Source organism: Shinella sp. BE166 (assembly GCF_051201095.1).
Taxonomy (GTDB): Bacteria; Pseudomonadota; Alphaproteobacteria; order Rhizobiales; family Rhizobiaceae; genus Shinella; species Shinella lacus.
In genome coordinates, this window is the sequence record NZ_JBPEHL010000006.1 from 54,122 (window position 1) to 109,055 (window position 54,934).

Below are 54,934 nucleotides of genomic sequence, written 5' to 3' on the forward strand. Positions count from 1 at the left end.
TCCTCGCCGGTGACGGAGTTGACCAGCGGGCGGCCCTTGGCGACCTTCAGCGCCGCTTCGATCGCGGCCGTGACGGAGCTGTCGATCGCGAGCGGGATGTCGACGAGGCCCTGGACGATCTCCAGCGTCTGGACCAGCAGGCCCGGCTCGGTTTCGTTCGGGTTGACGGAGGTGACGCCCGCGTTGATGTCGAGCATGGTTGCGCCTGCGGCGACCTGTTCCAGCGCATCCTTGATGACCGTCTCGAAATTGCCGGCGGCCATTTCCGCGGCCAGCTTCTTGCGGCCCGTCGGGTTGATGCGTTCGCCGATGACGCAGAAGGGCTGGTCGAAACCGATGATGATTTCGCGGGTGGCCGAGGCGACGATGGTGCGTGTCATATAGGATCCTCTGGGGCAGGGCGCTCGACCACGTCTAGCGCGCGATTTTTCGTGTTACAAGCGTGCCGGCCGGTGGCGACCGGCCTGCGGTCAATGGGGGTGATGCGAGGCGATTTCCGCCATCTGCTGCTGGTTCTGTTCGACGCCCTCGCGAGTTCTCTCGATGCGCTCGGCCACCATCTGGTCGACGGGGTTCGGCTCGCGCTTCCAGGGCTGGCGGCCCTTCAGCACGCCGGAATCATGCACGATCTCTGCGACATATTCTTCCTGGCGGTAGGCCATGACGTGCACGCCGGAAACGCCCTCGATCTCCTTCACCTCATTGATGATGTCGATGCAGAGCTGCTTGCCTTCCTTCTTCTGGTCCTGCGCGCCTTCGAGCCGCGCGACGATCGAATCCGGAATATGGATGCCGGGCACGTTCGAGCGGATCCACTTGGCCGTCTTGGCCGACGCCATCGGGCCGACGCCGACGAGGATGAAGCACTTTTCGTGCAGGCCGAGGTCGCGCACCTTCTTCATATATTCCCGGAACATCGGCACGTCGAAGCAATACTGGCTCTGGACGAACTGCGCGCCCGCCTCGATCTTCTTGCCAAGCCGGTAGGGGCGGAAATCGTAGGGCGGCGCGAAGGGGTTTATCGCGGCACCCAGGAAGACCTTCGGCGGCGTCGTCAGCTTGCGGCCGGACAGGAATTTTCCGTTGTCGCGCATGATGCGCACGGTTTCGAGCAGCGACATGCAATCGAGGTCGAAGACGGGCTTTGCGCCCGGCTGGTCGCCGGCCTGCACGCCGTCGCCGGTCAGGCACATCATATTGGTGACGCCCATGGCGGCACCGCCGAGAACGTCGCCCTGGATGGCGATGCGGTTCTTGTCGCGGCAGGCGATCTGCATGATCGGCGCATAGCCCATGCGGGTCAAAAGCGCGCAGATGCCGACGGAGGACATGTGGCAGTTGGCTCCCGACGCGTCGACCGCGTTGATGCCGTCCACCCAGCCGTCGAAGATCGCGGCGCGCTCATATACGTCTTCCGGGTTGGCGCTGTCGGGCGGGTTGAGTTCGGTCGTGACCGCGAACTCGCCGCGGCGCAGCACGCGCTCCAGCCGGCCGAGCGAGGAATGGCCGGGCAGCGGATCGAGCGGCAGGTGGGGGCCGAGCGGGTTTTCGTCGATATGCGCCATGGATCAGGCGTCCTTTCCGGCTGCGGCAGCGGCTTCCTTGGCGGCGGCGGCTTCGGCTGTGACGCGCAGCCACGAGGAGGTCTCGCGCAGCGACTGGTTCACCGGCTTCTGCACGTTCATGATGGCATTCCCCTTCACCATGTTCTGCGAGCCCTTCCACGCCTGGACCCAGACGCAGGGCATATCCGGTTCCACTTCGCAATTGCCATTGGCGCGAACGCCGCCGCAGGGGCCGTTGCGAAGCTGCTTGGGACAGTTCATCGGGCAGGACATGCCCGTGGACGACAGCGCGCACTGGCCGCACATGCGACAGTCGAAGAGGAAACCCTTCACATGCTTTTCGACGAAGGTGATCGGACGCTCAACGCGCTGGTAGCCGAAGAGTTTCCACACCGGGTGCAGCAGCAGGAAGAGATCGGCGAAGCGGTGGTAAAACCATTCCAGGAACCGCGAATTGCGCACGGCCCAGAGGCGGACCGTGTATTTGCGCCGTGCACGGCGGCTCGGCGACACGCCGGCCGGCGTGAAGGCGCCGGTGGCGGCCTTCTTGGCGGGCGCGGCATTGCCGGGTTTCGGATCAGCCCCCGGTTTTGGATCAGCCATTATCTCGGCCTCCGGCTTTGACGAGCGCGACGAGGCGCTCGCGGTCATAGGCCTCCTCGAATTCGGCCGCGGCCTTGTCGGCTTCGGCTTCGAGGTCGTCGGAGACGGGCACCGGATCGGCCTTGCGCCATTCGGCGAGGTAATCGTCGGTCTCGGCGGCACCCGTGCGCATGGCGCACATGTCGATCGCCTCGGTGAAGCGCAGCGAGAGTTCGCGCTTGGCCGTCGCGCGGCCCTTCTTGATGATGACCTGGGCGGGGATGTCGCGCCAGTAGACGATGATGCGGTCTGCCATGTCGAAATTCTCCCAGAGCGTTTCTTCGGGTCGCGAAAACGCTCTTCCTCATATTTTTCGCAACTCCGGACGGAAAACCGTCGCACGGTTTTTCCCGGATTGCTCTAGCGCTGACAATGCGGTCTGGCCGCGTCGCGGGCTTCTTTCGCCACGACTGCCCCATGCTCAAAAACGACGTCGGATTCGACTGTCCAGAGGTTTTACCAGATGCCGCGGGTCACGCCGTTCCAGAGCCAGGTCCAGATCGGCGGATGATACCATTGCCGCGAGGGCGCCGCTATTTTCAAAGGCTTGAGCTTGCCTGTGGCGGCATCGTGCAACGCCTGCACGACGATGCCCGTGGAGGCCGAGGTCTGGAGCAGCGGATAGGTGTGCATCGTGTCGCGTTTGGAAGGTTTCGTCCGCTGCTGGTAGAGCACGTCGCCGGTGTCCACGCCGGGATCGACGAGGTGAACGGTGGCGCCGAAATTCGCCTCGTCGGACTGGATTCGCGACCAGTAACCGCCCTGCAGGCCGCGATATTGCGGGTTGATTCCGGCATGGAAATTGAGGACGGGGCAGGCAATGGCGGCAAGCATCTCCGCCTTCATCATGCGGCAACTGACGAGAAGCAATGCGGCCGGCTTGATCTCGCCGACGGCTTTCAAGAGTTCCGGGCTGTTGGCGGACGGCACCATGATGCGGCGGATTCGCGAGTCGATAGCCGCGCTTACGCCGAACTCTTCAATGATTTCCTGAGCGCGGGCGGTGGTGAAGCGTTTGCCGAGTTTCGAGACCATCATGGTGGCGAGCTGGCCAAGCGCCTGCACCCAGCCGAGCTTTTTCGCACGCCGGCGGATAAAGAGCTTTTTCGATTCGGGCTGTTCCTCGATCACCACGAGGTTCGGGAAAGCGGCCTTCACGGCATTGACGACGATTTCCGGGTTGGGACCGGGCTGGATGAGCATCGCCACCGTTTCCGTCCGTGTTTCGCGTTCCGTCATGTCCAAGCCCCGCCTTCGTTTGGGCGGCATCATCCTCGCGAGGGCTTAGGAAGCGGTAACCGCGGCAGCGGATTTATCCGGCAGGGCTAAGGATTGGTTAGCGGGCGCGCAGCAGTTCGCCGCTCAGATCGCCATAGCCGGTGAAGCGGTATTCGTAGGCGAGGCCGAGGTAGTCGGCGGCCTCCTGGGCCTTCTTCTGCAAGCCTTGGTCCTCGACCTGCGAGAGATAGACGAGCTTGGTGTAATTGCCGAAATACATGTCCTTCAGTTGCGGATAGCGGTCCAGCCCGAGCGGCTCGATGACGAAGGCGCGGAATTGGCGGGCGAGGAAATCCGTGAGGAAGAAGGCCGTGACGTCGTCCTCTGTTGCTGCGAAAGCCTCGTTGCCCGCGAAGAAGGAATAACAGTGCGGACCGGCGATGCGCTCGACGCCCAGCCTTTCGCAGACCTTGTCGAGCAGGCCGCCGGTGCCGCAATCGGAATAGCCTACGAAGACGCGCTCGAAACCGGCTGCACGCGCCTCCTCGACGGCCTTTTCGACGCCGGGGGCGATCTTTTCGGGATGGGCGTGCCAAATGGCGGGCAGACAGAGAAGGTCGATATGGTCGAGCCCGTTTGCATCGAGGATGGCCAGAACCTCGCGCGCGATGGCGCCGCAGGCGATGACGCGAACCTTTTCGGCTTTCGTGCGTTCATCGCTCGGACTTCCGAGCTGAAGTTCTACGTCAACCGCATCCATGTAGAGGGACTCCGACCATGACTGGGACACACCTGACCCGCATCAGCATCGTTCTCGCCGCACTCCTGGCACTCAGCGCCTGCGGCAACACCATTCGCGGCATGGGACGGGATACGGCCAATGCCGTGGATGCGACGCAGGCCGCCGGCAACGACATCGACAACGCCGCAAACTAAACGTCGTGAGCGAATGGCGCCGATTCAAGACCGGCGCCGTCGCAATTCGGGTTTCAGGCGCCAGCCAGCATGTTGTGCTTGCGCTTCATGAATTCCTTGGCCGTTTCGACCGCCACGGCCGCGTCGCGGCAATAGGCGTCCGCACCGACGGCCTTGCCGAATTCCTCGTTCAGCGGCGCGCCGCCGACGAGAACGACGTAGTCGTCGCGCAGACCCTTTTCCTTCATCGTGTCGATGACGACCTTCATGTAGGGCATGGTGGTCGTCAGCAGCGCCGACATGCCGAGGATATCCGGCTGCTCGCGCTCGATGGCTTCCAGGTAGTTTTCGACCGGGTTGTTGATGCCGAGGTCGACGACGTCGAAGCCAGCCCCTTCCATCATCATGCCGACGAGGTTCTTGCCGATGTCGTGGATGTCGCCCTTGACGGTGCCGATGACCATCTTGCCCTGCTTCGGCGCGCCGGTGGCGGCAAGAAGCGGACGCAGGATGAACATGCCGGCCTTCATCGCATTGGCGGAGAGCAGCACTTCCGGCACGAACAGGATGCCGTCGCGGAAGTCGACGCCGACGATGCGCATGCCTTCGACGAGCGCCTGGGTGAGGATGTCGTAGGGTGCCCAGCCGCGTTCGAGCAGGATGTTCGTGCCCTCTTCGATTTCCTCCTTCAGGCCGTCGTAGAGGTCGTCGTGCATCTGCTGCACAAGCTCTTCGTCGGAAAGGTCGGCGAGAATGATATCGTCGTCAGCCATGGTGTTTCCTCGTCTCCATTGGCGCTTGCCACGCAGCAGGCCCGTTACACAGAAATATCCTGCCTGTTGCACGAACCTGATATTGAAAGCGACGTCGCATACAGTGAAAAGCGACCCGCCGAACTCTTGTTCCATCCATAGCCCGCAAAGCCGTGAATTGACAGCGCAAACAAGCGAATGGCGCTACGATCGCCGTGGCATTCCCGCTATAGTCCGCGCCAAGCCGGTATCCAGCGTGCGCCACGGCTTGGCGCATTGAGAACCGTCCCGCCCCGGCGGCTTGCTAGCATAGGAAAAGAGGCGTCGCGATGCGCCGCGATAACAAGGAAAGACGGATCATGAGCGAGGAAATCCAGCAGGTGGCAGCCGAGGGCGCAAGCGAAGGCGGCGGCCGCCGTTCGCGTGGTGAGGGACGTGGTGCCGCCGCGCGGCGTGCATCGCGCACGGGTGGCGGTCCAGGCCCCTCGCTGCCCTACATCACCCGCAAGATCAAGGAATACGAGGTCCTCGACGAAGAAGGCCTGCAACTGATCGAGAACAATGCCGACCGCGTGCTGGAAGAGATCGGCATCGAATTCCGCGAGGACCCGGAAGCGCTGGCGCTCTGGAAGGAAGCCGGCGCCGACGTGCGCGGCGAGCGCGTGCATTTCCCCAAGGGCCTCTGCCGCGAGCTGCTGAAGACCGCGCCGTCGCAGTTCACCTGGCATGCCCGCAATCCCGAGCGCAACGTCCAGATCGGCGGCAAGGCCACCGTCTTCGCGCCGGTCTACGGCCCTCCGTTCGTGCGCGACCTCGAAGGCGTCAGACGTTATGCGACGATCGAGGATTTCCGCAACTTCGTGAAGCTTGCCTATCTCGCGCCGTCGATGCATTCGTCGGGCGGCACGGTCTGCGAACCGGTGGACGTGCCGGTGAACAAGCGTCACCTCGACATGGTCTACAGCCACATCAAATATTCCGACAAGCCGTTCATGGGTTCTGTCACCGCACCTGAGCGTGCGGAAGACACGATCGCCATGGCGAAGCTGGTCTTCGGCGACGAGTTCGTCGAGAACAATTGCGTGACGCTGAACCTCATCAATGCCAACTCGCCGATGGTCTTCGACGAGACCATGGTGGGCGCGCTGAAGGTCTATGCGCGGCATAACCAGGCCTGCGTCGTCTCGCCGTTCATCCTGTCGGGCGCCATGAGCCCGGTCACGGTCGCCGGTACGCTGACGCAGATCCTTGCCGAAGTTCTCGCCGGTGCCTCCTTCACCCAGCTCATCCGCAAGGGAGCGCCGGTGCTGTTCGGCACGTTCGCGGCCTCGATTTCCATGCAGTCGGGCGCGCCGACCTTCGGTTCGCCGGAGCCGTCTCTGGTGTCCTACGGTGCGGCCCAACTCGCCCGCCGTCTCGGCATTCCGTTCCGTACCGGCGGCTCGCTCTGCGGCTCCAAGGTTCCGGATGCGCAGGCGGCGCACGAATCGGCCAACACGATCAACATGACGCTGCTTGCCGGCACGAATTTCGTACTGCATGCCGCCGGCTGGCTCGAAGGCGGTCTCGTTTCGTCCTACGAGAAGTTCATGATCGACCAGGACCAGCTCGGCATGATGCAGAAGCTTGCCGAGGGCGTGGATCTTTCCGAAAACGCGCAGGCGCTCGATGCCATCCGCGAAGTCGGCCCCGGCAGCCACTATCTCGGCTGCGCCCACACCCAGGCCAACTTCCAGACCGCCTTCTACCGCTCGCCGCTCGCCGACAACAATTCGTTCGAGCAGTGGGAAATCGAAGGCCAGAAGCGCATCGAGGAACGCGCCAACGCGCTGTGCCGCACCTGGCTCGAAAGCTACGAGGCGCCCTATCTCGACCCGGCGATCGACGATGCGTTGCTCGCCTATGTCGCCGAGCGCAAGAATTCCATGCCGGACGCCTTCACCTGAAAGGGTCCCGATCGCGCCAGGGAGCAAGGCGGAGCGACGCGGGTGGCCGACATGATTCAAAAAGAGGTCTGGCGTCCGCATTATGAACTTAAAGGGGACGTGACCCGGTGAGGGCGCGTCGCCCCGATCTCGACACCATCCGTGCGGCGCTTGCGCCGCACGGTCTTTTTTTGCGCGGTGCCGTGAATTTCGCGGAAGGCGAGGCGGCTCCGGTACTGGCAGATGGCAACCTCGCAGCCAGCGTCGCGCTCGTCGGCAATATCGGCAGTTCGATCTGGCCGGCCTTTTCCTGCTGGCGGGAGGAGCAGCCCGACCGCGGCGGTGACGACCCGCTCGACACCTGGTCGAAAGCGGTTCTTCGAACCGTGGCCGCATCGGCCGGCGCGACCACCTGGTTTCCTTCCGACCCACCCTGGCAACCCTTCCAGCAATGGGCCATGCGCGCGGAAGGCCTGAAAACCTCGCCGCTCGGTATTCTCATCCACCCGGTCTACGGCCTCTGGCACGGCTATCGCGGTGCGCTTGGTTTTGCGGCGCCGATCGAGGATGTGCCGGCATCAAGGGCGCCGCATCCCTGTGATCACTGTCCTGACAAGCCTTGCCTCACCACCTGTCCCGCCGGCGCCGTGCGGACGGATGCCTTTGACGTGCCGGCCTGTCGCAGCCATCTGCGCTCGCCGCAGGGGCGGGGCGGGTGCATGGTCTCTGGCTGTCTCGCCCGCGCCGCCTGTCCCGTCGGCGCCGGCTACCGTTACAATGATGCCCAGCTTCGTTTCCACATGGCGGTGCTGTCGCTTTGAGCGTTCGCTGCTAAATTCGCCGCATTGCCATCCGAGCCAGGAGTTCATGCGCGCAATTCTGTTTCTCTCCACCCTGTTTGCCGCCTTCGTCTTGCGGAGTACCGCCATGGCCGAACCGCCGAAATGCGCCGAGATCGAACATCTTTCCGGCCGCTACACCGTCTGCACCTTCGACCCGGCCACGGAGACGATCCGCCTCTATGGCGCGGCAACGCTCGGCGAGGGCGGGGCGAGCTATGACCAGCTCAACACGCATCTGCTGCGCAACCGGCAGCACATGAGTTTCGCCATGAATGGCGGCATGTACCATCCGGATTACGGGCCGGTCGGGCTGCTGGTGGAGCATGGCCGCGGGACCGGAGCGCTGAACCGCGACGATGCCTTCGGCAATTTCTTCCTGAAGCCGAACGGCGTGTTCTGGGTGGGCGAGGGCAAGGCGGGGGTGATGGAGACGGAGGCTTACCTGAAGGCCGGGCTTTCGCCGCAGGAGGCGACGCAATCCGGGCCGATGCTGGTGGTGGAGGGGAACATCCACCCGAAATTCCTGGCGGATGGCACCAGCTTCCAAATCCGCAACGGCGTCGGCATCCTGTCGGACGGCCGCGTTGCCTTTGCGATTTCGAAGAATCCGGTGCGCTTCCACGATTTCGCGACGTTGTTTCGCGATCGCCTGCAATGCAGGAATGCGCTCTTCCTCGACGGCAGCATTTCCAGCCTCTATTCCCCGGAAATCCGGCGTCACGACCGGCGTGCGGTGATGGGAACGATCATCGCCGTCGTGAAAAATCTGCCGGGTTGAGAAAAAATCTTTCGCCGCCACCCAAGGATTGCCGCCTGACGCACGTCTGAAAGGATAGTGCACCGGAATCGGGATGGACCCGTGGAAACAGAACTCGTCGAAAAGGCGGCTTTGGGCGACAGGCAGGCTTTCGCCGCGCTTGTCGAAGGCCGCTATGATTTCATCCATGCCGTCGCCTGGCGATGGTGCGGCGACCGGCAGGATGCCGAGGATGTGGCGCAGGAGGTGTGCATACGCCTCGCCGCCGCGATCCGCGGGTTCAAGGGTGCCAGCCGCTTCGGCACCTGGCTTTATACGGTGACGCTGAATGCGGCGCGTGACCAGATGCGCAAGCGCCGCCGGGCCGAATGGCGTGATGCGGCCTATCTGCGCGAGCAGGCGGTGCTCGACAGCCGGCCTGACGACGATGGCAGCGCGGAGCTATGGCACGCCGTGCGCCAGCTTCCCGACAAGCAGCGCGATGCTGTGCTGCTGATCTACGGCGAAGGACTGAGCCATGCCGCCGCGGCAGACGTGCTCGGCTGCGCCGAAACGACGATTTCCTGGCATGTGCACGAGGCCCGCAAGCGCCTGAAGGTGCTTTTGCGCGATGCGGCTGCGTGACGGAAGGATAGACGATGACCGATCTTGACCTCGACAAACTCGCCCGCCGCAGACCGCCGGCTCCGGATGCCGACGCCCGCGCCCGCGCGTTCGCCTCCGCCATGCAGGCTTTCGACGATGCGGAAAAAAATGCGACCGCCCCCCAAGGTTCTGCCAGTGGCGGGCGTCGAAGCTCCATGTTCAACCGAATTTGGAGCCCTATCATGAACCGCAGACTTCTCGCCGGCTCGGCCCTTGCCACGCTTCTCGTCGTGCCCGTCGCCGGCCTCGTCACCTATGAAATGGTGCGCAACGGCACCGTGCCGCTCACCACCGAGACGGAGATTGCGGCAAAGCCCGTGGATCAGGACGTGCGCCTTCGCAAGCAGGAGGCCAAGAAGGTTCAGGGCGAATTGCAGGCGACCGCGGGAAACGGCGCCGCGGCAACCGCTGCCGACACGGCCCAGTCCACCAGCACGCTCGCCACCGAGCAGGCGCCGGTCGCCGAATTGCGCGAGGAGAAGGAGGCGGCCGCGGCCGTGCCGGAATCCTTCGCGCTCGGCGGTGCCGCCAATGTCGACGTGCTGAGCCGGTCGATTGCGCAGCCCTCCATCGTGGCGGATGGTATTGCCATGCCGATGCCGGCGGAAGACCGCGAACGTTTCGCCTCCGCCGATCCGAACCCGGTGAAGAGCGTTGCGACCGATCCGGTCTCGACCTTCTCGGCGGATGTCGACACGGCGTCCTATTCCTATGTGCGCAGCGCGCTGCTCGGCGGCAGCCTGCCGGACCAGGAGTCCGTGCGCGTCGAGGAGATGGTCAATTATTTCCCCTATGACTGGAAGGGGCCGGAGACGGTGGACAAGCCGTTCAACGCCACCGTCACCGTCATGCCAACACCGTGGAACAAGGACACGCAACTTCTCCATGTCGGCATCAAGGGCTTCGAGACGGTGGCGACGGCGCAGCCTTCCGCCAACCTCGTCTTCCTCATCGATGTGTCGGGCTCGATGGACGAAGCCGACAAGCTGCCGCTGCTGAAGAGCGCCTTCCGCCTGCTCGTCGGCAAGCTGAAGGATACCGATACGGTCTCGATCGTCACCTATGCCGGCAATGCCGGCGTGGTGCTGGAACCGACGGAGGCGAAGGAGCGCGACAAGATCCTGTCGGCCATCGACAACCTCCAGCCCGGCGGCTCGACGGCCGGCGCGGAAGGCATCGAGGCGGCCTACCGGCTGGCGCAAAAGGCCTTCAAGAAGGACGGCGTCAACCGCGTCATGCTGGCAACGGACGGCGACTTCAACGTCGGCCCGGCGAGCGACGAGGACCTGAAGCGCATCATCGAGGAGCGCCGCAAGAGCGGCATCTTCCTCTCGGTGCTGGGTTTCGGCCACGGCAACTACAATGACGGCATGATGCAGACGCTGGCGCAGAACGGCAACGGCACCGCCGCCTATATCGATACGCTCGCGGAAGCCCAGAAGACGCTGGTGGAGGAGGCGGGGTCCTCGCTCTTCCCGATCGCCAAGGACCTCAAGTTCCAGATCGAGTTCAACCCGGCGCGCATCGCCGAATATCGCCTGGTCGGCTACGAGACCCGTGTGCTCAACCGCGAGGATTTCAACAACGACAAGGTGGATGCCGGCGATATCGGCTCCGGCCACCGGGTGACCGCGATCTACGAGGTGACGCCGAAGGGCAGCCCCGCCGTGCTGAACGATGCGCTGCGCTACGGCGACGAGCAGGCGGCCACAACACCGGTCGCCGGCAGTTCGGAACTCGCCTTCCTCAAGATGCGCTGGAAGAAGCCGGACAGCGACACGAGCGAACTCGTGACCATGCCGGTGACGGATGCCAATTCGGTCGCCGACGTGAATGCGGCCGCCACGGACGTGCGCTTCTCCGTCGCGGTCGCCGCCTTCGGGCAGAAGCTGAAGGGCGTCTCCGCCCTCCAGGATTACGCCTACGGCTCGATCCTCGGCCTCGCGCAGGCTGCGAAAGGCGAAGACCCGTTCGGCTACCGGGCGGAATTCCTGAAGCTCGTGCAGCTTGCCGGCGGTCTTTCGGGGGAAAAGGCGCAATAACGTCCTTCCTCTCGATGGCGGGGAATGGCCGCCTTTAGTCCCTCCAGCCGTTCCCCGTATCGTTTCGACCCTTCCCCAGGCGGGAAGGGTCGATCGATTGTGCCTCGTGCAACGTCAAGCCAATGTCGCGCAACAGGTGGTCGTCTCCGCGGGCGAGAATCAATTGAAACGCCTCCCGTTCCGCCCGGGCCTGACGCCGCCGCGCCACCGCCATTCCCAGCGTCTTCATCCATCTTCGGAAAATGTTCATCGCCCTTGCCCTTCCATTTCCGGACAGAGCCAAGCAAAGCCGTAGACATTTCACAAACGAATAGCGATTATGGCTGGCATCAGAAAAAGCGATGGCGCCATGTATCCTCCCCTCGAAAGCGATCTGCTCAGAATTTTCGTTGCCGTGGCCCAGGCCGGCAATGTCACCCATGCAGCCGAAAGGCTCGCGCGCACGCAATCGGCCATCAGCATGCAGGTGCGCAAGCTGGAGGAATCGGTCGGCGCGACGCTTTTCGAGCGCGGCCCGCGCGGCGTCGCGCTGACCATGGAGGGCAAGCGGCTGTTGCCCTATGCAAGGCGCATCGTCGGCCTGGTCGACGAAACGACGGCGGCCATGCGAACGGCGCCGCTCGACGGGCCGGTGCGGGTCGGCATACCGGAAGAATACAACCAGACGGTCCTGCCCAATGCGCTCGCCGCCTTCGCCGAAATCCACCCCAATATCGAGGTGACGGTGCTGTGCGGCTACACCTCCCAGCAACTGGCGGCGCTGGAGGCGGACGAACTCGACCTCGCCGTCATCTTCGACTGGTGCGACGGGGTTTCCGGCGAGCTTCTGGCGATCGACCCGACCGTTTGGGTGGGCGCCGTGGCGCATAACCGGCATCTGGAGCGTCCGGTGCCGGTGGCCGTCTACTGGCGGTCGAGCTGGTGCCGGGATTTTGCGCTGCGCTCGCTGGAGCGCCACACGATCCCGTACCGCATCGCCTATACCTGCGATACGAGCGGGGGCCTCCGCTCCGCCGTCGCGAGCGGCCTCACTATCGCGCCGCTCTCGCGCAGCAACATCCCGCCGGGCGCGCGCGAACTCACCATCGCGGATGGCTTTCCGCAGATCGATTCCTCGCGTGTCGTGCTGAAGCGCAACCCGCGGCGCGGCGGGCCGGCGATCGACGGCATGGCGGATATGCTGCGCAAATCCTTCGGCCCGGTCGCGGCCGCGGCAGATCAGGCTTTCGGGTAGGCCCGTTCCAGGCCGCCGGAGCGGGTGAGCCCCGCGCGGAAGGCGGCGTAAGCGGCGTGCTGGCTGGAGCGGGCGGTTTCGGTGAGCCGCACTTGCAGGCGCGCCGGCGCCACGGTTCCAAGCCATTCGCCGAGCTTTTCCAGCTTCAACGCGTTGAGGAAACGCGCGTCGGCCGCGCGGTCGAGATGCAGCGCCAGCCCTTCCAGCAGGTTTTCGTCCTGTTTGGCATTTTCCATCAGCAGGCGCAGATAGGCCTGGTCGGCCTCGCCCAGCGCCGCAAGCTTGTCGGCCACGGTCTGCCGGTCCGGAAAGGCTGCAAGGTCCGCGCTCATCGTCATCCCCCAGAGAATCGTGTCGCTTCTGGATAGGCCGCCGAAAAACCGGTCGCAAGCCTGTCGGGCACGTTTAGATGAAAAATCCAATATTGACAAAATATCCACGATCGGATTATTTGCCGTCATGTTCGACTCATCAAACGCCGATACGCTGCTTCGCCAGCACACTGCCACGGCTGCGGCCATCTCGACCCTGTTTTATCCGCATGCCGAGATCGTGCTGCACGATCTCGAAACGGGCCTGATTGCCGGCATCTGGAATGCCTTTTCCGGCCGCAAGGCGGGCGTGGAATCGCTGGTCGAGGACGCGCTGGAAGGCGCGGGGGAAGGGGGCGTCTACGGCCCCTATGAAAAGACCGGCGAGGACGGGCGGCGGCTGAAATCGGTGACCGCCGTGCTGAAGGACGATCACGGCCAGGCGATCGGCCTCCTCTGCATCAACATGGATGTCTCGCATTTCGACGTGGCCGCCAAGCTTCTCGCCGCCTTCACCGGGGCGGTGTCGCCGCGCCCGCCGTCGCTTTTTGCCGGCGACTGGCGGGAGGAGATCAACACGGCGCTGCACGACTGGCTGCGCAGCCGCGGCCTGGCGCTGACGGCGCTCAAGAAAGGCGATCGCGTGGCGCTCGTCGCGGCCCTCGACAGCCGCGGCCTGTTCCAGACGCGCAACGCGGTCGATCATCTGGCCTCCCTCCTCGGCGCCTCGCGCGCCTCGATCTACAATTATCTCGCCGATGCCCGGCGCAGCCAGAAAGACAGGACATCATGACCACGCTGCCGGATTTCCGCCTCGAAACCCATTTTTCGCGCTGGGAGTTTAAGGCGCGCCACCACATGACCGCGAGCGATGCCGAGACGATGACCATGTCCGACCTCCTGGCGCTCGCCGGCCCGGAAGACCGGGACGCGTGGGAGCGCGTCTCGCTCGGTTATACCGAGACCTGGGGCGCGCCGGCGCTGCGCGACACCATCGCCACCACCTACGACACGCTCTCGGGCGCCGATATCCTGACCTTCGCTGGTGCGGAGGAGGGGCTTTATTGCGCCATGCTGGCTTTGCTTTCGCCGGGCGACCACGCCATCGTCACCGTGCCGAACTACAGTCGATGGAGACCATGCCGGTAACGATCACCGGCAATGTCACGGGCGTGGCGCTCAGGGCGGAAAACCGTTGGCAACTCGATCTCGACGAGGTGCGCGCGGCACTGCGGCCGGAAACCAGACTCATCGCCGTCAATTTCCCGAACAATCCGACAGGCGCCATTGCAGACCAGGATATTTTCCGCGGCCTCGCCGACCTCTGCGCTGAGCGCGGAATCCATCTCTTCTCCGACGAGGTCTATCGCGGGCTGGAAATCGATGCGGAAAAGCGCCTGCCGCAGGCGGCGGACCTGTTCGACAAGGGCATTTCGCTCAATGTCATGTCGAAGGCCTACGGCCTGCCGGGCCTGCGCATCGGCTGGATCGCCTGCCGCGATCATACGCTGCTGTCGCGCATGGAGAAGATGAAGCACTACCTCTCCATCTGCAATGCGCGGCCTTCCGAAGTGCTGGCCGGTATCGCGATCAAGGCGCGCGAGATGATTTTCGCCCGCAACCGCGCGCTCTGCGCGGAAAACATGATCAAGATCGGCGCCTTCTTCGCCGATTTTCCGCATCTCTACGACTGGGCAGCGCCGGATGGTGGCTGCGTCGCCTTTCCGCGCTATCTCGGCAAGGACGGCGTGGAAGAGCATTGCCGCCGGCTGGTGGAGGAGAAGGGTGTGCTTCTCCTGCCCTCCACCCTCTACGTCTCCGACCTCCTGCCCGTACCGATGGACCGCTTTCGCGTCGGCGTCGGGCGGCGCAACATCGATGCGGGGCTTGAAGCGTGGCGGGCGTTTCTGGCCGGCGCCTGATCGGTCTCGTCAGGCGCCCACGCGGGTGAGTTTTGCCCGCAGGTCATCGAGGCTTGCGAGAAACCAGATCGATCGCCCATTGTTCGTCTCGCGCACGAAATCGCTGAGCGCCTTGCTGTTTTCGAGCAACGGGGCAATGTCGCCGATGATGGCGCAGCGCAGGTGGTAGTTGACGAATTTCTGGAAGACGGTGCCGGCGATACGGGTTTCGAGCCGGAGGAAATCCGGGCTGAGGCGTTCCACCGGAATGGCGATCAGGTCTGCCTCCGTCGAGAAGGCTTCGCTGATAATGTCGTTGCCGTCCGCTTCGGTCGCGATCGGCGGTCCGTCAATGGCGAGCGCGAGAACTTTCGTGCCGGCCATATCCATCGTGTTCGTCATCTGAGTCTCCGTCGTTCAGACCTATACCTTCTTCAGAATGTCGGTCGCTTTATGATCATCGTCGACGCCGTCGATCAGCAGTACGTCACCGACCGAATTCAGCGTACGCAGCGGCAGGATCGCGCGATAGGCCTCCGAGGCGTACCAGTCTTCGGCGTCCTTGCGGGTCGGGAAGGACAGCATGATCACGTCGCTGGCGAAGCTGCCTTCGAGCACGCGCTTGTTGCCGTCGCCATGGATCACGAACTTGCCGCCGAAGGGCGCCATGGTGGCGTCGATCCCCTCCAGATAGGCGACGATCTGCGGACCCATCGTGACATTGTGCAGGTGGGCGAGGGCGTAGGTGGTCATCGTGTTTCTCCTGTGAACGGGTTTCGTTGACAGGCAACCTAAGCGGTCGGATGCGGCGGATCGATTACCTTGCAGGTAATGGCCGCCCCTATGTCGACAAAAAGCCGCCCGCGGCGTTGGCCGGGGCGGCTTGTGATATCGCGCTAGTGAGCAATTAGCCGCGGCGGCGGCTGCTGCGTTCGCGGGCCGGCTGGGCGGCGCTTTCGTCGGCGGTCTTGTTGCGCAGCGGGCCGATGCGCTCGATGATCGTCGCAAGCGCCGGGCGTTCGCGCGGCTCGTGGGCGTCGAGCGCAACGCGCATGGCGGCGAGGTGCTCGCAGGACGTGCCGCAGCAGCCGCCGATGATGCGCGCGCCAGCATCGCGGGCAAGCCGCGCATATTCGGCCATCAGCGGCGGGGTGCCAGAGTAATAGATTTCCGCGCCGCGATATTCCGGGATGCCGCAATTGCCCTTGACGACCACGGTCGCCGACGGATCGGCGCCAGTCATGTCGAGCAGCGAGGAGAGGATGTCGGAGGCGCCGACGCCGCAGTTCGCGCCGACCGCGAGCGGGCCTTCGCCGATATCGCCGGCAACGCCGTGGATATCCCGCGGGTGCAGGCCCATCATGGTCTTGCCGGCGGTGTCGAACGAGCCGGTATAGACGAAGGGCAAGCCGACCTTGGCCGCACCTTCGGCGGCGGCGCGGATCTCTTCCGGCGACGACATGGTCTCGAGCCAGGCGACGTCGGCGCCGCCGGCCTTCAGGCCCTCGATCTGCTCGACGAAGGCGGCGACGGCGTCGTCATAGGTCATCGCGCCGAGCGGCACGAGCAATTCGCCCGTCGGGCCGACGGAGCCGGCGACGATGACCTTGCGATCGGCCTTGTCGGCGACGGCGCGGGCGATCTCCGCGGCCTTCTTGTTGAGGTCGAAGACGCGGTCCTGCGCATGGTGCAGTTTCAGGCGATGACGCGTGCCGCCGAACGTGTTGGTGAGGATGATGTCCGCGCCGGCATCGACGAAGTCCTGGTGGAGCTTCGTGATGTTTTCCGGTTTCGCCTCGTTCCAAAGCTCCGGCGCTTCCCCGGCTTCGAGGCCCATGGCGAAGAGCGAGGTCCCGGTTGCGCCATCGGCAAGCAGGAAGGGCTTTTCGGCAAGCAGCTCAGCAAGCGGGTTCGTCGCGGTCATCGGCATATCCTTCTGTTTATCGCATCATATAAAGATTTCTTTATGTGATTGCAATCGTGTGTCGCCGGTAAAAGAAAAGAGCGCCCGCGAGGGCGCTCAAAAAACAATACCTCCCTTCGTCATGGTCGGGCTTGACCCGACCATCCATCCACCGGCACGCCGCGGATGTGGATCCTCGGGTCAAGCCCAAGGATGACGGAGGAGAAGGCGTGCTTCAGGCCGCCTTCGCCTCGTGGCTCGTCGGCGTCACCATGCTGGAGATGATGGCGCTGAGGCTGAGGGCGCCGATCGGCTTGCCGGATTCGTCGACGACATGGGCGAGCGTCTGGTTGACGGCTGTCATGGCACGGGCCGCGACTTCCAGCACCGTGCCCTTGACGATCGGCATGCCTTCCGGGTTGCCGGACAGCGGCGCCATGATCGTCTCGACATTCACCACGCGGCCGCGGTTCACTTCCTTCACGAAGGCGGTGATGTATTCGTCGGCCGGGTTCAGCACGATTTCCTGGCCGGTGCCCTGCTGCACGACCAGGCCGTCGCGCAGGATGGCGATCTTGTCGCCAAGGCGCAGCGCCTCGTCGAGATCATGCGTGATGAAGACGACGGTCTTGCGAAGCTCCTTCTGGAGGTCGAGAAGCACGGTCTGCATGTCGACGCGGATCAGCGGGTCGAGCGCCGAGTAGGCTTCGTCCATCAGGAGGATGTCGGCATCGTTGGTCAGCGCCCGGGCAAGGCCCACGCGCTGCTGCATGCCGCCCGAAAGCTGGTTCGGGTAGTGGTTCTCGAAGCCGGCAAGGCCGACGCGCTCGATCCACTGCTTGGCACGCTTTTCACGATCGGCGGCGCCGACGCCCTGGATTTCCAGGCCGTAGACGGTGTTTTCCAGAACCGTGCGGTGCGGCAGCAGCGCGAACTTCTGGAACACCATCGCGGTCTTGTGGCGGCGGAATTCGCGAAGGTCGTTCTCGCTCATCTTGCAGACGTCGACGCCGTCGTAGAGCACTTCGCCGGCGGTCGGGTCGATCAGCCGGTTGATGTGGCGGATCAGCGTCGACTTGCCGGAGCCGGAGAGGCCCATCACCACCATGATGCCGCCGGCCGGCATGGAGATGTTGATGTCGCGCAGGCCTAGCACATGGCCGTATTTCTGGTTCAGTTCCGCCTTGCCGAGACCCTTCTTGACTGCATCGACATAGTCGCCGCCGCGGGGTCCGAAGATCTTGTAGAGATTGCGGACCTCGATTGCATGACTAACCATGAATTACCTCCGAATGCTTCTGCAGCCGTCTGCCATAGGCCTGGCTCGTACGGTCGAAAATGATGGCGATGGCCACGAGCGCGAACCCGTTGAGGAACCCGACCGTGAAGAACTGGTTGTTGATGGCCTGCAGCACGTTCTTGCCGAGACCGCCGACGCCGACCATCGAGGCGACGACCACCATGGCGAGCGACATCATGATGGTCTGGTTGATGCCGGCCATGATCGTTGGAAGGGCGAGCGGCATCTGCACGTTCTTGAGCTTCTGCCAGCCCGAGGAACCGAAGGCATCCGCCGCCTCCAGCACTTCCTTGTCGACGAGCCGGATGCCCAAGTTGGTAAGGCGGATCATCGGCGGCACCGCATAGATGACGACCGCGATCAGCCCCGGCACCTTGCCGATGCCGAAGATCATGACGACGGGAATGAGATAGACGAAGCTCGGCATAGTCTGCATCACGTCGAGCACCGGGTTGACGAAGGACTGCACCCGGTCTGAGCGCGCCATGACGATGCCGATCGGTATGCCGACGATGATCGCGATCATCGTACAGACCGTCACCATGGCGAGCGTCACCATCGTGTCGTTCCACAGGCCGAGAAGGCCGATGGCGAGCATGGAAAGTGCGGTGCCGATGGTAATCTTCATGTTACGGCTGCCGAAATAGACGATCGCCACCATGATGATCAGGATGATCGGCCAGGGTGAACTGACAAACAGCCGTTCGAGATAGTTCAGGAACCACTGCAATGGCTGCACCATTGCATCGATGATGTTCACATATTCTCTGACGAGGCCCTTGAAGCCGTCGTCGATGACTTTTCGTGCCGCGCGGACGCTGGCGTCACTGAAGGCCGGAAACTTGCATAGAAAGCCTGGCAACAATTCGCATATGCCTGCCATCCTTTTCCCCTCTTTCTACCGGAAGTTATTGTCCCGCATCGCAAAGAAACGAGTTTGCAATTGCGAACGGAACGGTGCGCACAGGGATATTCTTGTTCTGGTTCCCGGCTTGCAGTTCGTCTTTACACGAACTGCCGCTTGATACTGTGCTGTTTGCGACCTCTGCAGTTTCTTGGGCGGGCGTCAGGCAAAAAGCCAGCGTCCTCTTTCAGGTCGCGAAAGGCCGGCAGCCGGGGAAGGCTGCCGGCGAGAGTGCGTCAGAGGGCGGCCTTGACCTTCTCTGCGACGTCCGGGGCGACCCACTTGGTCCACATGTCCGGATAGTTTTCGAGGAAGTATTTCGCGGCATCCTCGTTCGTGCCCTGGTTGTCGGTCATCCAGGCGAGAACCTTGCCGACCGTGCCGTTGTCCCACTGGCGGGTCTTCATGTAGTCCATCGCGACGCCGGCCTTTTCGGAGAAGGACTTGGTCACGACGGTGAAGACGTCCGAGGTCGGGTAGGAGTTGACCTTCGGATCGGCGCAGTCCGGAACCGCCGTGCAGGCGTCCCAGTCGGCCTTGTTGTGCTCGACGCCGAAGGACAGGCGCGTCATCTCGTACTTGCCGAGAATGGCGGTCGGTGCCCAGTAGTAGCCGAGCCAGCCGGTCTGCTTTTCGAAGGCGTTGGCGATCGAGCCGTCGAGGCCGGCCGCCGAGCCCGTGTCGACGAGCTCGAAGCCGTCGGCATCGGCGTTCAGCGCCTTGTAGAGGTTGGCGGTCGAGACCTGGCAGTTCCAGCCCGACGGGCAATTGTGCACGGCGCCCTTCGAGGCGTCTTCCGGCGCCGGGAAGAGGTCGGGATGCTTCAGCGCGTCCTGAACGGTCTTGATGTCCGGATGGGCGTCGGCGAAGAATTTCGGAATCCACCAGCCTTCCACGCCGCCTTCCGAGAGAAGGGGAGCGAGCTGGATCAGCCGGCCTTCGGCGATGGCCGCATCGAGCGGTGTGCGCACGGCGTTCACCCACATTTCGGGTGCGACGTCCGGCTCGCCCTTTTCGTTCATCGAGGTGAAGGTCGGCATGGTGTCGCCGGTCACCAGCGTGACCGTGCAGCCGTAGCCGTTTTCGAGAATGAGCTTGTCGACATGCGCGGCAACGCCGGCAGACGCCCAGTTCATTTCGGCGATCGAGACTTCACCGCAATCGGCCGCCTGGGCGGCACCGGCAAAGCCGTAGAGGCCGGCAGCGAGGATAGTGGAAGCAAGGAGCTTCTTCATGAGTTTTAAGACCTCCCAGTCTTGGATGCAGCGATCAACCCGAAAGGCAGCGCAGGCTACTGCGTTGTCCCGTCTGCCCGAAAGTTTTACGGCAGCCATGGAGGTTCGATGCCAGGTGAGGCGAGCCAAATCCCCCTGCTGCAACGACGCCGAGCTTTTTTCTGGTCCGCCGGCGGAACCCTGTCACCGGCGTCGTCTTCTCGTACGTCACAGGGGTAGCCTACGGGTTCTCATTGAGAAATCAACCTCCTGCGCGTCCTTCCTCTGTCAGTTGCGGTCCCGCGGCAGGGCAAGATGCTGAAAAACCGGCAACCATACGGTGGAAAAAATGGGCGTTTGCTCGCATCGGGGCAAATGTCCGCGGGGCCGATAGACTGGCAGCGCATGATGGTCGTTGAATGCGGACATATCCTGTTCCGTATGCGCCGCTTTGCGCTCGCAAAAAATATTTCGCGATTTTTCAAAAAAAATCGCGATTCATCTTTGCTTAAGCTCCCGATAACGGTCCGGTAAGGATGTGCCGCTATTGCTTTGGACATGGCGGGGGACACCGCCGTCCGCTCCGGAAAGGTCTAGCGTACCGGAGTGCCTTGGGCTCCGATGCGTTTTTGTCGGAAGCCGCCATGCGTATCTGGCAAGCCGTGCATCACTTAACGGGATGCACGGCTTTCGCCGTTCTGGCGCACCTTCAGAAACAAAAATCCATAAAAAACGCCGCCTCCCGGAGAGAGGCGACGTTCCATGCGAGCGGACCTGACGTCGCGCTCGAAACAATCAGCCGACGGAGCGCGTGCGGATGAAGCCAAGCGGACCGAGCGGGGCGTCCATGACGACGTTGCGCACGCGGGACTGGTTCTGGGGGGCTTCGCCGTTCCAGGCGATCTGTACGAAATTCGGCTTGCTGAAGATGAACAGCATGGTCTTTGTCCTTGAAACCCGAAGCCACTCGCCTCGGCTGTGTGATGACGTTGATATAGGCATGTCCGGGGCGAAAGTCACGATCGTTCACGGCGCAAAATGTCGCAGAATGAACAGCAGATCTGCCATGCTCGAATTGCATGACTTTCTGTTGCGGAATTGCATCTCCCGCCGCCGCCAAATTGGGGCGGAATTGCGGTAAATCAGGGCTTTTCGGCGACGGGGCGGAATGCTAGGGGGATGGCATGACAAGAACGATCATGCTGCAGGGAACCGGCTCCGATGTCGGAAAAACGGTATTGGTGGCGGGGCTCTGCCGCATCGCCGCGAACCGCGGCCTCAAGGTGCGCCCGTTCAAGCCGCAGAACATGTCGAACAATGCCGCCGTTTCCGCCGATGGCGGCGAGATCGGCCGCGCGCAATGGCTGCAATCGCTCGCCGCCCGCGTGCCGTCCTCCGTGCATATGAACCCGGTGCTGCTGAAGCCGCAATCCGACGTCGGCAGCCAGATCATCGTGCAGGGAAAAGTCTTCGGCCAGGCGAAGGGGCGGGACTACCAGGCGCTCAAACCGAAGCTGATGGATGCGGTGCTGGAAAGTTTCGGGATCGTTTCGGACGGTGCCGATCTCGTCGTCGTCGAAGGCGCGGGCTCGCCGGCGGAAATCAACCTCCGGGCCGGCGACATCGCCAATATGGGTTTTGCGACACGCGCCAATGTGCCGGTCGTGCTCGTCGGCGACATCGACCGCGGCGGCGTGATCGCCTCGCTGGTCGGCACGCATGCCATCCTGCCGGAGGAAGACCGGCGCATGGTGACCGGCTACCTCATCAACAAGTTCCGCGGGGACGTGACGCTGTTCGACGACGGCATTACCGAGATCGGCCGCTTCACCGGCTGGCCCTGTTTCGGCGTCGTGCCTTGGCTGAAGGACGCCGCGCGCCTGCCGGCCGAGGATTCGGTCGTGCTGGAACGGCTCGCCAAGGGCGGTGGCGGCGCTTTGAAAGTGGCCGTGCCGGTGCTGCCGCGCATTGCCAATTTCGACGATCTCGACCCGCTGAAGGCCGAGCCGCAGGTGGACCTTGTCTTCGTGCGGCCGGGCGAGCGGTTTCCGGCCGACGCCGGGCTCGTCGTGCTGCCCGGCTCGAAATCCACCATTTCCGACCTCGGCGATTTCCGCGCGGCAGGCTGGGACAGGGACCTCGCGATGCATATGCGCCGCGGCGGCCGCGTCATCGGCATCTGCGGCGGTTACCAGATGCTGGGCCACCGCGTCACCGATCCGCTCGGCATCGAGGGCAGCGATCGCGAGGTCGAAGGCCTCGGGCTGCTGGCGGTCGAAACGGAAATGGCGCCGGAAAAGACCGTGCGCAACAGCACGGCCCGCTCGCTGCAATATGACGTGCCGCTGGAGGGCTACGAAATCCACCTCGGCCGCACCACCGGGCCGGATGCGCTGCGTCCCGCCGTCAGCATCGACGGGCGGGCGGATGGCGCAGTCTCGCCGGATGGCCGGGTGATGGGCACCTATCTGCACGGCCTGCTTTCGAGCGATGCCTACCGGGCGCGGCTGCTCGCCGACTTCGGCATCGAGGGTGGCGGCTTCGATTATCGGGCAGGCGTCGACATGGCGCTGGATGGCGTGGCGGCAGAGCTGGAGGCCGTTCTCGACCCGGCCTGGCTCGACCGCCTTTTAGGCAGCGCTGATTAAATCGCGCCCCTGAAACGTTCAGCCATCGGGTTCCTGCGACGACCGGCCTGCCGCACCAAAGTTGCGCCAGAATTCGGTGCGAGGACAGATGGAAATCCGCCCGGTTGCCGGGCGCAGCGCCTTCGAAAGGGTGAGACGACTATGGGTTCTGGACCTCTCGCACGATCCGTTCTGGTGAGGATCGGCCTTGCAAGCCTCGTTGGGCTGACGCTCGCAGGCCAGCCGGCAATCGCCTTCGCCCAGGCCACCACCGGCAAGGAAGCCGGAAGCGCCGGAAAACGCTGGGAAGAGGAATTTTCGCTCTGGCAGAAGGTTTCCGCCGGCAGCGACCTTACGCAGTACGAAACCTATCTGAAGCAATATCCGAACGGCACTTTCGCCTCGATGGCGCGCCTGCGCATCGCCGAATTGCAGGCCGCCGCCAAGGTGAAGCAGACGACGGGCACCTCCACCGAGCAGGCCGAGGCGGACGCCAAGGCCAAGGCGGAACAGGCGGCCGCTGCCGAAAAGGCCAAGGCGGAAGAGCAGGCGGCTGCGGAAAAGGCCAAGGCTGAGGAAGAAGCCCGGAAAACCGCCGAAGCCGAAAAGGCGAAGGCCGATGCGGAAGCGGCGCGCCTGAAGGCGGAGGCCGAGACGAAGAAGGCTGAAGAAGAGGCACAAAAAGCCGCCGAGGCCGATAAAGCCAAGGCGGAGGCCGAAACGGCACGCCTGAAGGCGGAAGCTGAGGCCAAGAAGGCTGAAGAGGAAGCGCAGAAGGCTGCCGAAGCCGAAAAGGCTAAGGCGGCTGCGGAAGAAGCCCGCCTGAAGGCGGAAGCCGAGGCGAAGAAGGCGGAAGAAGAAACCGCCGCCCGTGCACTGGCCGCGGAAAAGGCCGCCGCCGAGGAGAAGGCAAAGGCGGAAGCCGCGGCCGCGGAAAAAGCCCGCACCGAAGAGGCCGCCCGCCTGAAGGCGGAAGCGGAACAGAAGGAAGCGGCTGCGCGCAAGCTGGCCGATGAACAGGCCGCCGAGGCCGAGCGCCTGAAGGCAGAGGCCCAGGCGGCTGCGGACAAGGCGAAGGCCGAAGAGACGGCGCGCCTGAAGGCGGAAGCCGAACGCCAGAAGGCCGAAGAGGCTGCGGCCGCGCAGAAGGCGCGGGCCGAAGAGGAAGCCACCGCCCGCCGCGAGGCCGAAGCCAAGCGCATCGAGACCGAGAAGGCCGCGGCCGAAGAAAAGGCCCGCATCCAGGAAGAGGCCGCCGCCGCGCGCAAGCTTGCGGAAGAAAAGGCCGCGGAAGTGGAGAAGCTGAAGGCCGAAGCGGCACGCGCTGCGGCGGATGCCGAGGCCAAGGCTGCGGAAGCCGCCCGCCTTGCCGAAGAGGCTGAAAAACGCGCCGAAGAGGCTGCTGAAGCCGCAAAGCAGGCGGACACCGACAATGCCGAAGCCGAGGGGGCCGACACCGGCGAAGCCGCGACCGCCACCCGCGAAACCGAGACAAAGGACGCCGAGCGCAAGGACCGCGGCCTCGCCATCGAGCGCGCCGACGACGCGAAGAAGCGCGAGGAAGAGACCTTCGAGAAGGCCGTGCTCGGCGGCACGCAGGAATCGTTCCAGGCCTATCTCGACGAATATCCGAATGGTCGTTTCGTTGGGGATGCCCGCGAACGGCTCGCAGCTCTTGCCGATACCAAGCGCGAGGAGGCCGTGACGCCGAAACAGGAAACCGAGACGGCCATTATCGACACCGAGCGCCAGGCCATCGAGGAGCGGCCGATCGTCGATCCCCGCGAGGCCTATATGGACCGGTCGATTCGCGTGCAGGCCCAGCGTTTCCTGAGCGCGCTCGGCTACAATACCTACGGCGTCGACGGCGTCTTCGGCCCGCGCACCCGCTCGGCGATCGCCGCCTGGCAGGGTTCTTCCGGCTATCGCGCCGATGGCTACCTGTCGCGTCCGCAATACCGCGCGCTGCGGCAGGCCGCGCAATATGCCGAGGCTCGCCAGAACCGCCAACGCCGCTACCAGCAGGACTATGACGTGCTCGAAGGCCCGGTCGACGGGTACTATGAAGAGCGCGAATACCGCGGCGACAGCTACTACAACGATGGCGGCGGTCTGGTGATCATTCCGGGCTATTGAGCGGGCGACGGCGGTTTCAGCACAGGCGATGCCGCTGCCGATCGATTGACTTGCGCGATGCGGAAGCATAATCATCCGGATTATTGGATGGTTCCCGGGTCCGGAAACGGATCGGGGAGTAAATGGGAATGTGACGCGGCGGACCCAAATAGGGCGCTGCAATCACGGCCGACCCCGCGACTGTAGAGTGGCGAGGGACGTTCATCTGGAGGGCAGGATCTGCGTGCGGGAGGAAGCAATGGTGCTTCAGGCCGTGCCGGGGAAACCAGCCGGAAAAGCCACTGGGTGGCATCGCGATAAGCCGGGGCCGGACGCCTCTCTGTCTACGAATCGTCCACCCTTTTGCGATGCTTTTGCCCGGGAAGGTGAGAATGTTCCGCAGGCGTTGAAAAACGCCGGACGCCGCGAGCCAGGAGACCTGCCAGCCGATGAGGGCATTTCGCCCGACCTGGGGAGGGGCTTCCCCAACGCCTGCACGGAGGTTGTCATGGCTGTTTCTTCAACGTCTTCTGTTACCCTTTCCGCAAACGACCGCCTTGTTGCCGGCGTTTTCGCGCTTCTGATCGGCGCTTTCTTGGTGTTCGGCGCGGGCCTCGCGAATTCGGCCGTGCTGCACGACACGGCGCACGACACCCGTCACTCCTACGGCTTTCCCTGCCACTAAGGAGTTTTTGACATGATCGTTCGTTATCTCCTGGCCGCCCTGGTGGCCGGGCTGTTCTCCGGCGTGCTCATGACAGCCGCCCAGGAGGCGCGAGTCGTGCCGCTCATTCTCCATGCGGAGGAATTCGAGGGCGGCGGCGAAACCGCGCCGGCCACCGAAGGCACCACGCCCTCCACCGATGGCGCCACCCAGACGCAGGAGCATTCGTCGCTCGGCGACGTCCTTCTGGATGTGGCTTCGTCCTTCTCGCCGATCTCCGTCGCCTACGCCCATGAGGGCGAAGAGCACGAAGAGGGCGGCATCATGTTCGGCATGAGCCGGTTCTCCGGCACGCTGCTGGCAAACCTCGTGACCGGCTCGGGCTTTGCCCTGCTGCTCGCCGGCTTCAGCCTCGTTTCCGGCCATCCGATCACGGTGGCGAACGGTGCGCTGTGGGGTGCAGCCGGCTGGCTTGCCGTGCACATGCTGCCGGCCATCGGCCTGCCGCCGGAACTTCCGGGCTTCCCGGCCGCCGATCTCGGCGACCGCCAGGTCTGGTGGGTTGCGACCATCGTGCTTTCGGCGGCGGGGCTTTACCTGCTCTTCCTCAAGGACGGCATCGTCGCCAAGATCGCCGGCATCGTGCTGATTGCGGCGCCGCAGGTCTACGGCGCGCCGCAGCCGGGCGACATTTCCAGCAATGTTCCGGCCGTTCTCGGCGCGGAGTTCGCCGTCGCGGCGCTGGCCACGACGCTGTTCTTCTGGATCGTGCTCGGCCTCTCGCTGGGTTTTGCCAACGAGAAGATCGCCAAGGCCGCCTGATATGGCACAGACATCGCCCGGAGCCGTCCTGGTTCTGGGCGGTGCGCGTTCCGGAAAATCCGCTTTTGCCGAAAGGCTGGTCGCCGAGACCGGCCTTTCGCGTCATTACATCGCCACCGGCCGCGCATGGGACGATGAGATGCGCCAGCGCATCGCCAAACACCGCGAGGATCGCGGCGACGGCTGGCAAACCCATGAGGAGCCGCTTGCGCTCGCCGCCCGTATCAGGGGTTTGGCACGAGCGGACCGGGCGATACTCGTCGATTGCCTGACGCTCTGGGTCACCAACCTGATGCTGGAGGAACGCGACATGGCCGCGGAATTTGCCGGCCTCGCGGAAGCGATCGACGGCGCGCCGGGCCGGCTGGTCTTCGTTTCCAACGAGGTCGGCCTCGGCATCGTGCCGGAAAACCGCATGGCGCGCGAATTCCGCGACCATGCCGGGCGGCTCCACCAGCAAGTGGCCGCCCTCGTGCCAGAAGTCTATTTCGTCGCGGCCGGATTGCCGCTGAAAATGAAGGGTTGAGTCATGCTGCAACAGAAAATCCCCGCCACCGTCATCACCGGCTTCCTCGGCGCGGGCAAGACGACGCTGATCCGCAACCTGCTGCAGAACGCCGGCGGAAAACGCATCGCGCTCATCATCAACGAGTTCGGCGATCTCGGCGTGGACGGCGACGTGCTGAAGGGTTGCGGTGCGGAAGCCTGCACCGAGGACGATATCATCGAACTCACCAACGGCTGTATCTGCTGCACCGTCGCGGACGATTTCATCCCCACCATGTCGAAGCTGCTGGAGCGCGAAAACCGCCCGGACCACATCGTCATCGAGACCTCCGGCCTCGCTTTGCCGCAGCCGCTCGTCGCCGCCTTCAACTGGCCGGAAATCAAGACGCAGGTGACGGTCGACGGTGTCATCACCGTGGTGGACAGCGCCGCCGTCGCCGCCGGGCGCTTTGCCGACGATCATGACAAGGTGGATGCTTTGCGCGTCGAGGACGACAACCTCGACCACGAAAGCCCGCTCGAAGAACTGTTCGAGGATCAGCTCACGGCCGCCGACCTCATCATTCTCAACAAGACGGACCTGATCGACGCCGCCGGCCTCCAGATCGTGCGCGACGAAGTCGCCTCCCGCACGGTTCGCAAGCCCACGATGATCGAGGCGAAGAACGGTGAAGTCGCCGCCGCCGTGCTGCTCGGCCTCGGCATCGGCACGGAAGACGACATCGCCAACCGCAAGTCGCACCATGAACTGGAGCATGAGAACGGCGAGGAGCACGACCACGACGAGTTCGACAGTTTTGTCGTGGAACTCGGTGCCATTGCCGACCCGGCCGTCTTCATCGAGCGCCTCAAGGGCGTGATCGCCGAACACGACGTGCTGCGCCTCAAGGGTTTTGCCGATGTGCCCGGCAAGCCGCTGCGCCTGCTTGTCCAGGCCGTCGGCAGCCGCATCGACAGCTATTTCGAACGCGCCTGGACGCCGGGCGAAAACCGCGGCACCCGCTTCGTCGTCATCGGCCTGCACGACATGGACGAAGCGGCCGTGCGCGCGGCCATCGCCGCGGCGGTGTGATTTCGGCATGAGGATGCAGCAGTCCCTCTCTTCGGCGCTTCGGGCGCGGTTTGCCGCGGCGGTGAATCCTCGGGTCAAGCCCGAGGATGACGGTGGGGAGGGGAGGCTGTCGGCCAATCGTGGGGTTCGTCTTCCAAGGGATGGTTCCCTGTGCTTGCGGAAGAGACGTCTCCATTCGGGCACGTCGTCTCGACACCCTCCGTCATCCTCGGGCTTGACCCGAGGACCCAACGCCACTGCACGCCGGCAATCGGGGGGCGCCGCATGCACCTCCTGCTAGCCCAGAAGGGAACCATCGCCGACGGCAAAGAGGCGATCGACCTCGGCCAGACGCCGGGCGACATCCTCTTCCTCTCCGCCGCCGATACCGAACTCGCTGCCATCGCCGCCGCCCATCGCGGGCGGAATACGCAAGCGCGGCTGCGCCTTGCCAGCCTCGCGACGCTCTCGCATCCGATGTCGGTCGATACCTATATCGATCGCACCGCGCGCCACGCCAAGCTCATCGTTATCCGTGCCCTCGGCGGTGCCAGCTATTTCCGCTACGTGCTGGAAGCCCTGCTGGCGACGGCGGTGGCCAATGGCATCACGCTCGTTGCACTGCCCGGCGACGATCGGCCGGACGAAGGCATCTTACCGTTCAACCGCATCGATGATGCGGACCGCCAACATCTCTGGGCCTATCTGAACGAGGGCGGGGCGGACAATGCCGAGCGCTTCCTCGCCTATGCCGATGCGCTGGTCTTCGGCGGCGAGAAGCCCGACGCCGCGACGCCGCTGGAGAAGGCCGGCATCTGGTGGCCGGGGCGGGGTGTCGTTGATATCGATGAATGGCGGAGAGTATCGGCTCCCATGGTGGTCCCACCAGGACTCGAACCCCCGACCGCTGCAATCTCCTTCTACCGCGCCTATGTCCAGAGCGGCGAGACACGTCCCGTTGAAATGTTGATCGAAGCACTGGCGGCCGAAGGCGTGCGCGCCTTGCCGCTCTTCGTCTCCAGCCTCAAGGAGCCGGCCTCCATCGAGACGGTGCGGGCGGCCTTCGCGGCAATCCAGCCGGAGGTCGTGCTGAATGCCACGAGTTTTGCCGTCTCCGCGCCGGGCGCCGGGCGCAAGCCGACGGTGCTCGACGAGACCGGCGCGCCGGTGCTGCAAGCCATTTTCTCCGGGTCGTCACGGGCGGCCTGGGAGGCGTCGGGGCAGGGCCTGACGGCCCGCGATCTCGGCATGAACGTCTCACTGCCGGAGGTGGATGGTCGCGTGCTCAGCCGCGCCGTCTCCTTCAAGGCGGCGGCGCGCTATGACGAGCGTGTCGAAACGAATATTGTCAGTCTTGATCCGGTGGAGGATCGCATCCGTTTCGTTGCGCGGCTTGCCGCCGGCTGGGCGCGGCTGCGGCGCGCAAAACCGGCTGAACGGCGCATCGCCATCGTTATGGCGAACTATCCGAACCGCGACGGCCGCCTCGGCAACGGCGTCGGCCTCGATACGCCCGCCGGCACGATGGAAGTGCTGCGCGCCATGGCGGCGGAGGGTTATGCGATCGCCGACCTGCCGGCCGATGGCGACGCGCTGATCGCACACCTGATGGCCGGCCCGACGAATGCGGCAAGCGACGGCCGGGAAATCCGCGAAACGCTTTCGTTGAATCAATACAAGGCGTTCTTCGCCGCTCTTCCCGCGCAGATTCAAGCCGAGATGACGGACCGCTGGGGCCTGCCGGAAGACGATCCCTTCGTCACCGGCGACGTCTTCGCCCTGCCGCTTGCCCGCTTCGGCGAGACGCTGGTCGGCATCCAGCCGGCGCGCGGCTACAATATCGATCCGAAGGACACGTATCATTCGCCGGACCTCGTCCCGTCGCATGGTTATCTCGCCTTCTACGCGTTCCTCCGCCAGCACTATGGTGCACACGCCATCGTACACATGGGCAAACATGGCAATCTCGAATGGCTGCCGGGCAAGGCGCTGGCGCTGTCGGAGAGCTGCTATCCGGAAGCGGTGCTCGGTCCCGTGCCGCATCTCTATCCCTTCATCGTCAACGATCCGGGTGAGGGTACGCAGGCCAAGCGCCGTTCTGCCGCCGTCATCATCGACCACTTGACGCCGCCGCTGACCCGCGCGGAGACCTATGGTCCGCTGAAGGACCTGGAAGCGTTGGTCGACGAATATTACGAGGCATCGGGGGGCGACCCGCGGCGCATCAAGCTGCTGACGAAGCAGATCCTCGACCTCGTGCGCGACATCGGCCTCGACCGCGACGCTGGCATCGCCCGCTCGGACGGCGAAGAGGCGGCGCTGCAAAAACTCGACGCCTATCTCTGCGACCTCAAGGAAATGCAGATCCGCGACGGCCTGCACGTCTTCGGCGTCTCGCCGACGGGACGCCTCCTCACCGACCTGACCGTGGCCCTCGCCCGCGTGCCGCGCGGCCTTGGCGAGGGTGGCGAGGCGAGCTTGCAGCGGGCGATTGCGGAGGATGCGTTGGGTGGTGGGACACCCCCCTCTGGCCTGCCGGCCATCTCGCCCTCAAGGGGGGAGATCGGCAGGAGGCGACGCCCTGTTTCTTCAGCACCAACTGCATCTGCCGCCGCGCCTACGCGGGATTTGAAGGAGACCTCTCCTCCATCGATCTCCCCCCTTGAGGGGGAGATGCCCGGCAGGGCAGAGGGGGGTGCCCCACGGCACACCTTCGACCCGCTCGACTGCATCCCCTCGGACCCGTGGACCGGCCCGCGCCCGCAAATCCTCGAAGCCCAGTCCGACGCCCAATGGCGCAGCAAGGGCGATACGGTGGAGCGCATCGAACTGCTTGCCGCAAAGTTGGTGGACGGCACGTTCCCTTGCCCGGAAAATTGGCACGCCACCCGCGCCGTGCTCGACACGATCGAAAGCACCATTGGCCCGGCCATCGCCGCCTGCGGCGCGGCGGAGATCACGGCGCTGATGCGGGGTCTCGACGGTCGCTTCATCGAACCCGGCCCCTCCGGCGCGCCGACGCGTGGGCGGCCGGATGTTCTGCCGACGGGGCGCAATTTCTACTCGGTCGACAGCCGCGCGGTGCCGACGCCGGCGGCCTGGGAGCTCGGCAAAAAGTCCGCAGAACTGCTGGTCACCCGCTATGCGCAGGACCATGGCGAATGGCCGACGGCCTTCGGCATCACGGCTTGGGGCACCTCCAACATGCGCACGGGCGGCGATGACATCGCGCAGGCCATGGCGCTGATCGGCGTGAAGCCGACCTGGGACATGGCCTCGCGCCGCGTTACCGGCTTCGAGATCATCCCGCCCGCCATGCTGCGCCATCCGCGCGTCGACGTGACGCTGCGCATTTCCGGCTTCTTCCGCGATGCCTTTCCGGAGCAGATCGCGCTGTTCGACCGGGCCGTGCGCGCCGTGGGTGCGCTCGACGAGGACGATGCGGACAATCCGATTGCCGCGCGCATGCGCACCGAGGCGGCAGCGCTCGCCGCGAAGGGGGCGTCGGACGCGGAGGCGATGAAGCAAGCGGGTTTCCGGATTTTTGGCGCGAAATCCGGCGGCTATGGCGCCGGGCTCCAGACGATGATGGACGAGGGCCTGTGGACCGATCGGGGCGACCTTGCCGAGGCGTGGCTCGAATGGGGCGCGCATGCCTATGACGGCGAGAGCGACGGCGTGCCGATGCGCGAACGGCTGGAGGCGCGCATGACGAGCCTGCAGGCGGTCGTGCAGAACCAGGACAGCCGCGAGCACGACCTGCTAGACAGCGACGAATATTACCAGTTCGAGGGTGGCATGGCGGCCACCGTGGAGCATTTCTCCGGCAAGCAGCCCGTGATCTACCACAACGACCTGTCGCGGCCGGAAAAGCCGGTGGTGCGCACGCTGGAGGACGAGATCGGCCGTGTTGTGCGCGCCCGGGTGGTCAATCCGAAATGGATCGACGGCGTCATGCGCCATGGTTACAAGGGTGCCTTCGAGATCGCTGCGACGGTCGATTTCATGTTCGCTTTCGCCGCCACGACGGGTGCCGTGAAGGACCATCATTTCGAGGCCGCCTACCAGGCCTATGTGCTCGACGAGCGGGTTCGCGATTTCCTGCTGGAGAAGAACCCGGCGGCGCTCGCCGAAATGGCGGCGCGTTTTGCCGAGGCGATCGACCGGCGGCTCTGGACACCGCGGTCGAATTCGGCGCGCTATGATCTCGATAGGCTGGGCCGGCGCAAGGCCTCGTGAAGACAATCGATGCAAAGGGAAGAGCTATGACCGAGAACCATGACGAAACCGCCGGCATGAGCGAAGCCGAACTCGCCCGCCACTCGGAAAAGATGGCGAAGAAGAAACATGCGCGCGAAAAGATCATGGCGACGAAGACGGACGAGAAGGGCCTGGTGATCGTCCATACCGGCAAGGGCAAGGGCAAATCGACCGCCGGCTTCGGCATGATCTTCCGCCATATCGCGCACAAGAAGCCCTGCGCCGTCGTGCAGTTCATCAAGGGTGCCTGGGCGACGGGCGAGCGTGACCTGATCGAGGCGCATTTCTCCGATATCTGCCAATTCTACACGCTCGGCGAAGGCTTTACCTGGGAAACGCAGGACCGCGCTCGCGACATCGCGATGGCGGAAAAGGCCTGGGAAAAGGCGAAGGAACTGATCCGCGACGAGCGCAACTCCATGGTGCTGCTCGACGAGATCAACATCGCGCTGCGCTACGACTATATTGACGTGAAGGACGTGATCGCGTTCCTGCAAGCCGAAAAGCCGCACATGACCCATGTGGTGCTGACCGGCCGCAACGCCAAGGAAGAGCTGATCGAGATCGCCGATCTTGCGACCGAGATGGAGCTTCTGAAGCACCCCTTCCGCTCGGGCATCAAGGCCCAGCAGGGCGTCGAGTACTAAAACGCTACCAGCCGAGCCAGACGCGGATCGGATGGCTCGGATCGGCCATGAGGCGGATCGCGAGTGCCACGGAGGTGACGACGAGGAGGGGCTTGATGACCTTCGCGCCGACCTTCATCGCCACGCGCGAGCCGACCTGCGCGCCGAGGAACTGCCCGACACCCATCGCCAGGCCGACCTTCCACAGCACGACGCCATAGAACAGGAAGACGACGAAGGCGCCGACATTCGAGCCGAAGTTCAAAAGCTTCGTGTGCGCGGTCGCCTTTAGCACGCCGAAGCCGGCGAGCGTCACGAAGGCCAGCATGAAGAATGAGCCGGTGCCCGGGCCGAACACGCCGTCATAGAAGCCGATCAGCGGCACGATGGTGACGGTGAACAGGAAGACGCCCATGCGGCGGTGTTTGTCGACATCGCCGATATTCGGCTTCAGCCCGAAATAGACGGCGATCGCTACCAGCAGGAAGGGCAGCACCGCCTTCAGCACGTCGCCCGGAACGATGGTGGCGAGCAGCGCGCCGAAGACCGCGCCGAACGCCGAAAGGGCCGCCATCGGCAACTGTTCGCTGAGCCGCACGTGGCCGGCGCGGGCATAGGCAAGCGTCGCCGAGCCGGAGCCGAACAGCGATTGCAGCTTGTTCGTGCCGAGCGATTCGAGCGGCGGAATGCCGGCGATCAGCATGGCGGGAATGGTGATCATGCCGCCGCCGCCCGCAATGGAATCGATGAAACCGGCGAGGAAGGCGGCAAGAAACAGGAAGAACAGGATCTGAGGGGCGATATCGGCCAAGACGGGACTCGGTGGGCGCGAGGGAGAGACGTGGCTGGTCTTCTGTCAGACTGCGCGGCAAAAGCAAAGCCTGACGTTGCCAGGCCTCTTGTGCGTTTCGCGCAACGCGGATCAAACAGGCTGGTGGTGCGTATGTAGAGTGCTGCGTGGCGAAAGAGAGGGTGGACATGAACGGATCTATGGGCGCGTTGGAAAGGGCTGCGGCAGAAGACCTCGGATTTTCCGCCGGGCTGGAGCGGAAACTTCTGGCCGGCATCGAATCGGGCCTGATCCGCGATGTGCATGCCGTGTTGGTCAGCCGCCGCGGCAAGCTGGTGCTGGAGCATTATCGCGAGGCGCCGGATGAGAGCTGGGGCATGCCGCTCGGCACCGTTGCCTTCGATGCCGGGACGCTGCATGACCTGCGTTCGGTGACGAAGAGCGTGGTCGGCCTGCTTTACGGCATAGCGCTCGATCGCGGCCTCGTGCCGCCGCCTGAGGCATCTCTTCTTGGGCAGTTTCCGGAATATTCCGACCTTGCGGCCGATCCGGTGCGCGCGGGCCTGACGATCGAGCATGCGCTGACCATGACGCTCGGGCTCGAATGGGACGAATACCGCTCCTATGCCGATCCGCTGAACAGCGAGATCGCGATGGAAAATGCGCCGGACCGCTATCGTTTCGTGCTGGCGCAACCGGTTTTGCATGCGCCCGGCACGCGCTGGGTCTATTCGGGTGGCGCGACGGCGCTGGTGGGCGCGGTGATCGAGCGTGGGACAGGTCTCCGGATCGAGGATTTTGCCCGCGACGCGCTGTTTGCACCACTCGGCATCCTGGATTTCGAATGGATGAGCGGACGCGACGGCGTTGCGTCCCCCGCATCCGGCCTCCGCCTGCGGCCGGGGGATCTGCTGCGGATCGGCCAGATGGTGCTGGACAATGGTCTTGCCGGCGACCGGCAGATCGTTTCGCGAGACTGGATCGAGACATCATGTGCCCGGGTTGTCCCGACTGATGACGGGCTTGGTTATGGCCGTTTCTGGTTCACCGACGCGGCATTTGTGCCGGCTTTCGGCGAGGTGCGGCCTTGGGTGGCCGGCTTCGGCAATGGCGGCCAGCGGCTGTGGCTGATGCCGGATGCGGATCTCGCCTGCGTCATTTTCTCCGGCAATTACAACGCGCCGGACGCCTGGGTGTCGCCGACGCGCATCTGGCGGGAGATCGTCCTCGCCAATCTGCAAACCATTTGAGGCATGCCGCATCCGGCATGGTCGCTGGCGCAATCCGATTTGACCGGCCTTGCGCCCTCCGGTACTAAGGAAGGTGCGACGGTGCCCGCCTGGCGGGCCGAGCGGTGTCCGGTGCGGCCGACCAAGACGGGGCTTCATCCGGAACTGTCGGAGACGGCATGGCCGGGCCCTTTCGCGTTGAATTTTGCGAGAGACCGCCAATGCGCCAAGAGGCCACATCACGGGACGCCGGACGACGATCGCTCGTGCTCGGCCTCGGCTGCGAACGTGGCACGCCCCCCGCCGAACTCATCGATCTTGCCATGTCGGTCGTCGCGTGCCCCGAGGACGTCGCCTTCGTTGCGACGCTGGACGTGCGGGCTGATGAGCCGGCCATGCACGCCGTTGCCCGCCATTTTTCGGCTCCCCTCGTGACCTTCCCGGCCGCACGCCTTGAGGCAGAGACGCCGCGGCTTGCCAATCCGTCGCCGATCGTCTTCGCCCATACGGGCTGCCACGGTGTCGCCGAGGCGGCGGCGCTGGCGCAGGCCGGGGCAGGCGGCCGGCTGATCGTGGAGAAAACGAAATCGGCGCATGCGACCGTGGCGATTGCGGAATCTTTCCAATCGTTTGCTGGGGTTTCCTCTGGAAGTGATTCCGTCTCCTCTTCCCTTGATTCAAGCCGGGACCACGCCTGATGCAGACCCTGTTTTCCGCCCTCCCGTCGATGGAAAAAGGCAGCGTCTGGCTCGTCGGCGCCGGGCCGGGTGATCCGGGCCTGCTGACGCTGCATGCCGCCAATGCGCTCCAGCAGGCGGATGTCATCGTGCATGATGCGCTGGTCAATGCCGAGTGCCTGTCGCTCGCACGCCCCGGTGCCGTGCTGGAATTTGCTGGCAAACGCGGAGGCAAACCCTCGCACAAGCAGCGAGACATTTCGCTGCGGCTCGTCGAGCTTGCCCGCGCCGGCCACCGCGTGCTGCGGCTGAAGGGTGGCGATCCCTTCGTCTTCGGGCGCGGCGGCGAGGAGGCGCTGACGCTGGTCGAACACGGCATTCCTTTCCGCATCGTGCCGGGCATCACGGCGGGCATCGGCGGGCTTGCCTATGCCGGCATCCCAGTCACCCACCGGGAGGTCAACCACGCCGTCACCTTCCTGACCGGCCATGATTCCTCCGGCCTCGTGCCGGACCGCATCAACTGGGAAGGCATCGCCAAGGGCTCTCCTGTCATCGTCATGTATATGGCGATGAAACATATCGGCCAGATCGCCGCCAACCTCATCGCCGGAGGGCGCTCGCCGGATGAGCCGGTTGCATTCGTCTGCAATGCCGCGACCGCCGAACAGCAGGTGCTGGAAACGACGCTCGCCCGCGCCGAGGCCGATGTCGCCGCCGCCGGCATCGAGCCGCCTGCCATCGTCGTTGTCGGCGAGGTCGTGCGGCTGCGGCCCTCGCTCGACTGGCTCGGCGCCCTGACGGCGGGCCGCAATTTGGCACCCGATCCGTTTCGCTCGCACGAGATGAAGGACCAGGCATGAGCGGATTGCTCATCGCCGCGCCCGCGTCCGGCTCCGGCAAGACGACGGTGACGCTGGGACTGGCGCGCGCGCTGGCCGATGCCGGCCTCAGCCTCGTCTCCGGCAAGGCGGGGCCGGACTATATCGACCCGGCCTTCCACGCCGCCGCCAGCCGCAAGCCCTGCCTCAACTACGATCCCTGGGCCATGCGCCCGGAACTGATCCGGGACCATGCCGCTACGCAGGCCGGCGCGGGCGATTTCCTGCTGATCGAGGCGATGATGGGCCTCTTCGACGGCGCCGCCGACGGCACCGGTGCGCCGGCCGACCTTGCGGCGACGCTCGGCCTGCCGGTCGTGCTTGTTGTCGATTGCAGCCGCCTGTCGCAGTCGGTCGCGGCGATGGTGCTGGGCTACCGGGATTTCCGCCGCGATATCCAGGTTGCCGGCGTCATCCTCAACAAGGTCGGCAGCGTCAGGCATGAGGCGATGCTGCGCGGCGCGCTGGAGGCAAGCGGCATCGAGATTTTTGGCGTGCTGGAGCGCGATCCGGCGCTCGCCCTGCCGGAGCGCCATCTCGGCCTCGTGCAGGCCGGCGAGCATGGCAGGCTGGAAAGTTTTATCGCGCATGCGGCGGATGTCGTGAAGCGCTGCTGCGATCTCGACCGGCTGGTTTCGGTGGCGGAGACCCGTACTTTGCAGGCTCCGGCGCCGTCCGTCTCAAGTCTGCCGCCGCTCGGTCAACGTATCGCGATTGCCCAGGACGTCGCCTTCGCCTTCACCTACGAGCACCTGCTGATCGGCTGGCGCGGGGCCGGTGCAAGCCTCTCCTTCTTCTCGCCTTTGGCCGACGAGGCGCCGGCGGCCGATGCGGATGCGGTCTATCTGCCCGGCGGCTATCCGGAACTGCACGGGCCGGCTCTTGCCAATGCCGGCCATTTCCGCCTAGGCATGCAGGCGGCCGCGCGGCAGGGCGCGCGGATCTATGGTGAATGCGGGGGGTACATGGCTTTGGGGGAGGCTCTGGTTGTGGCGGATGGCGCGCGCTACGAGATGCTCGGCCTGCTGCCGCTCGTCACCAGCTTTGCCGAACGCCGCCGCCATCTCGGCTATCGCCGTGTCACGCCGCTTGAAGGCAGCGGGTTTGCCGCGCCGATGACGGCGCATGAATTCCATTATTCGACTGTCGTGCATGAAGGGGAGGCGCAGCGCCTGTTTGCCGTGACGGACGCGATGGGCGACGACCTCGGCGAGGCCGGGCTGCGGCGCGGCGCCGTCAGCGGTTCCTACATGCACCTGATCGATCTCGCGCCGGAGGCGGCATGACCGCGCCGCGTATCGTGCATGGCGGCGGCATTGCCGCGGCGGCGGCACGCTTCGGTGGCCGGCCGGAGGATTGGCTTGACCTTTCCACTGGCATCAACCCCATTCCCGCCGTGCTCCCCGAGGTCGATGTCGCCGCCTGGCACCGCCTGCCGGATCGCCACCGGCAGGACGAAACCCGCGCCGCCGCCGCCCGCTACTACGGCACGCCCGATGCGCTGCCGCTCCCGGTTCCCGGCACGCAATCCGTCATTCAGCTGCTGCCGCGCCTCGTCGCCGCCGGCCGCCGTGCCGCCGTGTTTTCGCCGACCTATGGCGAATATGCCCGCGTGCTCGGCAATGCCGGCGTGCCGGTGGATCGCATCACCAGCCCCGGTGAGGTGACGAGTGCGCACGGCCTCGTCATCGTCGTCAATCCGAACAACCCGGACGGCCGCCTGTTTTCGCGCGAGACGCTGCTCGACCTGCATGCCCGCGTCGCGGGCGAGGGTGGTCTGCTGGTTGTCGACGAGGCCTTTGGCGATATGCGCCCGGAAACCTGCATCGCGCCGCTTGCCGGCGAAGGCAGACCCGGTCTTCTCGTCTTCCGCTCCTTCGGCAAGTTTTTCGGCCTCGCAGGCCTGCGCCTCGGCTTCGTGATCGGCGAGACGGCGGTGGTCGAGCGTATCGAGGACGGGCTCGGCCCCTGGGCCGTCTCCGGCCCGGCGCTCACCATCGCAACCCGCCTGATGGGGTCCGACACCACCGTCATCGGCCGCTCCATCGCGGCGCGCAAGGCGGCGCTCGATGCGACACTCACCGGCGCGGGCCTTGACGTCGTAGGCGGCACCGGTCTCTTTTCGTTGGTCGAGCATGCAGATGCCGCAGCCCTCCACGAAGCGCTCTGCCGCCGCCATATCCTTGTCAGGCCGTTCGACTACAATCCGCGCTGGCTGCGCTTCGGCCTGACGCCGGATGCCGCAGGGGATGCCCGGCTTGCCGCGGCGCTGGCGGAGGGGATGGCCGGTCGATGACGGAGACGCTTTTCCTGCTGTTCTTAGCCCTCGTGCTGGATCGCCTCGTCGGCGATCCGGAAAAGCTGTGGCGCCGCGTGCCGCATCCCGTCGTGCTGTTCGGCCGCGCGATCGGGCTGATGGACAAGCTCTTCAACGGAAAACGCCTCTCTGCCGATACCAAGCGTTTTAATGGCGCGGTCGGGATTGCCGTGCTGCTTGCCGCGAGCGTCTTCCTGGGTGTCCTCGTGCATCGGCTTCTCGGACCCCTTGGGATCGTCGGTGCGATCGTCGAGATCGTCGTCGTCGCGATCTTCCTAGCCCAGAAGAGCCTCTACGATCACGTGCGTGCCGTCTCCAGCGGCCTCAAGCGCGGCGGGCTGGAGGGCGGGCGGCAAGCGGTGTCGATGATCGTCGGGCGCGATCCGGCGACGCTCGACGAACCGGCGGTCTGCCGGGCGGGTATCGAAAGCCTCGCGGAGAACTTTTCCGACGGCGTCGTAGCGCCGGCCCTCTGGTATGCGCTGCTCGGCCTGCCGGGCCTCTTCGCCTACAAGATGCTGAACACGGCGGATTCGATGATCGGCCACAAGAACGCGAAATATCTCGATTTCGGCTGGGCCTCCGCGCGGCTCGACGACCTCGCCAACTGGCCGGCCGCGCGCCTGTCGATCGCCTTCATCGCCGCTGGCGCCTGGCTGCGCAAAAGCCGGGCGGCGGCGCGGGCGGCAATCGGCACGGCGCTGCGCGACAGCGGCCTGCATCGCTCGCCGAATTCCGGCTGGCCGGAAGCCGCCATGGCCGGGGCGCTGGGCGTTGGCCTCGCCGGCCCGCGCATCTATGGCGGCACGCGCGTCGATGAGCCGATGATGAATGCGAGCGGCCGCACCGTGGCGACGATCGCGGATATCGATCTGTCCTTGCGGATATTTTCCGCGGCCTGCGCTGCTCTTGCGGGCGTTGTATTGCTGGCAGCGCTTCTTTCCGCTCTGCTTTGAGCGGCCGGACAGCACTTCACTAAAATTTTACAGCTTAACTTCGTTTTCTTTTCGCCACCCCCGTCAATATTGCGGAAGGCTGAAACGTCTATATTCTGTCTCGCTGTGAGACATGGCGTTCAAGCCATGCCCAATCGTTTTGAGGGGAAGTCATGCGTAAGTTATTTGCGACCGCAGTCGCATTCCTTCTTGTACTGTTTCAAACCCAGACCGCACTTGCCGCCAACATTACCGCACAGATCAGCCTTTCTTCGCAAACCATGACCGTTACTCAGAACGGCGTGGTAAAGCACCGCTGGCGCGTCTCCACCGGCCGCAAGGGCTATGGCACGCCGACGGGCGCCTGGAGCGCGAAATGGGCCTCGCGCAACCATCGTTCGCGCAAATACAACAATGCGCCCATGCCCTTCGCGATCTTCTTCAAGGGGGGATATGCGGTGCACGCGACCTACGAGACCAAGCGCCTGGGCCGGCCGGCCTCGCATGGCTGCGTGCGGCTCTCGCCGGACAATGCGGCGACGTTCTACCAGATGGCAAACCGCAGCGGGCTTTCCAACACGCGCATCGTCATCACGCGCTGACTCTAAGGGATAGCGTCAGTCGTTGCCGGCGTGGCGCATCAGACGGTCCATGTCGGGAACCGTGACGTGGCGGTTGTTCTCGATGCGGATGACGTTTTCCTTGCGCAGCTTGGTGAACTGGCGGCTGACGGTTTCGATCGTCAGCCCGAGGAAATCGGCGATATCGGCGCGTGACAGCGGCAGGTCGAACGAAGACATGTCGACGCTTTCCGGGTCGATATGGGTGGCGATGAGGTAGAGGAAGCTCGCGACCTTCTCCTGCGCCGACTTGCGGCCGAGCGTCAGCATCCAGTCGCGCGCCTCGTCCAGCTCCTTCAGCGCCTGCTGGTGCAGCCGGTGCTCCAGCTCCGGCGTCCTCTTGACCAGCCGGTCGAGCACGTTGCGCGGGAAATTGCAGATCTCGCTTTCGGTCGCCGCTTCCGCGGAGATCGCGCTTTCGGCGAGGAACGGGCGGCCGAGGAAATCGGGCGCGAACTGCAGGCCGACGATCTGCTGACGGCCGTCCGCCATCACCTTCGTTAGCTTCACCACGCCGCGCATGATGTTGGAATAGTTCACCACCGTCTCGCCCTGGCCGATCACCTCGGCGCCGCTGTCCAGCCGGTGGCGGGAGGAATGTTTGTTGAGCTCGGTGAGCTGCTCGGCCGTCAGCACGCCGCATACGCCGCCATGGCGCGCCTCGCAGGCGCGGCAGACAAGCGGGATATCGGAATTATGGATATCTTGGCGGCGAATTTCCATATCGGTTTCCTTTCGCCTTGCGGCGCATATCGCGGTGCTACCGCACGCAGACAGCAACATAAAGCGTGCCGCCTCGCGGCAAAATGGCGCTTCCTGACTATTGTCAAATCCTAGACCAGTCATTCCGGCTTTCACTTGATCAAAATCAAATGGCGGCGGTCATTTCAGGTTTATTTGCCTTGGCGAGCAAGGAGATGACCATGCAGGACGAACTCGTGAAACGCCTTTCGTCGCCGGTGCCGCGTTATACAAGCTATCCGACCGCGCCGCATTTCAACGATAGTATCGGCACGGAGGCCTATGCGGACTGGCTCCGCCTGCTCGGGCGGGACAGTCGGCTGTCGCTCTATGCCCACATTCCCTATTGCGACCGGCTCTGCTGGTTCTGCGCCTGCCACACGAAGCAGACGCTGCGTTACGAGCCGGTCGAGGCCTATCTGAAGGGGCTCCACGCCGAAATCGCCGCGGTCGGCGCCTGCGTTTCGCACGATGCACCCGTCACCGCGCTGCATTTCGGCGGCGGCTCACCGACCTTGCTGCGGCCGGAGGACATGATCGCGCTCAAGCACTGTTTGGCGCAGAACTTCGCCTTCGCGAGCGATGCGGAAATTTCCTTGGAGATGGACCCGAACGATCTTGACGAGGCCCGCCATGATGCGCTTTCCGAAATCGGCATGACGCGTGCCAGCCTCGGCATCCAGGATTTCGATCCCAAGGTGCAGAAAGCGATCAACCGCATCCAGACCTTCGAACAGACGCGCGGCGTGGTGGAAGCGGCGCGGGCGCGGGGCGTGCGCTCGGTCAATTGCGACATTCTCTACGGGTTGCCGTACCAGACGATGGAAACGCTGGCGGAAACCGTGCGTGCGGTCATCTCGCTGGCGCCCGATCGTATCGCGCTCTTTGGCTATGCCCATGTGCCGTGGATGAAGAAGCATCAGACGATGATCGACGAGGCGGTACTGCCGGGCATTGTCGCGCGGTTCCATCAGATGACGATGGCGGCGGAGATGCTGGTGGCGGTGGGCTATGAGGCAATCGGCATCGACCACTTCGCGCTGCCGGCGGACCGGCTTGCCCTTGCGGCGCGGCAAGGCACGCTGCGGCGCAATTTCCAGGGTTATACCGATGACCAGGCGGATGCACTGCTCGGCCTCGGCGCCTCTTCCATCGGCCAGCTTCCCCAGGGCTATATCCAGAACATGCCGGCGACGGGCGAATATCTGCGCCGGGTGGAGGAGGGTGGCCTTGCGGCGGTGCGGGGTTATGCACTGACGGAGGAGGATCGCGCCCGCGCCTTCGTCATAGAACGGGTCATGTGCGATTTCGGTTTTGCCTTCGCGGATGTACCGCCGGCCTTTCGCCGCACGATCCGCGCGGAGGCGACCGGCTTTGCGGCCGCCGACAGGGACGGCCTCTGCCGCATCGAGGGGGAGCGCTTCCTGCTGACCGCGGCGGGGCGGCCTTTTGCCCGCACGGTCGCCGCCGTCTTCGACGCGCATCTCGCCAGCGGCCGCGGCCGGCATTCCATCGCGGTCTGACCAGCGGTTGCGCCATGCTGTTTGCGCAACACAGCAGCGCCGACTGCGCAGGGCCCTCATCAAACCCCATTGGCAATTGCGTCCGTTTTCCCTATAGGATCGCGCGACTATAGATTCATGAGGTATGGGCGTGACTGCTACATTCGACAAGGTTGCCGACATCATTGCTGAGACCAGCGAGATCGATCGCGAGACGATCACGCCTGACAGCCACACGATCGACGATCTCGGCATCGACAGCCTGGACTTCCTCGACATCGTCTTCGCGATCGACAAGGAATTCGGCATCAAGATCCCGCTGGAACAGTGGACGCAGGAAGTCAACGAAGGCAAGGTCGCGACGGAAGAGTATTTCGTCCTGAAGAACCTCTGCGCCAAGATCGACGAGCTTCGCGCCGCCAAGGCTTGAGGTTACGGCGCCCGCCTCGGCGGGATTGACTGGACGATCCCGGTGCCTTTGGCTCGCGGCCTGCCGACTTCGGCAGGCCTTTCGATTTCCGGACCCCGCCGCAGGTGATATCCCGATGCTGCTCGAATATTTCCAGATGATCGATCGCGTGGAAGCCGTCGACGGCGCGCGCCGCAGGCTTACGGCCCGCTCGGTCGTGCCCGCGCAAAGCCCCGTCTTCGAAGGCCATTTCCCCGGCATGCCGCTCGTTCCCGGCGTGCTTCTCATCGAGACGATGGCACAGGCCTCCGGCTTCCTCGTGCTGGCGGCGACGGATTTTGCCGCCATGCCTTTCCTGATGACCGTCGACGGCGCCAAGATGCGCGCCTTCGTCGAGCCCGATGCGGTGCTCGACATCGAGGCCGTGCTGGAGCATGACGGGTCGGGTTATGCCGTGACCAAGGCGAAGATCACGTCGGCCGGCAAGAAGATCTGCGACGCGCAGCTGAAGCTGCGCACCGTGCCGTTTGCCGAGGTGCCGCTCGGCGATATCGTGCGCAAGCGCGCGGGCGAGGTGGGTTTGTTCGAGGCGCTCGAGGCGTCTGCGGAAGGAAAGTGAGCATGGCGAACAACGATGTGGTGATCACGGGCGTCGGCATCGTCACCTGTCAGGGTGTTGGGGCGGAGGCGCATGTGGCGATCCTCGGTGCCGCGACGGCGCCGGACCTGAAGATCGAGACGGAACGGTTCGCGCCCTATCCGGTGCATCCGATGCCGGAGATCGACTGGAACCAGCAGATCCCCAAGCGCGGCGACCAGCGCCAGATGGAGAACTGGCAGCGTCTCGGCGTCTTCACTGCCGGCCTTGCGCTGGACGATGCCGGCTTCAAGGACGATGCGGACGCCTGCGGCACGATGGACATGATCGTGGCGGCCGGCGGCGGCGAGCGCGACATCGCGGTCGATTCCCTGATCGTCGACGAGGGCCTGAAGCGCAACGATCGTGAGCGGCTGCTCAACGAGAAGCTGACCACCGAGCTGCGTCCGACGCTGTTCCTCGCGCAGCTTTCCAACCTGCTCGCCGGCAATATTTCCATCGTGCACAAGGTCACTGGCTCGTCGCGCACCTTCATGGGCGAAGAGGCGGCCGGCATCAGCGCCGTCGAGACCGCCTTCCACCGCATCCGCTCCGGCCAGTCGACGCATACGCTCGTCGGCAGCGCACTGGTTGCCGAGCGGCAGGATGTCATCCTGCTCTATGAGGCGATCGGCGCGCATGCGACCGGCGGCTGGGCCCCGCTCTGGTCGCGCGACGAGGATGCCGGCGGCGGCATCATCACCGGCACGGCGGCAGCTTTCCTGATCCTCGAATCCCGGGCGCATGCCGAGGCCCGCAATGCGCGCATCTATGCGACGATCGACGCTATCGGCGGCGACCGCGGGGCGCGTGATGAGGGACGGCTTGAAGCCCGCCTCGACCAATTGGCCGAGGGCGCTGCGACGGGCGCCGACACTCTGGTCTTCTCCGGTGCTTCCGGCCAGCACGGCCCGACGGCGCGGGAAAAAGCCTGGCTCGACCAACGCTTTCCCGGCAGCCCGGTGCGCGGCTTCAGCGCCGTCACCGGCCAGGCGCTCGAAGCGCAGTTTCCGCTCGGCCTGGCGCTTGCCGCGCTGACGCTCGGCGCGGGCCTCAAGGTCGCTCCGTTCGATGCGGCGGCCGAGGCGGCGATGAGCGCGCCGGCGCGCGCCGCTGTCGTCACGACGGTCGGCCATTCGCGCGGCGAGGGCGTCGCAATTCTTGTCGCAGAGAAGTGAGGTTACGGCCATGACGAAAGCCGCTTACAGGGATCATCTCGGTCGCCCGATCGTCGCCATTACCGGCATGGGCGTCATCACCTCGCTCGGGCAGGGGCTTCAGGACAACTGGGCGGCGCTGACCGGCGGCGTGTCGGGCATCCACGGCATCACGCGTTTTCCCGTCGAAGGGCTCAACACCCGCATTTCCGGCACCGTCGATTTCATCGACCTTCCCGTCGAAAACCCGGTCGAGCGTTCCTTCGCCTATGCCCGTGAGACGACGGACGAGGCTTTGGCGCAGGCCGGCCTTTCCGGCGACTTCGGCGGCCCGCTCTTCCTCGCCGCACCGCCGATCGAGCCCGACTGGAGCGACCGCTTCGCGCTCGCCGACCGTGCGCCGCCGTCGCAGCGTCCGGGTGATGCCTATGACCGCTTCCTTTCCGTGCTGCGCGGAAAGCCAGAGCCTGCCCTGCACGAGGCCTGGGCTTTTGGGGCGATCTCCGAGCGCCTTGCCGACCGTTTTGGCACACGCGGGCTGCCGGTCACGCTCTCCACGGCTTGCGCCTCCGGCGCCACCGCCATTCAGCTCGGCGTGGAAGCCATCCGGCAGGGCCGTACCGACCGTGCGCTCACTGTCGGCACCGATGGTTCGGTAACGGCCGAGGCGCTGATCCGTTTCGCGCTGCTTTCCGCGCTTTCGACGCAGAACGACCCGCCGACCAGGGCCTCAAAACCCTTCAGCAAGGACCGCGACGGCTTCGTCATCGCCGAGGGTGCTGCGACGCTCGTGCTGGAATCGCTGGAATCCGCCATCGCGCGCGGCGCCAAGGTGCTCGGCATCCTCAAGGGCTGCGGCGAGAAGGCCGACCATTTCCACCGCACGCGCTCCTCGCCGGATGGCGGCCCGGCGATTGCGACGATTCGTGCCGCACTGGAAGACGCCGGCATCGACGAGAGCGGCATCGGCTATATCAATGCGCACGGCACTTCGACGCCGGAAAACGACAAGATGGAATATCTCTCCATGTCGACCGTCTTCGGCGAGAAGCTGGCGGGCATTCCGGTCTCGTCCAACAAGTCGATGATCGGCCATACGCTGACGGCGGCGGGTGCCGTCGAGGCGGTGTTCTCCATCCAGACCATGCTGACCGGCACGCTGCCGCCGACCATCAACTACACGAACCCCGACCCGGCGATCGTTCTCGACGTCGTGCCGAACGTGAAGCGCGATGCGCGCGTCACCGCGGTTCTCTCCAACTCCTTCGGCTTCGGCGGCCAGAACGCCAGCCTCGTCATGACGGCCGAACCGGCCTGATAGGAATTTTACCATGCGCGCCCTGCAGCTTCTTGACGACCGCAAGCTTGAACTGACCGACATTCCGGAACCGGACGCACCCGGTCCCGGCGAGGTCACGTTGCGCGTGAAAGCCGTGGCGCTCAACCATATCGACGTCTGGGGCTGGCGCGGCATGGCCTTCGCCAAGCGCAAGATGCCGCTGGTCATCGGCGCGGAAGCCGCCGGCGTCGTCGAGACGCTCGGCCCAGGCGTCTCCAGCGTGTTGCCCGGCCAGCTCGTCTCGATCTATGGCGCGCGAACCTGCGGGCTTTGCAAGCCCTGCCGCGAAGGCCGCGACAATCTCTGCGAACATGTCGGCGGCGTGCATGGCTTCCATCTCGATGGGTTCGCGCAGGAGAAAGTGAACCTTCCCGCCCGCCTGCTCGTGCCGGCACCGCCCGGCGTGGATGCGGTCGCGGCCGCGCTCGCCCCCGTCACCTTCGGCACGGTCGAGCACATGCTGTTCGACAATGCCAAGCTCGAACCGGGCGAGACGATCCTCGTCCATGCCGGCGGCTCCGGCATCGGCTCGGCCGCCATCCAGCTTGCCAAGAAGATCGGCTGCACCGTCATCACCACCGTCGGCTCGAATGACAAGATTGAACGGGCCAAGGCGCTCGGCGCCGACCATGTCATCAACTACCGCGAAGACCGTTTTGAAGGCGTCGTGCGCAAGCTGACCAAGAAGAAGGGCGTCGACGTCGTTTTCGAACATGTCGGCAAGGACACCTGGGCGGGCTCGATGCTCTGCATGAAGCGCGGCGGGCGTCTCGTCACCTGCGGCTCCACCTCGGGCATCTCGACAGACATGAACCTGATGATGCTCTTCCAGCAGCAGTTGAAGCTGCTCGGCTCCTTCGGCTGCCGCATGGAGAACATGGCGAACGCCATGCAGAAGATGGCGCGTGGCCTCGTGCACCCGGTCATCGACACCGAAATCACCTTCGACGGTATTGCGACCGCTTTGGAGCGCATGGAATCGCGCCAGATCTTCGGCAAGATCGTCCTGAGGCTGGACTGACGCCGGTGCGGATGGTCGTCACACGCCTGGTTCTCGCGGCAAGGAACACCAAGCAATGGCTGGTGGCGCAGTTCGCCTTCGGCCTGCTCAACCTCCTGAAGCTGCTGCCGGCGGATGGCGCCATCAACTTCGCCGACCGTTTTGCGCGCTGGATCGGCCCGAAGACCAGCCGCCACACGCTGACGCTCACCAACCTGCGCAATGCCTTTCCGGAAAAGCCGGAGGCGGAGATCCAGGCGATCGCGCTCGACGCCTGGGGCAATATGGGCCGGCTTGCTGCCGAATATGTCTTCCTCGACCGGCTTTTCGATTTCGATCCCGCGCGACCGACGCCCGGCCGCATCGAGGTTTCCGGCATTCCGCTCTTCGTGGATCTGCGCGACAACCCGCGGCCGTTCATCGTCTTCACCGCGCATATCGGCAATTTCGAGCTGCTGCCGGTGGCAGGGGCTGCCTTCGGGCTCGACGTGACGGTGCTCTTCCGGCCGCCGAACAACCCCTATGTCGCGGAAAAGGTGTTCGAATTCCGCCGCGAGCGCATGGGCCACCTTGTGCCGTCCCATGCCGGCTCCTCCTTCACGCTGGCGCGCAAGCTGGATGCCGGCGGGCCGGTCGGCGTGCTTGTGGACCAGAAGTTCAACAAGGGGCTGCACACGAAATTCTTCGGCCGCGACGTGCAGACAAACCCGCTGCTCGCAAAGCTCGTGCGCCAGTTCGACTGTGAGGTCTATCCCGCCCGCTGCATCCGGCTGCCCGGCAACCGCTACCGCCTGGAGCTGGAACCGGCAATGGCGGTTCCCCGCAAGGAGAACGGCGCCGTCGATGTCGATGCGACCGCGCAGATGCTGAACGACAAGGTGGAGCAATGGGTGCGGGAGTATCCCGGCCAGTGGTTGTGGTATCACGACCGCTGGAATATCAAGCGCAGCCTTATTACTTGAGTGCTTACGATTTCTTTCTTTCTATTCTAAATCTGAACGTATTCATTATTCCGAATTATACGACTTTAGGCTAATTAAGGGTTTGACATCCTTCCGTACGCTGTTACCATTTTGCTAATAGAAGCGCTTTGGACAGCATATTTGCGGGAGGAAAGATCAAAGCTATATCCTGTTTCCGGACAATTTAAGTAGTGTAATGATGCAATTGCTGTAGATTTCAGCAATTCAGGGAGCAACAATTGAAAGCTCTTGTAGAGTTGTTCTGGTTTAAGTATTCGCAACTTCAGCATGCAGTCAAGATCGGAAACGAACGACTGGTTTCCATGCTGGACAAGGAAATCGAGCCGGCCCTGGTGGCCGTGTTGCAGCGGGAGGCGAGCGACGTCTCCGAACTCCGCTCCCAGTTCCAGTTCGTGGTGGACCTCCTGCGCGAGGAATCCGAAGACAGGGCCTGCGTGCTCCGGCAGGCGCATAATTTCAAGCTCCTGCTGGATCGTTATTTCGGCACCGACGAGGCCGCCAGGCCCTTCCGCGTGGACATGCAGGATGTCGCGCGGCCCGTCGCGGCGCCGCGGGTGGTGGAGGATGGCCTGCTGAACGAGGCGATCCTCGACAGCCTGCCGGATCGCGTGGCGGTCATCACGACGGATTACCGCTACCTCTATTCCAACCCGCTGAACGCCCAGCGCTTCAGCGAGAAACCCATCGATCTCGTGGGACGCCACATCGTCGAGTTCATCGGCATGCAGCGCTTCGACGGCCGCGTGAAGCGGCATCTGGACCGTTGTTTTTCGGGCGAGGTGGTGGAGTACGACTATATCTCTCCACGGCGGGGCAATTCCATCACGCGCTGCCGCATGACGCCCTGCATGTCGGCCGCCGGAAACGTGCTCGGCGCCATCCTCGTTCTCCAGGAAACGCTGGAGACGCGCGGGCCGATCGCTGCCTGAGTTTTGAAATATTCGCCGCATTATCCTACGCCGAAGCGATTCCGCTCCGGCTGGAAATGCTCTACGACGCCAGTCCGGCGCCGCGCAGCATGAACTGCTGTTCGAAGGCAATGTGGCGCCGGATCGATTCGAAGAAGCCGCGGAGCATGTAGCCCGCGGCTTCCGCGTTGACGGTGCCGTCGCCGCTGCCAAGCCGTGTCAATGTGTCGGTCAGTTCCTCCGCAAAACACTCGTCCTCGACATGTTCGAACTTCAGCCGGACGATCGTCTCGGTGAGGTCGCGGTTGCCGGTCGCCGCCTGCTCCAGGAGCGGAAACACCGCTTCCTCCTCGTAGCGATGCACGCCGTTGACCAGCGGAATCAGGGATTTCGCGGCATACATGCATTTCTGCCGGTTGATGTTTGCCGGCAGGCTGTCGGCGATCTCCTCCAGCGCTTCGCACAGCGTCAACTGCGTGTCGTGGGCCTTCTTCAGCCAGTCCAGCGAAACGGTGTCCGTCGGGCGGTCCGAAAGCAGCCGGGCGATATCTGCATAGTCCGTCATCTCGTGCTTCCTCGTTTGGGAAGGGCCGCGGCGCATTCGGCGCGCGGCTGCGTCAACCTGTCCCTTTGATGCCGCCGGCTTCCGTCCGCTGCCTTGATCCATGTCAAGGATGCTCGCCTGCGCATCTGCGAAGCCTCAATCGAGCGCAAGGGCCTGCTCCGCGAGGGAGCCGGCTTGAGCGGGAAATTGACCGGTTGGGGGATGCCAACGATGAAATTCATGACGGAAACGATCGTCCTGGCCGTGGGAGCGTTCATTGCGCTGCTCGGCGCGGCCTTTGCCCAGGACAGGCTCTTCGAGGCCCATATGTGGGTTCTCTTCTTCGTGCTGCTGGCCAGCACGCTCTTCATGGTGCGGCGCATTTCCTTTGCGCCCGCCGTCGCCGCCACGTCGTCTTCGGATGACGACGGCTATTTCGACGAGGTCATCAAGTACGGCGTCATCGCGACGGTGTTCTGGGGCGTCGTCGGCTTCCTGGTCGGCGTCGTCGTGGCGCTGCAACTGGCCTTTCCCGATCTCAACATCGAGCCCTGGCTGAACTTCGGCCGCACGCGCCCGCTGCACACCTCGGCGGTGATCTTCGCCTTCGGCGGCAATGCGCTCATCGCGACCTCCTTCTATGTCGTGCAGCGCACCTCGCGCGCCCGGCTGTTCGGCGGCAATCTCGGCTGGTTCGTGTTCTGGGGCTACCAGCTCTTCATCGTCATGGCCGCCACCGGCTATCTGCTCGGCATCACGCAGGGCAGGGAATATGCCGAGCCGGAATGGTATGTCGACCTGTGGCTGACCGTCGTCTGGGTCTGTTATCTCATCGCGTTCCTGGGCACGATTATGACCCGCAAGGAACCGCATATCTACGTGGCGAACTGGTTCTTCCTGTCGTTCATCGTCACGATCGCCATGCTTCACATCGTCAACAACCTGGCGGTCCCCGTCTCCTTCCTCGGCGTCAAGAGCTACTCGGCCTTCTCCGGCGTGCAGGATGCGCTGACGCAATGGTGGTACGGCCACAATGCCGTGGGCTTCTTCCTGACGGCCGGCTTCCTCGGCATGATGTACTACTTCATTCCGAAGCAGGTGAATCGTCCGGTCTATTCCTACCGCCTGTCGATCATCCACTTCTGGGCGCTGATCTTCATGTATATCTGGGCCGGCCCCCACCACCTGCACTATACGGCGCTGCCCGACTGGGCGCAGACGCTCGGCATGGTCTTTTCCATCATGCTCTGGATGCCCTCGTGGGGCGGCATGATCAACGGCCTGATGACGCTGTCCGGCGCCTGGGACAAGATCCGCACCGACCCGATCGTGCGCATGATGGTCATGGCCGTCGCCTTCTACGGCATGGCGACCTTCGAAGGCCCGATGATGTCGATCAAGTCGGTCAACTCGCTCAGCCACTATACGGACTGGACGATCGGCCACGTACATTCGGGCGCGCTCGGCTGGAACGGCCTCATCACCTTCGGCGCAATCTACTTCCTCGTGCCGAAACTGTGGAAGCGCGAGCGGCTCTATTCGATCCGCATGGTCAACTGGCACTTCTGGCTCGCCACCCTCGGCATCGTCGTCTACGCGGCCGTCATGTGGGTCGCCGGCATCCAGCAGGGCCTGATGTGGCGCGAATATGACGAGCAGGGGTTCCTGGTCTACTCGTTCGCCGAAACGGTCGCGGCCATGTTCCCCTACTACGTGCTGCGTGCCGTCGGCGGTGGGCTGTTCCTCTTGGGCGCGCTCATCATGGCCTACAACGTGACCATGACAATCCTCGGCTACCAGCGTGACGAGGCCCCGATCCCGGGGGCTGCGCCCGCGCTCCAGCCGGCCGAATAGGAGGGATCCGATGTCCATTCTTGATAAACACGCCATCCTTGAACGCAACGCGACGCTTCTCCTCGTCGGCTCGCTCCTCGTGGTCACCATCGGCGGCATCGTCGAGATCGCGCCGCTCTTCTACCTGGAAAACACCATCGAGAAGGTGGAGGGCATGCGGCCCTATTCGCCGCTGGAACTCGCCGGGCGCGACATCTATGTCCGCGAGGGCTGCTACGTCTGTCACAGCCAGATGATCCGGCCCTTCCGCGACGAGGTCGAGCGCTACGGGCATTATTCGCTCGCCGCGGAATCGATGTACGACCATCCGTTCCAGTGGGGCTCGAAGCGCACGGGGCCGGACCTTGCCCGCGTCGGCGATCGGTACTCGAACGAGTGGCACGTCCAGCACCTGGTCGAGCCGCGCTCGGTCGTGCCGGAATCGGTGATGCCGAGCTACGCCTTCCTCAAGGAAACGCCGCTGGAGGTGAAGAACGTCTCCATGCACCTCTCGGCCAACCGCGCGGTCGGCGTGCCTTATACGGACGAGATGCTGGAAAACGCCGAGGCCGACCTGAAGGCGCAGGCCGATCCGAACGCCGATACGTCCGGCATCGAGTCCCGCTACCCGAAGGCGAAGTTCGGCGATTTCGACGGCGATCCCAGGAAGCTCACCGAAATGGATGCGCTCGTCGCCTATCTGCAGATGCTCGGCACGCTGGTGGACTTCTCCACCTATGATGATGCCGCCGGTTACCGCTGAGGAGGCTGCCATGGAAACCTATACCGCCATGCGCCACTTCGCCGATAGCTGGGGCCTCGTCGCCATGACGCTGTTCTTCCTCGCCGTCGTCGTCTTCACCCTTCGCCCCGGCGCCCGCAAGGCCGCCGAACGGGCCGCCGAAATCCCCCTCAAGGAGGACTGATCATGGCCGAGAAACACATTGACGAAATCTCGGGCGTCGAAACCACCGGCCATGAATGGGACGGTATTCGCGAACTGAACAACCCCATGCCGCGTTGGTGGGTCTGGACGTTCTACGCCACGATCCTCTGGGCGATCGGCTATACGATCGCTTTCCCGGCCTGGCCGCTGATCTCCGACACGACCAAGGGCATGCTGGGATGGTCGAGCCGCGCCAACATCGCGACGGAACTGGCGAGCGCCAAGGAAGCCCAGGCGGGCTTCGTCGACCGCATCGCAAAATCGTCCTTGCAGGAGATCCTGGCCGATCCGCAGCTCTCGCAATTCGCGATTGCCGGCGGCGCCTCCGCTTTCAAGGTCAACTGTGCCCAGTGCCACGGCTCGGGTGCGGCGGGTGCGGCCGGCTTCCCGAACCTAAACGACGACGACTGGGTCTGGGGCGGCACGGTGGACGACATCTACCAGACGATCGCCCACGGCATCCGCCATCCGGGTGACGACGACACCCGCATCTCGGAAATGCCGGCCTATGGCGACATCCTCCAGCCCGACGAGATCAAGCAGGTCGCGGCCTATGTCGTCAGCCTGACGGGCACGCCGTCGGATGCGAGCCTGGTTGCGCCCGGCCAGCAGATCTTCGCCGACAACTGCGCCGCCTGCCACGGTGATGACGCGAAGGGCAACCGCGAGATGGGCGCACCCGACCTTGCCGACGCCATCTGGCTGAAGGGCGAGGGCGAAGCCGCCATCGCCGCGCAGGTCAAGTCGCCGAAACACGGTGTCATGCCTGCTTGGCTGCCCCGCCTCGGTGACCCCGCCGTCAAGCAGCTCGCCGTCTTCGTGCATTCGCTGGGCGGCGGCGAGTAAGCGCCACAAACAGAAAGGCCGCGGTGTCCGCGGCCTTTTTCTTCAGGCGACGACCATGTTCCGGCCCATGGATTTGGCGCGGTAGAGGTTGCGGTCGGAGGCGGCCAGCGCCTCGACTGGATCGAAACGCGGCGCGCAATGCAAGGCGCCGATGCTGATGCCGAGCGCGATCCGCACGCCTAAGGCGGTGCGCAGGTCGATGGTTTCCACCGCCTCGCGGATCGCTTGGGAACGATCGAGCATGCGCTCCGGCGAGGCCGCGTGCAGGAAGACGGCGAACTCCTCGCCGCCGAGCCTGCCGACCAGATCGTCTTCCGCGACGAGCCGGGACAGCAGGGCACCGATGCGGATGAGCGCCTCGTCGCCGGCCGCATGGCCGAAACGGTCATTAACCGACTTGAAATGATCCACGTCGAGGAAGAGCAGGCCGCCATGCGCGCCGGCGCGGCTGCGTTCATCGAGGGCGGCCATGAAGGTCGCGCGGGTGAAGACGCCGGTCAGGGCATCGCGCTGCGCCTGATATTGCAGGCGGGCATAGGCGTCGGCGAGTTCGTCCTTCGCCTGCGCCAGCGCGGCATTGGCCGAGCGCACCTTTTCCGCCAGGTAGAAATGCACCAGCGAAGCCGGGATGGAGATGGCGATCGGGCAGACGATCGTCATGACGAGGCCGGCGCCCGCCACTTCGCCACCCATCATAGGAACGAAGGCGAAGCTGATCATCAGCGATGCCAGCGTGGAGAGCACGCCCACCGCCAATGCCTTGCCCAGGATTTTGTACATGAGGAGCCCGCGCCAATTGTTGATCGCGGGCTTGTCACTAGGAGCGTCTGATTGAAAAAGCCTGAATTGCTTCGATAAAAGTCTTCCGGGCGATCACATTGACGTAAGGGAAGGCACTCTAGCGGTCGGACCAGACCGCAAGCTCATAGCCATCCGGATCGGTGAACTGGAAACGCCGGCCGCCGGGAAAGTCGAAGATCGGCTTGACGATCGTGCCGCGTGCCTTTTCCACGCGGCCGAAGATGGCCTCCAGATCATCCGCGAAGAGAATGACCAGCGGCCCGCCACTGGCATGGACCGGCGCCGTCGTCGTGAAGCCGCCGGTGAGGCGGCCGTCCTGAAATTCGCAATATTGCGGGCCGTAGTCGGTGAAGGTCCAGCCGAAGGCGTCGCCATAGAAGGCCTTGCTCCGGGCGATATCCGCGACGTTGAACTCGATATAGTCGATCTTGCGATCCGCGCCCCTGCTGTTCATCGCGGCGTCTCCTGTTCCATGAGTTTTGCGAGTGCTTCGAGGTCGCGCGTCACATGTGCTGCGTCCGATTCGAAGGCTGCGTCGTCCATATCCGGCTGCCGCAGCAGCGTGAACATCACCTCGCATCCATCGCCATTCGGCACGATGCGCAGCGCGTTTTCCACCACAAGGCCGTTAGGGAGCGTCACCGTGTGGTCGACCACGCCAAAATCGTTCGGCGGTGCAAAGCGTACGCGTACATTGCCGATCGGCCCGCCATCGGCGATCCACTCCTCGCCGTCGCGCGTCAGGCCGGAGGCGAGGCCGGATGCCCAGAGCGGCATGTTTTCCGGCTTGGCGGCAAAGGCATAGACGGCGCGCCAGTCGCGCTGAATGCTCAGGTGGATGATGCGGGCGGGCATGGTCGTCATCGGTAGTCTCCTTTGGCGCGAACCATATGCGATCGGCGAGCGAAGTCTTGAACGAAACGGACAGTCAGCCGCGCATCTGCCGCAGGATTTCGCCCGGCGTCAGGCTGGTCAGCGCCAGCACGTCGCGGTTCATATGCGCCTGGTCGGCAAAGCCGGAATCGGCGGCAAGCCCGGCCAGCGATGTTTCCGGGGTTTCAATCCAGCCGAGCAGCTTTTGCAGCCGCAGGATGCGG

At 64.4% G+C, this 54,934-nt stretch carries 57 protein-coding genes, 1 pseudogene and 1 riboswitch (2 of these 59 cut by a window edge); of the genes and pseudogenes, 36 read left to right on the forward strand and 22 right to left on the reverse strand.

Features of this window, described 5'->3' with window-relative positions; all coding sequences use genetic code 11:
- From J2Y63_RS16625 to J2Y63_RS16650, 6 genes are all read right to left on the reverse strand, one after another.
- A protein-coding gene (locus J2Y63_RS16625) for a methyltetrahydrofolate cobalamin methyltransferase (protein ID WP_435266988.1) crosses the window boundary here: on the reverse strand, positions 1–380 show its beginning. It extends 583 nt beyond the left edge of the window; the window shows 380 of its 963 coding nt (coding positions 1–380); it begins with the start codon at positions 378–380; the stop codon falls past the left edge of the window.
- A 90-nt stretch (positions 381–470) separates the two neighbouring features.
- Positions 471–1,565 carry a methylenetetrahydrofolate reductase gene (locus J2Y63_RS16630; protein ID WP_256115457.1) on the reverse strand — a complete coding sequence of 365 codons (1,095 nt, stop codon included), beginning with the start codon at positions 1,563–1,565 and terminating at the stop codon, positions 471–473.
- 3 nt (positions 1,566–1,568) lie between these two features.
- Positions 1,569–2,168 carry a methylenetetrahydrofolate reductase C-terminal domain-containing protein gene (locus J2Y63_RS16635; protein ID WP_256115458.1) on the reverse strand — a complete coding sequence of 200 codons (600 nt, stop codon included), beginning with the start codon at positions 2,166–2,168 and terminating at the stop codon, positions 1,569–1,571.
- Positions 2,161–2,463, reverse strand: a complete 303-nt coding sequence (locus tag J2Y63_RS16640) for a virulence factor (protein ID WP_435266989.1) — start codon at positions 2,461–2,463, stop codon at positions 2,161–2,163. Before J2Y63_RS16640 ends, J2Y63_RS16635 begins: the two co-directional genes overlap by 8 nt.
- A gap of 200 nt (positions 2,464–2,663) precedes the next feature.
- A complete protein-coding gene (locus tag J2Y63_RS16645; RefSeq protein WP_435266990.1) occupies positions 2,664–3,446 on the reverse strand; it encodes a formyl transferase in 783 nt (260 codons plus the stop codon).
- A gap of 97 nt (positions 3,447–3,543) precedes the next feature.
- On the reverse strand, positions 3,544–4,185 hold the full coding sequence (locus J2Y63_RS16650) for a DUF1638 domain-containing protein (RefSeq protein WP_435266991.1): 642 nt from the start codon (positions 4,183–4,185) through the stop codon (positions 3,544–3,546).
- Positions 4,186–4,202: 17 nt separating this feature from the next.
- On the opposite strand from J2Y63_RS16650, the gene J2Y63_RS16655 reads away from it, so the two are divergent.
- A complete protein-coding gene (locus J2Y63_RS16655) occupies positions 4,203–4,361 on the forward strand; it encodes an entericidin (protein WP_256115462.1) in 159 nt (52 codons plus the stop codon).
- 53 nt (positions 4,362–4,414) lie between these two features.
- On the opposite strand, the gene J2Y63_RS16660 is transcribed toward J2Y63_RS16655, so the two are convergent.
- Complete coding sequence (locus J2Y63_RS16660) at positions 4,415–5,113, reverse strand: corrinoid protein (protein WP_256115463.1); 699 nt, start codon at positions 5,111–5,113, stop codon at positions 4,415–4,417.
- A 338-nt stretch (positions 5,114–5,451) separates the two neighbouring features.
- Here J2Y63_RS16660 and J2Y63_RS16665 point away from each other — a divergent pair, with 338 nt between their 5' ends.
- The 6 genes from J2Y63_RS16665 (at position 5,452) to J2Y63_RS16690 (ending at position 12,537) form a co-directional block, all read left to right on the forward strand.
- Positions 5,452–7,038: a trimethylamine methyltransferase family protein gene (locus J2Y63_RS16665; RefSeq protein ID WP_435266992.1), complete on the forward strand. Its 1,587-nt coding sequence runs from the start codon at positions 5,452–5,454 to the stop codon at positions 7,036–7,038.
- Between the two features lie 107 nt (positions 7,039–7,145).
- Positions 7,146–7,838, forward strand: a complete 693-nt coding sequence (locus J2Y63_RS16670) for a ferredoxin (protein ID WP_435266993.1) — start codon at positions 7,146–7,148, stop codon at positions 7,836–7,838.
- A gap of 46 nt (positions 7,839–7,884) precedes the next feature.
- Positions 7,885–8,637, forward strand: a complete 753-nt coding sequence (locus J2Y63_RS16675; RefSeq protein WP_435266994.1) for a phosphodiester glycosidase family protein — start codon at positions 7,885–7,887, stop codon at positions 8,635–8,637.
- 81 nt (positions 8,638–8,718) lie between these two features.
- A complete protein-coding gene (locus J2Y63_RS16680) occupies positions 8,719–9,240 on the forward strand; it encodes an RNA polymerase sigma factor (protein ID WP_435266995.1) in 522 nt (173 codons plus the stop codon).
- Positions 9,241–9,254: 14 nt separating this feature from the next.
- Complete coding sequence (locus tag J2Y63_RS16685; RefSeq protein WP_435266996.1) at positions 9,255–11,303, forward strand: vWA domain-containing protein; 2,049 nt, start codon at positions 9,255–9,257, stop codon at positions 11,301–11,303.
- 349 nt (positions 11,304–11,652) lie between these two features.
- Complete coding sequence (locus tag J2Y63_RS16690) at positions 11,653–12,537, forward strand: LysR family transcriptional regulator (protein ID WP_435266997.1); 885 nt, start codon at positions 11,653–11,655, stop codon at positions 12,535–12,537.
- Here J2Y63_RS16690 and J2Y63_RS16695 read toward each other — a convergent pair.
- The gene (locus tag J2Y63_RS16695; protein ID WP_435266998.1) at positions 12,522–12,869 is read right to left on the reverse strand and encodes a hypothetical protein; all 348 of its coding nucleotides are present in this window, start codon (positions 12,867–12,869) and stop codon (positions 12,522–12,524) included. The two genes, J2Y63_RS16690 and J2Y63_RS16695, sit on opposite strands and share 16 nt — an antisense overlap.
- A 127-nt stretch (positions 12,870–12,996) precedes the next feature.
- Between J2Y63_RS16695 and J2Y63_RS16700 the strand changes: the two genes are divergently transcribed.
- Both J2Y63_RS16700 and J2Y63_RS16705 read left to right on the forward strand, forming a co-directional pair.
- Positions 12,997–13,641, forward strand: a complete 645-nt coding sequence (locus tag J2Y63_RS16700) for a helix-turn-helix transcriptional regulator (RefSeq protein ID WP_435266999.1) — start codon at positions 12,997–12,999, stop codon at positions 13,639–13,641.
- Positions 13,638–14,770, forward strand: a pseudogene (locus tag J2Y63_RS16705) (aminotransferase class I/II-fold pyridoxal phosphate-dependent enzyme). Before J2Y63_RS16700 ends, J2Y63_RS16705 begins: the two are co-directional and overlap by 4 nt.
- A gap of 9 nt (positions 14,771–14,779) precedes the next feature.
- On the opposite strand, the gene J2Y63_RS16710 reads toward J2Y63_RS16705, so the two are convergent.
- The 7 genes from J2Y63_RS16710 to J2Y63_RS16740 all read right to left on the reverse strand — a co-directional run bounded on the left by J2Y63_RS16710 (position 14,780) and on the right by J2Y63_RS16740 (position 21,009).
- Complete coding sequence (locus J2Y63_RS16710; protein WP_435267000.1) at positions 14,780–15,151, reverse strand: DUF4180 domain-containing protein; 372 nt, start codon at positions 15,149–15,151, stop codon at positions 14,780–14,782.
- Positions 15,152–15,172: 21 nt separating this feature from the next.
- Positions 15,173–15,502 carry a DUF1330 domain-containing protein gene (locus tag J2Y63_RS16715; RefSeq protein ID WP_435267001.1) on the reverse strand — a complete coding sequence of 110 codons (330 nt, stop codon included), beginning with the start codon at positions 15,500–15,502 and terminating at the stop codon, positions 15,173–15,175.
- Between the two features lie 154 nt (positions 15,503–15,656).
- Positions 15,657–16,673: a betaine--homocysteine S-methyltransferase gene (gene bmt / locus J2Y63_RS16720; RefSeq protein WP_435267002.1), complete on the reverse strand. Its 1,017-nt coding sequence runs from the start codon at positions 16,671–16,673 to the stop codon at positions 15,657–15,659.
- A 214-nt stretch (positions 16,674–16,887) separates the two neighbouring features.
- Positions 16,888–17,931 carry a quaternary amine ABC transporter ATP-binding protein gene (locus J2Y63_RS16725; RefSeq protein ID WP_256115477.1) on the reverse strand — a complete coding sequence of 348 codons (1,044 nt, stop codon included), beginning with the start codon at positions 17,929–17,931 and terminating at the stop codon, positions 16,888–16,890.
- Positions 17,924–18,835 (reverse strand): ABC transporter permease, encoded by a 912-nt coding sequence (locus tag J2Y63_RS16730; RefSeq protein WP_256115478.1) that lies wholly within the window; start codon positions 18,833–18,835, stop codon positions 17,924–17,926. The genes J2Y63_RS16725 and J2Y63_RS16730 overlap by 8 nt, the downstream gene beginning before the upstream one ends.
- A 257-nt stretch (positions 18,836–19,092) precedes the next feature.
- On the reverse strand, positions 19,093–20,091 hold the full coding sequence (locus tag J2Y63_RS16735; protein ID WP_256115479.1) for an ABC transporter substrate-binding protein: 999 nt from the start codon (positions 20,089–20,091) through the stop codon (positions 19,093–19,095).
- Between the two features lie 774 nt (positions 20,092–20,865).
- Positions 20,866–21,009, reverse strand: a complete 144-nt coding sequence (locus J2Y63_RS16740) for a hypothetical protein (RefSeq protein WP_435267003.1) — start codon at positions 21,007–21,009, stop codon at positions 20,866–20,868.
- Between the two features lie 245 nt (positions 21,010–21,254).
- Here J2Y63_RS16740 and J2Y63_RS16745 point away from each other — a divergent pair, with 245 nt between their 5' ends.
- The 8 genes from J2Y63_RS16745 (at position 21,255) to cobO (ending at position 32,763) form a co-directional block, all read left to right on the forward strand.
- A complete protein-coding gene (locus J2Y63_RS16745) occupies positions 21,255–22,718 on the forward strand; it encodes a cobyric acid synthase (RefSeq protein WP_435267004.1) in 1,464 nt (487 codons plus the stop codon).
- Positions 22,719–22,859: 141 nt separating this feature from the next.
- Positions 22,860–24,833, forward strand: a complete 1,974-nt coding sequence (locus tag J2Y63_RS16750) for a peptidoglycan-binding domain-containing protein (protein WP_435267005.1) — start codon at positions 22,860–22,862, stop codon at positions 24,831–24,833.
- 71 nt (positions 24,834–24,904) lie between these two features.
- Positions 24,905–25,273: riboswitch (cobalamin riboswitch) on the forward strand.
- A gap of 47 nt (positions 25,274–25,320) precedes the next feature.
- Complete coding sequence (locus J2Y63_RS16755) at positions 25,321–25,497, forward strand: CbtB domain-containing protein (RefSeq protein WP_256115483.1); 177 nt, start codon at positions 25,321–25,323, stop codon at positions 25,495–25,497.
- Between the two features lie 12 nt (positions 25,498–25,509).
- On the forward strand, positions 25,510–26,298 hold the full coding sequence (locus J2Y63_RS16760) for a CbtA family protein (protein WP_435267006.1): 789 nt from the start codon (positions 25,510–25,512) through the stop codon (positions 26,296–26,298).
- Position 26,299: 1 nt separating this feature from the next.
- Positions 26,300–26,824: a bifunctional adenosylcobinamide kinase/adenosylcobinamide-phosphate guanylyltransferase gene (cobU, locus tag J2Y63_RS16765; protein ID WP_435267007.1), complete on the forward strand. Its 525-nt coding sequence runs from the start codon at positions 26,300–26,302 to the stop codon at positions 26,822–26,824.
- Between the two features lie 3 nt (positions 26,825–26,827).
- Positions 26,828–27,877, forward strand: a complete 1,050-nt coding sequence (gene cobW, locus J2Y63_RS16770) for a cobalamin biosynthesis protein CobW (RefSeq protein ID WP_435267008.1) — start codon at positions 26,828–26,830, stop codon at positions 27,875–27,877.
- Positions 27,878–28,141: 264 nt separating this feature from the next.
- Positions 28,142–32,095: a cobaltochelatase subunit CobN gene (gene cobN, locus J2Y63_RS16775; protein ID WP_435267009.1), complete on the forward strand. Its 3,954-nt coding sequence runs from the start codon at positions 28,142–28,144 to the stop codon at positions 32,093–32,095.
- 26 nt (positions 32,096–32,121) lie between these two features.
- Positions 32,122–32,763, forward strand: a complete 642-nt coding sequence (cobO, locus tag J2Y63_RS16780; RefSeq protein WP_435267010.1) for a cob(I)yrinic acid a,c-diamide adenosyltransferase — start codon at positions 32,122–32,124, stop codon at positions 32,761–32,763.
- A gap of 4 nt (positions 32,764–32,767) precedes the next feature.
- Here the strand turns inward: cobO and J2Y63_RS16785 are convergent, their stop codons facing one another.
- Entirely contained in the window at positions 32,768–33,553 is a 786-nt protein-coding gene (locus J2Y63_RS16785) for a TSUP family transporter (RefSeq protein WP_435267011.1), read from the reverse strand.
- Between the two features lie 167 nt (positions 33,554–33,720).
- On the opposite strand from J2Y63_RS16785, the gene J2Y63_RS16790 reads away from it, so the two are divergent.
- The 7 genes from J2Y63_RS16790 to J2Y63_RS16820 all read left to right on the forward strand — a co-directional run bounded on the left by J2Y63_RS16790 (position 33,721) and on the right by J2Y63_RS16820 (position 40,173).
- Positions 33,721–34,782, forward strand: coding sequence for a serine hydrolase domain-containing protein (locus J2Y63_RS16790; protein ID WP_435267012.1), 1,062 nt, complete (start codon positions 33,721–33,723; stop codon positions 34,780–34,782).
- A 200-nt stretch (positions 34,783–34,982) separates the two neighbouring features.
- Positions 34,983–35,459, forward strand: coding sequence for a cobalamin biosynthesis protein (locus tag J2Y63_RS16795; RefSeq protein WP_435267013.1), 477 nt, complete (start codon positions 34,983–34,985; stop codon positions 35,457–35,459).
- Positions 35,459–36,301 (forward strand): uroporphyrinogen-III C-methyltransferase, encoded by an 843-nt coding sequence (gene cobA, locus J2Y63_RS16800; protein ID WP_435267014.1) that lies wholly within the window; start codon positions 35,459–35,461, stop codon positions 36,299–36,301. The genes J2Y63_RS16795 and cobA overlap by 1 nt, the downstream gene beginning before the upstream one ends.
- A complete protein-coding gene (locus J2Y63_RS16805; protein WP_435267015.1) occupies positions 36,298–37,605 on the forward strand; it encodes a cobyrinate a,c-diamide synthase in 1,308 nt (435 codons plus the stop codon). Before cobA ends, J2Y63_RS16805 begins: the two co-directional genes overlap by 4 nt.
- Positions 37,602–38,615 carry a threonine-phosphate decarboxylase CobD gene (gene cobD / locus J2Y63_RS16810; protein WP_435267016.1) on the forward strand — a complete coding sequence of 338 codons (1,014 nt, stop codon included), beginning with the start codon at positions 37,602–37,604 and terminating at the stop codon, positions 38,613–38,615. Before J2Y63_RS16805 ends, cobD begins: the two co-directional genes overlap by 4 nt.
- Entirely contained in the window at positions 38,612–39,592 is a 981-nt protein-coding gene (gene cbiB, locus J2Y63_RS16815; RefSeq protein ID WP_435267017.1) for an adenosylcobinamide-phosphate synthase CbiB, read from the forward strand. The genes cobD and cbiB overlap by 4 nt, the downstream gene beginning before the upstream one ends.
- A gap of 152 nt (positions 39,593–39,744) precedes the next feature.
- A complete protein-coding gene (locus tag J2Y63_RS16820) occupies positions 39,745–40,173 on the forward strand; it encodes a L,D-transpeptidase (RefSeq protein WP_256115500.1) in 429 nt (142 codons plus the stop codon).
- A gap of 15 nt (positions 40,174–40,188) precedes the next feature.
- Here J2Y63_RS16820 and J2Y63_RS16825 read toward each other — a convergent pair whose 3' ends face one another.
- Positions 40,189–40,914 (reverse strand): Crp/Fnr family transcriptional regulator, encoded by a 726-nt coding sequence (locus J2Y63_RS16825; RefSeq protein ID WP_256115501.1) that lies wholly within the window; start codon positions 40,912–40,914, stop codon positions 40,189–40,191.
- Positions 40,915–41,114: 200 nt separating this feature from the next.
- Between J2Y63_RS16825 and hemN the strand changes: the two genes are divergently transcribed.
- The 8 genes from hemN (at position 41,115) to J2Y63_RS16865 (ending at position 48,888) form a co-directional block, all read left to right on the forward strand.
- On the forward strand, positions 41,115–42,455 hold the full coding sequence (gene hemN, locus J2Y63_RS16830; RefSeq protein WP_435267018.1) for an oxygen-independent coproporphyrinogen III oxidase: 1,341 nt from the start codon (positions 41,115–41,117) through the stop codon (positions 42,453–42,455).
- Between the two features lie 124 nt (positions 42,456–42,579).
- Positions 42,580–42,864: an acyl carrier protein gene (locus J2Y63_RS16835; RefSeq protein ID WP_256115503.1), complete on the forward strand. Its 285-nt coding sequence runs from the start codon at positions 42,580–42,582 to the stop codon at positions 42,862–42,864.
- A gap of 115 nt (positions 42,865–42,979) precedes the next feature.
- Positions 42,980–43,462 carry a 3-hydroxyacyl-ACP dehydratase FabZ family protein gene (locus J2Y63_RS16840; protein WP_435267019.1) on the forward strand — a complete coding sequence of 161 codons (483 nt, stop codon included), beginning with the start codon at positions 42,980–42,982 and terminating at the stop codon, positions 43,460–43,462.
- Positions 43,459–44,658: a beta-ketoacyl-ACP synthase gene (locus J2Y63_RS16845; protein WP_435267020.1), complete on the forward strand. Its 1,200-nt coding sequence runs from the start codon at positions 43,459–43,461 to the stop codon at positions 44,656–44,658. Before J2Y63_RS16840 ends, J2Y63_RS16845 begins: the two co-directional genes overlap by 4 nt.
- Before the next feature lie 10 nt (positions 44,659–44,668).
- Positions 44,669–45,955 (forward strand): beta-ketoacyl-ACP synthase, encoded by a 1,287-nt coding sequence (locus J2Y63_RS16850; protein ID WP_435267021.1) that lies wholly within the window; start codon positions 44,669–44,671, stop codon positions 45,953–45,955.
- Between the two features lie 13 nt (positions 45,956–45,968).
- Entirely contained in the window at positions 45,969–46,997 is a 1,029-nt protein-coding gene (locus J2Y63_RS16855) for a zinc-binding dehydrogenase (RefSeq protein WP_435267022.1), read from the forward strand.
- 11 nt (positions 46,998–47,008) lie between these two features.
- Entirely contained in the window at positions 47,009–47,938 is a 930-nt protein-coding gene (locus J2Y63_RS16860) for a lipid A biosynthesis lauroyl acyltransferase (RefSeq protein ID WP_435267023.1), read from the forward strand.
- Positions 47,939–48,261: 323 nt separating this feature from the next.
- Positions 48,262–48,888 (forward strand): PAS domain-containing protein, encoded by a 627-nt coding sequence (locus J2Y63_RS16865; protein ID WP_256115508.1) that lies wholly within the window; start codon positions 48,262–48,264, stop codon positions 48,886–48,888.
- 61 nt (positions 48,889–48,949) lie between these two features.
- Here the strand turns inward: J2Y63_RS16865 and J2Y63_RS16870 are convergent, their stop codons facing one another.
- Positions 48,950–49,432, reverse strand: coding sequence for a hemerythrin domain-containing protein (locus J2Y63_RS16870; RefSeq protein WP_435267024.1), 483 nt, complete (start codon positions 49,430–49,432; stop codon positions 48,950–48,952).
- Between the two features lie 210 nt (positions 49,433–49,642).
- Here J2Y63_RS16870 and ccoN point away from each other — a divergent pair, with 210 nt between their 5' ends.
- The 4 genes from ccoN to ccoP are packed head-to-tail and all read left to right on the forward strand — an operon-like array spanning position 49,643 to position 53,036.
- A complete protein-coding gene (ccoN, locus tag J2Y63_RS16875) occupies positions 49,643–51,265 on the forward strand; it encodes a cytochrome-c oxidase, cbb3-type subunit I (protein ID WP_435267025.1) in 1,623 nt (540 codons plus the stop codon).
- 10 nt (positions 51,266–51,275) lie between these two features.
- Entirely contained in the window at positions 51,276–52,007 is a 732-nt protein-coding gene (gene ccoO / locus J2Y63_RS16880; protein ID WP_435267026.1) for a cytochrome-c oxidase, cbb3-type subunit II, read from the forward strand.
- A 10-nt stretch (positions 52,008–52,017) separates the two neighbouring features.
- Positions 52,018–52,170, forward strand: a complete 153-nt coding sequence (locus J2Y63_RS16885; protein WP_435267027.1) for a cbb3-type cytochrome c oxidase subunit 3 — start codon at positions 52,018–52,020, stop codon at positions 52,168–52,170.
- A 2-nt stretch (positions 52,171–52,172) separates the two neighbouring features.
- Positions 52,173–53,036, forward strand: a complete 864-nt coding sequence (ccoP, locus tag J2Y63_RS16890) for a cytochrome-c oxidase, cbb3-type subunit III (RefSeq protein WP_435267028.1) — start codon at positions 52,173–52,175, stop codon at positions 53,034–53,036.
- Positions 53,037–53,078: 42 nt separating this feature from the next.
- On the opposite strand, the gene J2Y63_RS16895 is transcribed toward ccoP, so the two are convergent.
- The 4 genes from J2Y63_RS16895 to J2Y63_RS16910 all read right to left on the reverse strand — a co-directional run.
- Positions 53,079–53,816 carry a GGDEF domain-containing protein gene (locus J2Y63_RS16895; RefSeq protein ID WP_435267029.1) on the reverse strand — a complete coding sequence of 246 codons (738 nt, stop codon included), beginning with the start codon at positions 53,814–53,816 and terminating at the stop codon, positions 53,079–53,081.
- A gap of 118 nt (positions 53,817–53,934) precedes the next feature.
- Positions 53,935–54,291, reverse strand: coding sequence for a VOC family protein (locus J2Y63_RS16900; protein WP_435267030.1), 357 nt, complete (start codon positions 54,289–54,291; stop codon positions 53,935–53,937).
- Positions 54,288–54,701 carry an SRPBCC family protein gene (locus tag J2Y63_RS16905; RefSeq protein ID WP_435267031.1) on the reverse strand — a complete coding sequence of 138 codons (414 nt, stop codon included), beginning with the start codon at positions 54,699–54,701 and terminating at the stop codon, positions 54,288–54,290. The genes J2Y63_RS16900 and J2Y63_RS16905 overlap by 4 nt, the downstream gene beginning before the upstream one ends.
- A gap of 64 nt (positions 54,702–54,765) precedes the next feature.
- Positions 54,766–54,934 carry the final stretch of a helix-turn-helix domain-containing protein gene (locus J2Y63_RS16910; protein WP_435267032.1) on the reverse strand. The gene runs 587 nt beyond the window's last position, so only the last 169 of its 756 coding nucleotides appear in the window; its start codon lies off the right edge, out of view; the stop codon is at positions 54,766–54,768.

Coding starts and splice junctions, on each gene's coding strand:
- J2Y63_RS16650 (WP_435266991.1), bottom strand. CDS start 4,185: ATGGATGCGGTTGACGTAGAACTTCAGCTCGGAAGTCCGAGCGATGAA.
- cobO (WP_435267010.1), top strand. CDS start 32,122: ATGACCGAGAACCATGACGAAACCGCCGGCATGAGCGAAGCCGAACTC.
- ccoO (WP_435267026.1), top strand. CDS start 51,276: ATGTCCATTCTTGATAAACACGCCATCCTTGAACGCAACGCGACGCTT.
- J2Y63_RS16835 (WP_256115503.1), top strand. CDS start 42,580: ATGGGCGTGACTGCTACATTCGACAAGGTTGCCGACATCATTGCTGAG.
- J2Y63_RS16690 (WP_435266997.1), top strand. CDS start 11,653: ATGTATCCTCCCCTCGAAAGCGATCTGCTCAGAATTTTCGTTGCCGTG.
- J2Y63_RS16790 (WP_435267012.1), top strand. CDS start 33,721: ATGAACGGATCTATGGGCGCGTTGGAAAGGGCTGCGGCAGAAGACCTC.
- J2Y63_RS16840 (WP_435267019.1), top strand. CDS start 42,980: ATGCTGCTCGAATATTTCCAGATGATCGATCGCGTGGAAGCCGTCGAC.
- cobD (WP_435267016.1), top strand. CDS start 37,602: ATGACCGCGCCGCGTATCGTGCATGGCGGCGGCATTGCCGCGGCGGCG.
- J2Y63_RS16725 (WP_256115477.1), bottom strand. CDS start 17,931: ATGGTTAGTCATGCAATCGAGGTCCGCAATCTCTACAAGATCTTCGGA.
- cobU (WP_435267007.1), top strand. CDS start 26,300: ATGGCACAGACATCGCCCGGAGCCGTCCTGGTTCTGGGCGGTGCGCGT.
- ccoP (WP_435267028.1), top strand. CDS start 52,173: ATGGCCGAGAAACACATTGACGAAATCTCGGGCGTCGAAACCACCGGC.
- J2Y63_RS16685 (WP_435266996.1), top strand. CDS start 9,255: ATGACCGATCTTGACCTCGACAAACTCGCCCGCCGCAGACCGCCGGCT.
- cbiB (WP_435267017.1), top strand. CDS start 38,612: ATGACGGAGACGCTTTTCCTGCTGTTCTTAGCCCTCGTGCTGGATCGC.
- J2Y63_RS16825 (WP_256115501.1), bottom strand. CDS start 40,914: ATGGAAATTCGCCGCCAAGATATCCATAATTCCGATATCCCGCTTGTC.
- J2Y63_RS16640 (WP_435266989.1), bottom strand. CDS start 2,463: ATGGCAGACCGCATCATCGTCTACTGGCGCGACATCCCCGCCCAGGTC.
- J2Y63_RS16715 (WP_435267001.1), bottom strand. CDS start 15,502: ATGACCACCTACGCCCTCGCCCACCTGCACAATGTCACGATGGGTCCG.
- cobW (WP_435267008.1), top strand. CDS start 26,828: ATGCTGCAACAGAAAATCCCCGCCACCGTCATCACCGGCTTCCTCGGC.
- J2Y63_RS16795 (WP_435267013.1), top strand. CDS start 34,983: ATGCGCCAAGAGGCCACATCACGGGACGCCGGACGACGATCGCTCGTG.
- J2Y63_RS16805 (WP_435267015.1), top strand. CDS start 36,298: ATGAGCGGATTGCTCATCGCCGCGCCCGCGTCCGGCTCCGGCAAGACG.
- J2Y63_RS16860 (WP_435267023.1), top strand. CDS start 47,009: ATGGTCGTCACACGCCTGGTTCTCGCGGCAAGGAACACCAAGCAATGG.
- J2Y63_RS16665 (WP_435266992.1), top strand. CDS start 5,452: ATGAGCGAGGAAATCCAGCAGGTGGCAGCCGAGGGCGCAAGCGAAGGC.
- J2Y63_RS16900 (WP_435267030.1), bottom strand. CDS start 54,291: ATGAACAGCAGGGGCGCGGATCGCAAGATCGACTATATCGAGTTCAAC.
- hemN (WP_435267018.1), top strand. CDS start 41,115: ATGCAGGACGAACTCGTGAAACGCCTTTCGTCGCCGGTGCCGCGTTAT.
- J2Y63_RS16870 (WP_435267024.1), bottom strand. CDS start 49,432: ATGACGGACTATGCAGATATCGCCCGGCTGCTTTCGGACCGCCCGACG.
- ccoN (WP_435267025.1), top strand. CDS start 49,643: ATGAAATTCATGACGGAAACGATCGTCCTGGCCGTGGGAGCGTTCATT.
- J2Y63_RS16735 (WP_256115479.1), bottom strand. CDS start 20,091: ATGAAGAAGCTCCTTGCTTCCACTATCCTCGCTGCCGGCCTCTACGGC.
- J2Y63_RS16695 (WP_435266998.1), bottom strand. CDS start 12,869: ATGAGCGCGGACCTTGCAGCCTTTCCGGACCGGCAGACCGTGGCCGAC.
- J2Y63_RS16655 (WP_256115462.1), top strand. CDS start 4,203: ATGACTGGGACACACCTGACCCGCATCAGCATCGTTCTCGCCGCACTC.
- J2Y63_RS16865 (WP_256115508.1), top strand. CDS start 48,262: ATGCTGGACAAGGAAATCGAGCCGGCCCTGGTGGCCGTGTTGCAGCGG.
- J2Y63_RS16855 (WP_435267022.1), top strand. CDS start 45,969: ATGCGCGCCCTGCAGCTTCTTGACGACCGCAAGCTTGAACTGACCGAC.
- cobN (WP_435267009.1), top strand. CDS start 28,142: ATGCACCTCCTGCTAGCCCAGAAGGGAACCATCGCCGACGGCAAAGAG.
- J2Y63_RS16660 (WP_256115463.1), bottom strand. CDS start 5,113: ATGGCTGACGACGATATCATTCTCGCCGACCTTTCCGACGAAGAGCTT.
- J2Y63_RS16740 (WP_435267003.1), bottom strand. CDS start 21,009: ATGCTGTTCATCTTCAGCAAGCCGAATTTCGTACAGATCGCCTGGAAC.
- cobA (WP_435267014.1), top strand. CDS start 35,459: ATGCAGACCCTGTTTTCCGCCCTCCCGTCGATGGAAAAAGGCAGCGTC.
- J2Y63_RS16850 (WP_435267021.1), top strand. CDS start 44,669: ATGACGAAAGCCGCTTACAGGGATCATCTCGGTCGCCCGATCGTCGCC.
- J2Y63_RS16645 (WP_435266990.1), bottom strand. CDS start 3,446: ATGACGGAACGCGAAACACGGACGGAAACGGTGGCGATGCTCATCCAG.
- J2Y63_RS16630 (WP_256115457.1), bottom strand. CDS start 1,565: ATGGCGCATATCGACGAAAACCCGCTCGGCCCCCACCTGCCGCTCGAT.
- J2Y63_RS16760 (WP_435267006.1), top strand. CDS start 25,510: ATGATCGTTCGTTATCTCCTGGCCGCCCTGGTGGCCGGGCTGTTCTCC.
- J2Y63_RS16755 (WP_256115483.1), top strand. CDS start 25,321: ATGGCTGTTTCTTCAACGTCTTCTGTTACCCTTTCCGCAAACGACCGC.
- J2Y63_RS16750 (WP_435267005.1), top strand. CDS start 22,860: ATGGGTTCTGGACCTCTCGCACGATCCGTTCTGGTGAGGATCGGCCTT.
- J2Y63_RS16885 (WP_435267027.1), top strand. CDS start 52,018: ATGGAAACCTATACCGCCATGCGCCACTTCGCCGATAGCTGGGGCCTC.
- bmt (WP_435267002.1), bottom strand. CDS start 16,673: ATGACCGCGACGAACCCGCTTGCTGAGCTGCTTGCCGAAAAGCCCTTC.
- J2Y63_RS16700 (WP_435266999.1), top strand. CDS start 12,997: ATGTTCGACTCATCAAACGCCGATACGCTGCTTCGCCAGCACACTGCC.
- J2Y63_RS16905 (WP_435267031.1), bottom strand. CDS start 54,701: ATGACGACCATGCCCGCCCGCATCATCCACCTGAGCATTCAGCGCGAC.
- J2Y63_RS16730 (WP_256115478.1), bottom strand. CDS start 18,835: ATGGCAGGCATATGCGAATTGTTGCCAGGCTTTCTATGCAAGTTTCCG.
- J2Y63_RS16820 (WP_256115500.1), top strand. CDS start 39,745: ATGCGTAAGTTATTTGCGACCGCAGTCGCATTCCTTCTTGTACTGTTT.
- J2Y63_RS16895 (WP_435267029.1), bottom strand. CDS start 53,816: ATGTACAAAATCCTGGGCAAGGCATTGGCGGTGGGCGTGCTCTCCACG.
- J2Y63_RS16675 (WP_435266994.1), top strand. CDS start 7,885: ATGCGCGCAATTCTGTTTCTCTCCACCCTGTTTGCCGCCTTCGTCTTG.
- J2Y63_RS16745 (WP_435267004.1), top strand. CDS start 21,255: ATGACAAGAACGATCATGCTGCAGGGAACCGGCTCCGATGTCGGAAAA.
- J2Y63_RS16635 (WP_256115458.1), bottom strand. CDS start 2,168: ATGGCTGATCCAAAACCGGGGGCTGATCCGAAACCCGGCAATGCCGCG.
- J2Y63_RS16710 (WP_435267000.1), bottom strand. CDS start 15,151: ATGACGAACACGATGGATATGGCCGGCACGAAAGTTCTCGCGCTCGCC.